Below are 57,671 nucleotides of genomic sequence, written 5' to 3'. Positions count from 1 at the left end.
CCACTTTCTTCCATAAGAAGAATAAAAAATAGTAAAATAAAAATTTGTGGAATAAAAGTGATAATAGTACTAATTCCAGGCAATATTCCTTGCAATAAAAAATTATTTAAAGGACCTGGATAAATATTTTCTAGTTTTTTTTGAATAATAGAAAAAAAAAATTCTATAAACTCTTTAGGTTTTTCTGCCCAGAAAAAAACACATTGAAAAATGATAAATAAAAAAAAGAAAAAAATAAAATAACCCCAAAAAGGATGAACAATTAAATTGTTATCTATTTTTTTAGAAAATTCTAAATAATTTTTTTCTTTATCTAAGACCAATTCGGAAACTGTTTCGGAGTAAATTTTTCCTATTTCTTCATATCTATCTAATGTCTCCTTGATTTGTAATCTTTTGGATATAATATTGTGTTTCTTTTTTATTTTATTTAATAAATAGTCTTCTTTGTCTTCTTTCAAAAATTTTCCATTATAAGCTAAATAATACCAAGCTTTATAAGTATTTACTTTGTAACTATTTTTTACATCATTAACAGCAATAGAATAACGTAATCCTGGATTGAAAAAATCCAATTTTTTTGTTTTTTTTAGATTCTTGATTTCTTTTTTAACTTTTTCCAATCCTATTCCTTCTCTTGCATTGATCATGACAATTTCTGTTATAAGAAATTTTTTTAGTTTTTCCATATCAATGAATATCCCCTTCTTTTTTGCTTCATCCAACATATTTAATATAAATAAAACAGGAAATCTTAAATCTTGCACTTGTCTAAATAAAAGAAGACTTTTTTTTATATTAGAAGAATCTGCCACAACCATAATTTTGTCCGGATAATCTAAATGATTTATATTATTAAGCAATTTGCTAACTATTTCTTCATCTTCAGATGAAGGATATATGCTATAAGTTCCAGGAAGATCTATAATTTGATAGTATATATTTTCATAATAGAAATATCCTATTTTTTTGTCTACTGTGACTCCTAAATAATTGCCTACTTTTTGGTTAAGTCCAGTTAATTTATTGAACAAAGAAGTTTTTCCTACATTTGGATTTCCAATAAGTGCTAATTTTATTATTCTTCTTTGCATTTTTAAATTATAGGTTCTATTATAATGTTTTCTGCTTCTTTTCTACGTAAAGCTAAACAAGACTGATTATAACTTATGCATAGTGGATCATAAAAAATAGAAACAAAAAGTATTTCAAATTCTACTCCAGGTAAAACACCTAATTCTAATAATTTGATAGGAAAATCTTCGTTTTTATATCCTTTGATAATTCCTTTTTCTCCTTTTTTAAGATTAGATAAATTCAAAATTTATATATTTTATATTTTTATTGAAGAAAAATAGAAAATAAATTTTTAGTAATGAAAAAAAATGAAATAAAGGTTTAAATTTATCTTTTTTATTAAGTTTTGGAAATGACATCTATTTTGGTTAAATCTATACAATTGCTGCTTTGCATTTCTATATTAATAGTTATTCATGAATTAGGTCATTTTACTTTAGCTCAAATATTTAAAGTAAGAGTCGAAAAATTTTTTTTATTTTTTGATCCTTGGTTTTCTCTTTTTAAAAAAAAGATTGGACACACTATTTATGGAATTGGATGGTTGCCTTTAGGAGGATACGTAAAAATATCTGGAATGATGACAGATAAAAAAAGTGTTTCTTCAAAAAAAAATTGGGAATTTAGTTCAAAATCAGCAATAAAAAGGCTATTAATTATTTCTGGAGGAATTATTTTCAATATATTATTATCTATTTTTATTTTTACCTGTTTATTATTCAAATATGGAGAAACATATCTTCCCACAAAGAATGTTAAATATGGGATAGAAGTTGATTCTTTAGGAGAAAAAATAGGATTCAAAAATGGAGATAAAATTTTATTTGTAAATGGAAAATATATTCCATATTTCAATGATATTCCTAAAGCAATCCTTTTGGGAAATTCTGTGACTGTAGATCGTATGGGAAAGGTTATAAAATTGTCACTAAATAACAATAAAAAAAGATTTCTTTTTGATAGAAAAAAAATCAGTTTCTTTATTAAACCTCGCGTTCCTCCTATTATAAATCATGTCATCAAAAATTCTGACGCTGATAAATATGGTTTAAAAAATAATGATGAGATATTAGCTATAAATTCTGAATTCATTCTTTTTTCTGATCAATTAAAGGATTTATTATCAAAATATAAAAATGAAAACATAGTAATATCGATTAATAGAAATGGAAAACTGATTCAAAAAGAGATTTTTATAGATTCAAAAGGGATCTTTGGAATTTACTTAAAAAATTTTATGGATTTAGATCAAATTTTTTCATTTGAAAAAATGAATTATTCTTTTTTTGAAAGTATCCCTCATGGTGTCATGAAATCTTTGGATGTTTTAAAAAACCAAATATTTTTTTTTAAAAATGTTTTTCATATAGAAACTAAAGCTTATAAACAAATAGGAAGTTTTTTTTCTATAGCGAAAGAATTTCCTTCTAAATGGAATTGGGATATTTTTTGGACTTTAACTGGTACTTTGTCCATTTGGTTAGCTTTTTTGAATTTATTTCCCATTCCATCATTAGATGGAGGTTATATATTATTTATTTTGATAGAAATGATCACAAAAAAGAAAGTTCATGAAGATATTCTTGAACGTTGTACTATTTTTGGATTTGTAATAATTAGTTTAATTATGATTTTTATTATTATTTGGGATATTTTCAAAGTATTTATTTCTTAATAATCTCATCAAAGAAAAAAATATGATCTGGAGTGATTCCTATATCTATTGATAGATCCTTTTCATGAATATCTATAATTTTCTTGATAGGAGTAAAAAAACTCAAACCTATTTTAATAACATTTCTTTTGCATGAAGAAATAAATCTATCATAAAAACCTTTTCCATAACCTATACGATAACCTCTTAAATCAAATATTAATAATGGAATAAACATTACTTCAATAAAAGAAGGTGAAATTACATATTTATGTGTAGAAAGAGGTTCAAAAATTCCATATTTGTTTTTTTTTAATAAAGTTTTTTTATCAAATAAACAATTATCTATAGAAATTCGATGAAAATTAGAACAGGGGATCGTTATATATTTACCTATTTTTAATAAAAAATTGACAATAATAAATGTATCCACTTCTTTATATTCTCGTATAGGTAAAAAAATATGATAATACTTTTTTTCCCAGATAAAAAATATTTTTTTCATCTGAAAAAAAATTTCATAACTTTTCTCAAATACTTCCCTTTGAGATAGGGATTGTCTGTAAAAAAAATATTTTTTTCGCAATTTTTTTTTATTCATTATTGTCAAATTCAATCGTTTTTGAGAATCACATGATCCATAAAATTTTCTAATATTTTTGTTATTTCTTTAGGTTTTTCTATATGTCCCATATGACCTGTAGGAATTTCAATGAAATTAGTTTTATTTCCATTTTTAGCTTCTTCACGAATTTTTTTTGGATCAAGAATTAAATCGTATAAACCAATTATATGTAATTTCGGAAAACTAGTTTTTTTCAGTAAAAATCTTCTATCTTTACGAACAGTCATTCCTTTTAAAAAAGAAATTACACTATCCACAGAAGTGGATAAAGCTATTTTTTTTACAAAAAAAATTTTTTCTTGTAAAAAAGAGAATTCTTTAAGATTAAATAATTTATTTATACTTGTGTCTACAAGAATAGTATAATTATTGATTGCTAACCGTATAGATTGCATACGAATTTTCTTTTTATCAGCAGAATCAGATTCCGCTGTAGAATGAAGTAAACATAATCCCAAAAAAATTTCTGGATATTTTTCTGCTAAAGCTAAAGCAATGTAGCCTCCCATAGAATGACCAACAAAAACTGCTTTTTGTATGTTCTCTTTTTCTACAATTTTTTTCACAATTTCCGCAGCTCTTTCCATAGTAAAAATGGTATCATGATTTAATTGAAAAAAACTTTTACCATGACCTGGTAAATCAATTGAAAGAACTTTATATTTATTAGAAATGTCGGAATATATATAATTCCATATTTCTAAACTTTCCATAAATCCATGTAATAGTACGATTGGTACTCCTTTTCCTTCTATTTTTAAATTTGTTTTTTTGTAGATATTATCTATGCACATATGATAAAAACTATGAAAATTAAATACAATACTTTTATAAAGTAAAATTTTTTATAGATATAATAAATTGTGAAAAAACAATTGTTTGATTCAAAATACGTTTTCAAAAAATGGAATGAATCATGTTGTTAACAATAAATATTGGAAATTCAAGTCTTCGTTTTGGATTATTTAATAATAATTATAATTTAAAATGTAATTGTTCGTGGATTATTAATAGTAATCCACATAGATCATTAGATGAATATATTTTATTATTTAGGAATATATATCAACAATATGGTATTTTCTATAACTTAATACAAAATATTGTAATAGGATCAGTAGTCCCTCCACTTACAAACATTGTAGAACAATCTTTATATGAAATACATAAAATCAAACCTCTAATAGTAGATAGATATTCAGCCTCTCCTATAAAACATTCTTCTCATCAATTAGGAACAGATCTATATGCCAATGCTATAGCTGCATATACATTATATAATAATGAAAATACTACTTTAGTAATAGATTTTGGAACTGCATTAAGTTTAACTTGTATTGATAAATATGGAAATCTTCAAGGTGTTATTATTGCTCCGGGAGTAAATAGCTCTTTAACAGCATTAATTGGAAACACTGCTCAATTATCACAAATTGAATTAAAGAAACCTCCTAGCATACTGGGACAGTATACAGAAACATGTATTCAAAGTGGAATTATTTATGGGTACTTAAGTATGGTTGAAGGATTAATTAATAGAGTCAATAAAGAGTTGAAAACAAATTGTTTTGTGATTGCAACTGGGGGTCTCTCCCATATTTATACACCTTTAACAAAAAAAATTCATCTTAAAGATAAATTGCATACAATAAAAGGCTTAAAAATTTTATTTCATTGGAATCATTGATGAAATTATATATTAATAGATTTTTTTATTTTTTCGGACAAAATTTGAAATTTTCTTGCAGATAAAATTATTCTTTTTTTATAGAAATTACCATCGCTTTCTTGATCCATAGGAATGAGGTGAACGTGAACATGAGGTATTTCGAATCCCATAACAAATATACCTACACGATTGCAAGGAATAATTTTTTCTATACCGACAGCTACTTTTCTCGTGAAAGACATAACAGAGATAAATTCTTTTTCAGGAAGAGAAAAAATTTTATCTCTATTGCTTTTTTTGGGAATTACTAAAGTATGTCCTATTTTAATAGGATGAATATCTAAAAAAGCTAAATGATCAGAATTTTCTGCTACTTTATAAGCAGAAATTTCGTCATTAATTATTTTATGAAAAATGTTATTATTCACTAAATGCTATTTCTAAAATTTCATAATCAAGTATCATTTTATTAGGCAATTTAATATGAGCAATTTGTCCTACTTGCTTCCCAAGTAGTCCTGTAGATATAGGAGTATTGATGGATATTTTACCTGATTTCAAATCAGCTTCTCCTTCTGGAACTAAAGTGTATATTTGTTCTCCACCATAAGTTAAATTTTTCACTCTTACTGTAGAAAGAATAGAAACTCTAGTTCTATTTATTTGTGAACCGTCTATAATACGTGCGTTGGATAATTTTTTTTTTAACTTAGCTATATTCATTTCCAAGAATCCTTGTGCTTCTTTTATCGCATCATATTCTGCATTTTCTGAAAGATCCCCTTTATCTCTTGCTTCTGCGATTTGCATAGATATTTTTGGACGTTCTATATTTTCTAGTCGTTCGATTTCTTTTTGCAATTTTTTTAATCCTTCTTTAGTTATATATTCAAATTTTTCCATAATTTTTCATTATTATTTTTTTCCGGATCTTTTTCATTTATCTGTTTATTAGATGATATGAAACATAAAGTTATGTGATTTTATAAACAAAAGACAATATCAAATTTTTTATGATGCATAAAAAATACAATATTTTATTTTTTTTGGTATGACATAAATTGATAACGTTTTTTTACTCCATTCTTAAAATATTTGCACCCAAAATGCGTAATCTTTGATCTATATTTTCATATCCTCTATCTATTTGTTCTATGTTTTTAATGAGACTAGTTCCTTTAGCAGAAAGTGCAGCGATCAAAAGAGATATTCCTGCTCTTATATCTGGAGAGTTTAGTATGGCTCCTCGTAAATGAGATTGATGATTTAATCCAATAACAGTTGCTCTATGAGGATCACATAATATGATTTGCGCTCCCATTTCAATAAGTTTATCGACAAAAAATAATCTACTTTCGAACATTTTTTGATGAATTAGAACACTTCCTTTAGCTTGAGTAGCAACCACAGTCAAAATACTTAATAAATCTGGAGTTAACCCAGGCCATGGAGAATCAGATATTGTTAATATCGCATTATTTAATAATTTTTTAATTTGATAAGATTCTTGTGATGGGATATAAATATCATCTTTTTCTTTTTCTAATTTGATCCCCATTTTTTGGAATGTTTTTGGAATGATCCCTAAATTTTTCCAACTAACATTTTTAATTCGAATTTCAGAACAAGTAATAGCAGCTAAACCTATCCAACTTCCTATTTCTACCATATCCGGTAATATGGTGTGTGTACAAGATCCTCCTAGTTCTTTCACTCCGGTTATATGAATCAAGTTAGATCCTATTCCTGTTATTTTAGCACCCATTTTTTTTAATAATTTGCATAATTGTTGAATATAGGGCTCACAAGCAGCATTATAAATAGTAGTTTTACCTTTAGCTAAAGTTGCAGCCATTATAATATTAGCTGTTCCAGTCACAGAAGCTTCTTCCATTAAAATATAACATCCGGTCAAAATTTTATTATTTGTATGCAGATTAAAGTATTTGTATTCATGATGATAACATATATGACTTCCTAATGATTTTAATCCTGTTAAATGAGGATCCAAACGTCGTCTTCCTATTCTATCTCCCCCAGGGATCGGAATACAAACTTTTCCAAATCTAGCAAGTAAAGGTCCTGCTATCATAATGGACCCTCTAATTGATTTTCCGTATTCACGGAATTTTTTTGTGTTTAAATATTCAATATTGATGTTTTTTGCTTGAAAAGTATAATCTCCAATATCATTTTTATTTATCACAACTCCCAAATCTTTAAGGATTTGCATTAAACATTTGACATCCCCTATTTCTGGAATATTTTTTATTCTTAATTTATCTGAAGTTAATAATACGGAACATAAAACCTGTAAAGACTCATTTTTAGCACCTTGTGGTTTTATTTCTCCTTTTAAAGGTAATCCTCCTTTAATTTTAAAAATTCCCATTATTATACAACTTTTTCTTTTTGTTTTTTTAATCCTTTTTTTCTCTTAGACCTCAAAATATGAGAACATTGTAGCAATGGGTCTGTATTCATTAAACATATCTTTCCTTTAGAAAGTTCTTTTAAATCTTTAAATATTATATCGTCTTCTACTATATTTTTATTCCATCTCAAATAATTTTTCTTCATTGTATTAGCTATTGCATAAAACAATCCTTCTTTTTTTTGTTGATTTTTACAATGGATTGCTACATGTATCATGTTTCTAATTATTTTTCCATAATATCTAAAATTAGTTAAATATTCAGGATATACTACTTTTTTATAAGAGAAAACTTTTATTTTCCCTGGATTTGGTTTAGGAAAAGGAGGATCAATATCTAATTGATAATTAGACATAATAAATAATTGGTTCCACAATTTATGTTGAAAATAAGGAATTGATTTGTTGAACCTAGGATGAGTAGAATCTGTCATTAATTTTATAATACTCCATGCACAACGATTTCTTTTTTTTCTATTTTTTATTTGAATTGCATAGTCTATCATTTTATGAATGTTTCTACCATATTCTGGTATCACCAATTTGAAACGATTAGTGTTATATTCCATATTGTTTATGTTTAAAGATCTAAGAAGATTTAGTGTTTTTATTATTATAATATGATGTTTTATCTAAAGTCCAAAGAATTTTTTTTTGGAAAAAATTTTGTCTGACTTTGCATGAATGATTAAAACAAAATATGCAATGATTATTGGAACAAGCTTCTACATGAACAGATAATTCTACTTTAGATCCGAATTCATTTTTAGTTAATTGAGTCAATTTATTGACTTCTTGATTTGCCTCTTTTATATTAAAGAACCATGGAACGGTTAGATGACAATCAACATGCAAAGCACTACCGTATTTAATAACTTTTAAATGATGAAGATCTATCCAATGAACATGCCTTTTTTCATTGAGATAAAAAGACAACTTTTTTAAAAGTTTTTTATCGGATTCATCCATAATTCCAGCTGTAGCATTTCTTAATAATTTTAATCCCGTATACAAAATTACGAATGAAAAAATAATAGAAATAATAGGATCTATCCATATCCATTTAGTGATATTTAATAAAATTAGTCCTACAACAATCCCAAAAGTAGAATAGGTATCGATTTGAAGATGTTTTCCGCTGGCTATCAATGTTAAAGCTCCATTTCTATGTCCTATTTTACACGCTAAAAATCCTAAAAAATAGTTAATAATAGCAGTAAAAGACATTAAAATCACTCCATAATCTAATCTAGATAAAAGAACTTCGTGCATATGATGTTTAACACGTACAAAAGTGTTTATAAAAATTGTTATCCCTACAATAAAAATTAAAACTCCTTCTATCGCAGTTGATATAAACTCTATTTTCCCATGACCATATGGATGATTTTGATCTTTAGGTAAAGAAGATATATAAAGACTACATAATCCAATAAATCCACTAATTATATTGATTAAACTTTCCATTGCGTCACTAAATATGGAAAGTGAAGATGTCATATACCAAGTAATTAATTTGATTAAAAAGAAAACAATAGCTACAAAACAAATTAATTTTTGTAAATTAAAATTCAGTTTAATTTTTTTTGAATCATCCATAATCTATCTATCAATATCGTTATGAATAAATAATTAACTTATCTAATGCTAATTTGATTAGTATTCTTTTTTCTCCCGATTTTCTAAATTTAATTAAAGCTATTTTATTTTCATTTTGTAAATCTAAAATTAAACCAATTCCAAAATTTTTGTGAAAAACTCTTATTCCTATTTTGAAATCTTTTTCTTCATAATGTTTGTGATTTACTAGAGAATTTATTTCTTTTTTTTCTGAAGATATAGAATTCTGATTTTCTATATCAAGAAAATTTTTATCCAGTTCATCAATAAAACGACTAGGAATATTCTTTTTTCTTTTTCCCCATAAGAATCTAGATTTAGCATAAGTAAGCACAGCTCTTTTTTGAGCCCTAGTTAAAGCAACATAGAATAAACGACGTTCTTCTTCTATTTTTTTGTTGTCTAAAAAACTGGATTTTGAAGGGAATAGATTTTCTTCTAATCCTGCAATAAAAACAATAGAAAATTCTAATCCTTTAGATAAATGAACCGTCATTAATGAAACCTTATTTTCTTCATTTTTATCATGATTCATATCTTCATCAATTTCCAAATAAAAATATTGTAAAAATCCAGATAAACTAATGTCTCCATTATTTATTAATTTTTTCTGTTCGTTCACGTAACAAAATATATTATTAAGTATATATTGGAAATCTTCATTTTTGTAATTTTTAGAATCTTCTAATAATAAGAAATTCACAATCTCTTTTGCTATTGTATATGCATCTTTTTTATCTATCTTTATACGAAACTTTTCTATTGAAAAAATTAAGTTTTTAAGTTTGTTTTTTGTTTTTTTGTTTATATTCAATTGATAGTTATCTATATTTTTTATTATTTTGTAAACTGTTATTTTTATCTTTTTAGATAAATCTAATACGGTTTTGATAGTTTTTTTATTTTCTTTTTTAAGAATGCGTAATAAAGATTCTTCATCATTTGAATTGGTAATGATCCTAAAATAAGCCAATAAATCTCTGATTTCTTTTCGTTTTTCAAATGAAATGGATCCATAGATCTTATAAGGTATATTTTTATCTTTCAGTGCATATTCTATAATATTCGATTGAACATTTGCTCTATAAAGAATAGCGAAGTTTTTATAATGATATTTTGTTTTTTCTTTGATTGAAAGAATAGAATAAGCAATATATTGTGCTTCTTCTTTTTCGGAAGAAGCACAATATATTTTTACTTTCTCTCCTTTTTCATTGTTTGTCCATATTTTTTTTAAAATTTGATTTTTGTTGAAAGAGATAATATTATTAGAAGCTTGAACTATGTGATTAGTAGAACGATAATTTTGCTCTAGACGAAAAATTTTAGCATTCTTATAATCAAGATGAAAATTTAAAATATTTGAAATATTTGCACCACGAAAAGCATAAATACTTTGAGCATCATCTCCTACTACAAAAAGGTTTTGATGCTGATAGGCTAAACTTTTTATGATTGCATTTTGAGATAAATTCGTGTCTTGATATTCATCAATTAATATGTATTTAAATTTATCTTGGTATTTTCGTAGGACATTTGGAAAATGAGAGAATAAATGATTAGTATGTAACAAAATATCATCAAAATCTAATGCATCTGCTTGTAAACAACGTTTGGTGTAAGATTTATATATTTTAACTAAACATTCTGATTCTCTATGATTTTTTTTATTGATGTATAAGTTATTTTTGTATTCAGATATTATTCTTCTTATTTCTTTAGGAGTCAAAGAAATATCCAAATTAATATCCTCTAATATTTTTTTTATCACATTTTCTGAATCTTTCTGATCATAAATAGTATAATTTGGTTTGTATCCTAACCAATGAGATTCTTTTCTCAAAAGAATAGAAAAGATGGAATGAAAAGTTCCCAATGTGATTTGATTCATATTTTTTTGATCCATCATATTAGAAATTCTATATTTCATTTCTTTAGCAGCCTTTTTAGTGAAAGTTAAAGCCAATATATTAGAAGGACTGATTCCTATATTTTGAATCATATGAACAATACGATATGTAATTACACGAGTTTTCCCAGATCCTGCTCCAGCAAGAACGAGGATAGGTCCATTGATAGTTTCTATAATTTCCCGTTGAGAACTATTTAGAGACATAAACCAAACTTATTATTTTTTGAATTTTCTATTCACTTTATAATATTTATGAAAAATGTTTTTTGTATTTTTAAAAAAATCAGGATTTTGGTGAAAAAATTTTTTAGCAATTGGAAAAACATCTTTTATCAATTTATAATCTTTTATAAGATTTACAATACGAAAGTTGTTTTTTCCGCTTTGTTGAGTTCCTATTAAATCCCCTCCTCCACGTAATTTTAGATCTTCTTTGGCTATTTCTAACCCTTCATTTGTTTCACACATTTTTTTAATTCTAAAAAAACCTTCTATACTTATTTTTTGATCAGTAATAAGAATACAATAACTTTGATGGATCCCTCTTCCTACTCTTCCTCTTAATTGATGTAATTGAGATAATCCAAAAAAATTTGCATTTTCTATTAAAATAACTGTTGCATTGGGGACATCTACTCCGACTTCTATAACTGTAGTAGCTATCATTATTTTAGTTTCTCCACGTAAAAATCTGCTCATTTGCATATTTTTCTCTTGAAAATTCATTTCTCCATGCAGAATTCCAATTCTGTTTTCCAAATTTTTAAATTTTTCTTTGATTTCTTGATACCCTTTCATTAAATTCATGTTCTTCTTTGAAGTATTTATAGTGGGATAGATAATGTATACTTGTCTCCCTTTTGAAATTTGATTTTTTACTATTTCAAAAGCTTTATCTCTGTTTTCGTTACTAAAATGGATGGTTTTAACAGGTTTTCTTCCTAAAGGTAACTCTTTGATAATTGAAATATTTAAATCATGATAAATAATTTTTGCTAAGGTTCTAGGAATAGGTGTGGCTGTCATAATCAGAATATGTGGGAGGTTGTCTTCTTTTTTCCAAATTTTAGCTCTTTGTTCCACACCGAAACGTTGTTCTTCATCTATAATTGCTAAACCCAAATTCTTAAATTGAACTTTTTCTTGAATCAAAGCATGAGTCCCTATTAAAATGGAAATTTTTCCTGTAAATATTTCATGATAAAGACATTTTCGTATAGAGTCAGAAGTAGAACTTGTTAACAAAGCTATTTTAATCCCAATTTTTGAAAACATTTTTTTTATAGAAAAATAATGTTGTATAGCCAATACTTCAGTAGGAGCCATTAAACAGGATTGGAAGCCGTTATCTAAAGCAATGAGCATTGATAATATAGCTATTATAGTTTTTCCACATCCTACCTCTCCTTGTAATAATCTATTCATTTGAATAGGTTTTTTCAAATCATTCCATATTTCCTTAAGTACTTTTTTTTGTTCTTCTGTTAGAGTAAAAGGCAAAAAATGTTTGTAAAAATTATGAAAATTTTCTCCTAGTCTTGGAAATGGACGACTGTATGCTGCTTTTCTTCTCGATAAAAAGAATAATTTTAACAAAAATAATTCTTCAAATTTTAAAGAATATTGTGCATGGAATAAGCTATCTAAAGATTCTGGAAAGTGAATTTGAATCAAAGCTTTTTTTCTTGACATTAATTTTTTATCAAGAAACTCTTGAAAAAAAAATTCTTCTATGTGATTTTTTGATTCTTCTATCAGATTTCTCAATAAATTGATCATGAGAGAATTATTAATTCCTTTTTTTTTCAAATTACTGGGAATAGAATAGACTGGATATATAGAAGAATTCCTTTCCGAATATTGGATATTTGGATGAATGATCTGAATTTTTTCTTGAAAACATTTAATTTTACCGGAAACTATTATTGTAATGTTTTTTTTTACATTTTTTAAGAAATTGGTTTTTTGAAACCATACTAATTCAATAAAACCTGTTTGATCTTCTAAACGGGCTATCCATATTTTTCCTTTTTTATTTTTATAATTTATTTCTTCTATATTTGTTATTTCTCCTAATATTTGTACAAAATTATTATTATTATCTTTTGATAATTCTGATATATTTTTTAATGTAGGGAGATGTATATATCCTTTTGGATAAAAAAATAATAAATCTTCGTATGTGTGAAGTTTTAATTCAGTATTAAATAAATGAGCTTTTCTTAAACTTAATCCTTTTAAATGTTCTATAGATTTTTGAAGAATATTGCAGGACATATTTTAAAATAGATTATGATCCGTTATATTTTTAAAAAATACTTAATTTTGTTGATTAAAAAGGACATTTAGCTCAGTTGGTTTAGAGCGCTACTTTGACAGAGTAGAGGTCGTCGGTTCAAATCCGATAGTGTCCACAAAAATGAATTATTATTTCAATTAATTAGTTATTTATTTCTTATGGTTTTAATTACTACAGTTAGAGAAGGAGAATCTATTGATAAAGCTTTAAAAAAGTGTAAAAAAAAATTTGATAAAACTCGTATTTTAAAAGAATTTCGAGAAAAACAACAATATATAAAACCTTCTGAAGGAAGAAGAAATGAAATATTGAGAGCAATATATAGAGAACGTATGAAACTCAAAAAAGAAGAATAAATTTTGCCTTCTTATTAGACGACGTTATTGATTATGAAAGAAATAATAGATTATAAATTTCTTTTTGGATTAATTGGAAGAGGCATCAGTTATTCTTTTTCAAGAAAGTTTTTTTTAGAAAAATTTAAAAACGAATCTATTTTTCATGCAGATTACAAAATTTTTGATATTCCAAAAATAGAGGATGTCTCAATCATATTTCAGAATCCTTGTCTGAAAGGATGTAACGTGACTATCCCTTATAAAACAAGCATTATTCCTTTTTTAACAAAAATTGTTGCAGAAGCAGAATCCATAGGATCTGTGAATGTTGTAAAAATTGATAAAAACGGACATAGAATTGGATATAACACAGATTTTTTAGGTTTTGAGTTATCCTTTAAAAAGGATATTAATAGATTGTATCATAATAAAAAAAACTTAAAAGCATTAATTTTAGGGACTGGAGGAGTATCCAAAACAATTTCATTTGTTTTAAAAAGATTACGAATTCCATATCAATATGTTTCTAGAACTAAAAAAAAGGGATTTTTAGTTTATGAAGACATAAATAAAGATTTGTTGAAAAAATATAAAGTTATTATCAATTGCACACCTTTAGGCACATCCCCCAATATTAATTTATGTCCTTCTTTACCTTATCAATATGTTTCATCAGAACATTATTTTTATGATTTAGTTTATAATCCAAATAAAACTTTATTCTTAAAAAAAGCCGAAGAAAAAGGAGCTTTAATTAAGAATGGATTGGAAATGTTGTATCTTCAAGCGGAAGAATCTTGGAAAATATGGAATTCATAAATTGATGAATAATAAAGAAATTTTCATGAAAAGAGCTATTCAATTAGCTAAAAATGGATTAGGATTGACATCACCTAATCCTATGGTTGGTTGTGTAATAGAAAGAAATGGATTCATAATCTCAGAGGGGTGGCATTATAAAAAGGGAATGGATCATGCAGAAGTCAACGCTATCAATAGAATAAAAAATAAACACTTATTTTTGGATTCAACTCTTTATGTTACATTAGAACCGTGTGTTCATTTTGGGGGAACCCCTCCTTGTGTTGACTTAATAATTAAAAATAATATACCAAGAGTTGTGATCGGAATACAAGATCCCTGTGATAAAGTTAGAGGATTGGGAATACAAAAATTGAAAGAATTTGGAATAGAAGTCATAGAGAATCTTTTAAAAGATCAATGCCGTATTTTAAACAAACGTTTTTTTACTTTTCATGAAAAAAATCGTCCTTATATTATTTTAAAATGGGCTCAAAGTCATGACGGTTTTATAGATTCTAAAAATAAAAAAAATGCTTGGATTAGTGGAATCTATGCTAGACAATTGAATCATAAATGGAGATCTGAAGAAGATAGTATTTTAGTAGGGAGAAAAACTGTATTGAATGATAACCCAAAATTAAATGTTAGAGAATGGTTTGGATCCAATCCTATTAGAATTTTTCTTGATAAAGAACTAAGCATATCTACTTCATATTTTATTTTAGACGGTTCACAAAAGACTATTGTTTTTACAGAAAAAAAAAAAGAAAATCAAAAAAATACAGAATATGTTAAAATCTCTTTTGATAAAAAAATAATCAATCATATATTAGATTTTTTATATAAAAAAAACATATTATCTTTAATAGTAGAAGGAGGAAAAAAAACTTTGGAAAGTTTTATAAAAGAAAATATTTGGGATGAATGTAGAATTTTCATATGTGATGTTACATTAAAAAATGGTCTCATAGCACCTAGAATAGGTGGAAAAATATTGAAAAAAATGTTCCTTGGAAAAGATCAACTTTTTGTCAAAATTTATTGTTGAAAAATTAAACAGAAATCATTTCAATTCAAAAATTGAATAGTGTCAATTCCGTCTGCATAATCTTCTAATTTTGGATATTGTGTTTTTCCAAAATCAACTTCTTTTTTTAAAAAATTTTTAGATACTATACATTGTATATATTGATCATTTTTTAGAATAATCTCTCTCAATTGATTTAAATTATCATAGAATTCATAATAAACTACAGATATTGGACTATAATAATTATTTTCTTCTTTGAAAATAAGAAAGTGATTTTTTTGAATAGAGATCTTATTCATAGTATAAATAGAAAGACAATATTTATAATTGTCTATGTATTTGTAATTTTTTGTGACATATTCAGATACAAATGATTTTTCTAAAATTAAATGAAGATCATAATTATAAGGCAAAAATATTTTTCCTACATTTCTGCAGCCCCTTCCAGAGTAAGTAAGTATATCTTTGTTTAAATCGATTAATTCTTTTTCTTTTTCATTTCCTTGTAATACAGCAATGGAAGTTTTTCTTTTTCTAAGTAGTAGAGGATGCTTTCTAAAATAATATTCAAAATAACGAGCGGTATTGTTGTTTCCACTGGCTATAACATAATCGAATTTTTCATGAAAAATATTATTTGTAAATCTTATTTTATGTTTTAACATAGGTTTTTGATGCGTTATGATTTTGCATAAAAAAGGAAGTAATAAATTGTCTTCTTCAGACAATTTAATTATGATATTATGCCCTGATAAGAGAACACATAGAAAATCATGAAATCCCACTATTGGGATATTTCCAGGCATAATGACAAGAACTTTTTTTGATTTTTTTTTTTTATTCAAAGAGTATCTTTTTATCCAAGATTCTAATTTTTCTTCTTTAAGAATTTTTCCCCATTGATCAATGGTTGTTAATAAATCTTTTTTTCTAAACCAACTATTTACAATAGTTATTTTTTGAATAATTTTTTGAAAATCAGAAAAAAACTTTTTAAAACGTTGAGGTATATATTTATTATATGCATAAAATTTCTTAAATTTTCTTAGAAAATGGCCTAATTCATCAAAAGTTTTAATCATTATTTTTTTAATTTTAAAATCCAAAAAGTCCAATACAATGTCCATAAAAATTACAGAAGAATGTATTAATTGTGGTGCTTGTGAACCTGAATGTCCTAATAATGCAATTTATGAAGGAGGAAAAAAATGGAGTATATCAGATGGGACTTCCTTAAGGAAAAAAGAAACTTCTTTTCTAACTATGGATCAAGAACCAAAAGAAAAGGATATATACTTTATTGTTCCAGAAAAATGTACCGAATGCGTTGGTTTTTATGATGAACCACAATGTATTGTAATATGTCCAGTCCACTGTTGTGTTCCAGATAAAAATAATCTGGAAACTAAAGAACAACTTATTGAAAAAAAGAATTTTTTGCATAGAATCAATTAGATGACATATTCGATTTAATAAAAATTAAAAAAAAACTATGAATTATGATTGGAGGATTTTTCTAAAAAAAGAATGGAATCAACCTTATTTTAGGAGATTAATGAAATTAATTCATATGGAATACAATAATTTTATTTGTTTTCCAGAAAAAGAAAATATATTATCTTCTCTAAAATACTGTCCTTTTCAAGAATTAAAAGTAGTCATCTTAGGACAAGATCCTTATTACAAAGAAAATCAAGCTGATGGTCTTTGTTTCTCTGTTCCGAATGGAGTTCCTTTTCCTCCTTCATTAAGAAACATATTTGTAGAAATCAATAATTGTTTTAACAACTCATTTCCTTCTAGTGGATCTTTAATTCATTGGGCTAAACAAGGAGTTTTATTGCTTAATTCTATATTAACAGTTAGAAGAGGGAGTCCTGGTTCTCATAAAAACATGGGATGGGAATTTTTTACAGATCAAATTATCAGAACTGTTTCTAATGAGAAAAAAAATATTGTATTTCTTCTATGGGGAAAATATGCTCAAAAGAAAACATTTTTAATTAATTCTCTTCATAATCATTATATTTTAAAAGCCTCACATCCATCTCCTTTTTCTGCTCATCTTAGTTTTTTTGGATCTAAACATTTTTTGAAAACCAATGAGTTTTTGGATAAAAAAGGAAAGAAACCTATCATTTGGGGATAACATAACAACCAACATATGTCTACATATGGATAGAACGGTTTTCAAAATTTAGTAAAGCTGCTTCTTTGAAGGATTCACTAAAAGTAGGATGAGGATGACAGATTCTATATATATCCTCTGAAGAGGAACGAAATTCCATAGCAACAGATGCCTCCATTATCATATCTGCAGCATGATCTCCGATTATATGAACTCCCAGTATTTCATCTGTTTTTTTGTGAGTAATCATTTTCAAAAAACCGTCTGTACAGCCACTTGTGCGAGCTCTTCCTAATACTTTCATAGGAAAAGTTCCTACATTATATTCCATTTTTTCTTTTTTAATTTCATTTTCAGTACGTCCAACACTAGCTACTTCAGGATATGTATAGATTACTGATGGGACTAAATCATAATTTAGTTTATTTGGTTTTTGTCCAATCATGTGTTCCACCGCATATAATCCTTCTTCTTCAGCCTTGTGTGCCAACATTTTTCCTCCTATAACATCTCCAATTGCATATATATTTTTTATATTACTTTGCAACGAATCATTCACTAGTATAAATCCTTTTTTATCTTTCTTAATTCCTATATTTTCTAATCCTAGATTTTTCGTATATGGGATTCTACCTATTGATAATAAACAATAATCTCCTGAAAATTTCATTTCTTCTCCATTCTTATACTTCACAAAAACTGATATTTCTTTGTTTTTTTCTTCAATAATATTGATAATGGATAAAGAAGTTTCTATTTGAATAGAAGATTTTTCTAGAATTTTTCTAATTTCTTGACTTAATGAATCATCCATATTTGATATGATTTTGTCCATAACTTCTATGATAGTTATTTGACTTCCTAATCTATTAAAAATAGAACCTAATTCCAATCCAATGATTCCTCCTCCAATGATTATTAATTTATTAGGAATTTCATTTAAAGAAAGAGCTTCTGTAGAAGAAATTATTTTATTTCCAAAATTTAAATGAGGCAAACATGAAGGTTTAGAACCTGTGGATATTATACAATATTTAAATTTGATTTCTTGTTTTTCTTTTAATGATTTGATTTCTTTAATGGAAAGAGTGTTCTTTGTCTTAAATGAAGCTATTCCTTGATACAAAACAATTTTGTTTTTTTTCATTAAAAATTTGATCCCACTATTAATATTTTTGACTATTTCATTTTTTCTATTCATCATTTTTTTGAAATCAAAAAATAATTTTTCAAAAAAAATTCCGTGTGAAGAATAATGATTTTTAGCTAATGAAAAATATTTAGAAGAATCTAAAAGTGATTTAGAAGGAATGCACCCGACATTCAAACATGTTCCTCCCAATTTTTGGTATTTTTCTACAATAGCAGTACGAAGTCCTAATTGACTAGCTCTAATAGCGGAAACATATCCTCCTGGACCAGAACCAATAACAACAAGGTCATATACATTATTCATTATAAAATATTTTATGTTATATTCAAATTTACACACTTAATTACTTACATATCTAATACATATGCAAAAATAAGTGGAGCAACTATGGTTGCATCTGATTCTATAATAAATTTTGGAGTATCCTTATCAAGTTTTCCCCAAGTGATTTTTTCATTTGGAATAGCTCCTGAATAAGATCCATAACTCGTAGTAGAATCTGAAATTTGACAAAAGTAAGACCAAAAAGGAGTCGGATAAAATCCGATGTCTTGAGAGAGCATAGGGACTACACAAATAGGAAAATCTCCAGATATTCCTCCTCCAATCTGAAAAAAACCTATTTTATGTTTCATAGATTCTTTTTGATACCATTTAGCTAAATACATCATATATTCGATTCCATTTTTGACAAGAAAAGTTTGAAATTGTTTTTTCATACAACATGAAGCAAAAATATTTCCTATTGTGCTATCTTCCCAACCTGGAACTATCATGGGTATATTTTTTTTTGCAGCTGCTAATACCCAACTGTCTTTTGGATTTATGTTGTAATAAGGTTCTAAAACATTTTCTAATAACAATTGATAAATATATTCATGAGGAAAATAACGTTTTGATTTTTCTTGAGCTTTTTTCCATACTTGAAAAATATACTTTTGTAATTTTTTAAAAGCTTGTTCTTCTGGAATGCAGGTGTCTGTAACTCTATAATACCCTTTTTTCAAAAAATCTTTTTCATGATCCGGAGTTAAGTCTCTGTAATAAGGTATTTTTTTATAATGAGAATGAGCTATTAAGTTTAATATGTCTTCTTCTAAATTAGCTCCTGTACAAGAAATAATATGAACTTTATCTTTTCGAATCATTTCAGCTAATATCTTACCTAATTCTGCAGTGCTCATTGCTCCCGCTAGTGTAATCATCATTTTCCCATCATTTTGAGTATGATATTTATATGCTTTAGCAGCTTCTGATAAAGTTAAAGCATTAAAATGAAGAAAGTATTTTTCAATAAAAGAAGTAATAGAAGATTCTTTCATAATTTTTATTTTTTTATCTAGCTATTTGCACGGCTCTAGTTTCTCTAATCACTGTTACTTTTATTTGACCAGGATAAGTCATCTCATTCTTTATTTTTTCTGTTATCTCACAAGATAACTGAAAAGCTTTTTTATCATCAATTTTATCGCTCTCTACTAAGACACGCAGTTCTCTTCCTGCTTGTATAGCAAAGGCTTTATTAACTCCATCAAAACTAAAAGCTATATTTTCCAAGTTTTTTAGTCTTTTTGAATAGGATTCAAAAGAATTCCTTCTTACTCCAGGACGAGCTCCACTAATGGAATCTGAAACTTGTACTATAGGAGATAGTAGGACTTTCATCTCTATTTCATCATGATGTGATCCTATAGCATTGCAAACTTCCATATTTTCTCCATATTTCTCTGCCCATTGCATTCCTAAAATAGCATGAGGAAGTTCTGATTCGCTTTCAGGAACTTTACCTATATCATGCAATAGACCTGCACGTTTTGCTAATTTTGCATTTAAACCCAATTCAGAAGCCAATATCCCTGCCAAATGTGCTACTTCTCTAGAATGTTGCAACAGATTTTGACCATAAGAAGAGCGATATTTCATTCTTCCTATCATTCTAATTAATTCTGGATGAATTCCATGAATTCCTAAATCTATTATATTTTTTTTTCCTATTTCTACTATTTCTTCTTCAATTTGTTTTTCCGTTTTTGCTACTATTTCTTCAATTCTTGCAGGATGTATACGTCCATCAATCACTAATTTGTGAAGAGCTAATCTAGCTACTTCTCTACGAATAGGATTGAAGCAAGATAAAAGAATAGCTTCTGGTGTATCATCCACAATAATTTCTACTCCTGTTGCTTTTTCTAAAGCTCTTATATTTCTTCCTTCTCGTCCAATGATACGACCTTTGACATCATCTGATTCTATATTAAAAACAGAGACAGCGTTTTCTACGGCTTGTTCAGTTCCAATTCTTTGAATAGCTTGAATCACAATTTTTTTTGCTTCCATTTTTGCAGTAAACTGTGATTCTTCTATAATATTTTGAATGTGAGATTGTGCTTTTATTTTTGCTTCATTTTTAAGAATATCAATTAATTCATTTTTAGCTTCTTCAGAAGAATAGTTAGATATTTTTTCAAGCAATTCTATTTGCTTGATGTGCATATTTTTAAATTCTTCTTGTTTCTTTTTCAGAATTTTGTATTTTTTTTCATAATCATGAATTTGTGATTCTAAACGATTGTTTCTTTTAAAGTAGATTTCTATTTCTTTAGACAATCTATTTTCTTTTTCTTTTGTTTTACTTTCTATGTCTATTATTTTTCTCTCTCTGAGATGAACATCTTTTTCATGTTTCGATTTGAGTTCTATAAATTTTTCTTTTGCTTGAAGCATTTTCTTTTTTTTTATGGATTCACCTTCTTTCTCCGCATTTCTTATGATTTTTTTAGCTTGAAAATTAGCTTTTTCTAATAATTGAATATATTTTCTTAATATGGTTTTTTTTCCAAAAAAATAAGATGCAATAATTCCAATCACAAACCCCATGAGGACCGAAAATCCAACATTTATTTTCATATTTACTCAATTTAAATAAAAATAAAATAGACATTTTAATAACATTTTTAAAACAAAAAAACACTTAACAGAAACTAGAAAATTTCTTTTCTAAAAAGACTTTAACTGAATCAAGGATGACTATGATAAATATACGAAATTAAAGATGAGATTTTTTTAAATACATTTTTAACAAACGGAATTTGAATACATTATATATTTGTATGTAAAACTGAAATTTCTTATTAATGAAAAGAGCATATTTAGACAATGCGGCTACAACTCCTGTAAGGAATGAAGTCATTAAAGTCATGGTAAACACATTAAAATATTCATTTGGAAATCCTTCTTCTGTACAACACAGTTATGGAAGAGAAGCTCGTTCTATAATAGAAGAATCTAGAATTCGTATAGCAAAAAACATCATGGCTTCTCCTTCTGAAATTATTTTTACTTCTGGAGGGACTGAAGCGAATAATCTTGTATTAAGATCTTCTATATTAGACTTAGGAGTAAAGCATGTTTTGACTTCTCAATTGGAACATCTTTCTGTTTTACAAACTGTTTTAGATTTCAAAGATAAAGTATGTGTAAATTTCATTCAAATTCAAGAAAAAGGAGTTCTTAATTTAAATCATATGGAAGATCTTTTAAAAAGAAATTCTTCTAAAAAAACACTTGTAAGTCTAATGTATGCAAACAATGAAATTGGAAATCTGTTGGAGATAGATAAAATTATATTTTTATGTCAAAAATACAATGCTTATTTTCACTCAGATACTATTCAGATTATCGGAAATTTTCCTATTGATATGGAAAAATTTTCTTTTGATTTCGCCACTGCAAGTGCCCATAAGTTCTATGGGCCAAAAGGAGTAGGTTTTGTTTTTATTAGAAATCATATTTTAAAAAAAATAAAACATTTCATTACTGGAGGTTCTCAGGAATATGGAATTCGTTCTGGAACAGAAAATACACATGGAATAGCAGGACTTTCGGAAGCTTTACAGTTATCTTGTTGTAATTTTTCACATCACATAGAAAAAATACAAGATTTAAAATTTTATTGCATTTCAGAATTGAAAAAAATTATCCCAAATATTATTTTCAATGGACTATCATCTTCTCCTGATCAAAGTCTTCCCTCCATATTAAATTTTTTGTATCCAACAAAAAAAAAAGATTATTTATTGTATTTTCATTTGGATTTAATGGGTGTAGCCGTTTCTAAAGGAAGTTCTTGCAATAATAACGTGAAAAAAATATCTCATGTTATTCAATCTATCACAAATGAGAATTTACTAAATAAAATGATGCCTATTAGAATTTCTTTTGGAATTTTTAATGAAAAAAAAGACATAGATTTGTTAATAGAAGCTTTACAAAAAATCAGAAAAAAAAAAAATTTATCATAATTTCAAATATCTTATTATATTATTATATTTATGATCAAGTTAGTTGAATCAGTGAATCAGTGTATTTTTTTTAGATCTTCTATTGGAAAAAAAGTAGTTATGGCAACTACAGGTATTTTTCTAATGATTTTCTTGCTATTGCATTTGAGTGTTAATCTTTTTCTTTTTTCAGGAGAACAAACTTTTAATGAAGCTGTTTCTTTTATGAGAAGAAATTTCTTTATTCGAATCATGGAATATGTACTTGCTATAGGTTTTTTGATTCACATTTTATTTGGAATGAAATTGCATTTCAAAAATAAAAAAATAAAAGGAGAAGTAGATTATGCTATGAATTCTTATTTAACTACTTCATTTAGTAGTCGTACAATGATATATACAGGAGTTTTAATTTTATGTTTTTTAATTTTGCATCTCATAAATTTCATGATCCCCATGAAATATTCAAATCATCATTTAACTTCGGATTATAATATAGTTATTTCTTTATTTAAAAATCCTTTGTACACATTCATATATGTATTTTCCTTTTTTGTTTTAGGAATTCATTTGAATCATGGATTTCAGTCTTCTTTCCAATCTTTAGGATTGTCCAATAAAAAGAGGTTGATTTGGATACAAAAATTTGGTTTTTTTTATTTTTGGTTCATTTGTTCTGGATTTTCTATTATCGCTATTTGGTTTTTTTTCAACTAATATTTTTTTTGTCAATGACTAAAAATTCTTTGAAGTTAAATTCAAAAGTTCCATCAGGGACTATTAATTATAAATGGGAAAATCACAAGTCTACTTTAAAATTAGTCTCTCCTAATAACAGATCTAATATAGAAATTATTGTTGTGGGGACTGGATTGGCTGGAGGTTCGGCTTGTGCTTCTTTGTCTGAATTGGGATATCAGGTGAAAGCTTTTTGTTACCAAGATTCTCCTAGAAGAGCTCATTCTGTGGCCGCTCAAGGAGGAATCAATGCTTCTAAAAATTATAAAGGAGATAATGATTCTATTTATCAACTTTTTTATGACACAATTAAAGGAGGCGATTACAGATCTAGAGAAGCTAATGTTTATCGTTTAGCGGAAATTTCTTCTAATATTATAGATCAATGTGTAGCTCAAGGTGTTCCATTTGCTCGCGATTATGCTGGATATTTGGAAACTAGATCTTTTGGTGGAACAAAAGTTTCAAGAACTTTTTATGCTAAAGGACAAACAGGTCAACAACTGTTATTATCTTGTTATTCTGCTATGTCTAGACAAATAGGAAAAGGTCGAATCAAGATGTATAATCGTCATGAAATGCTTGATTTAGTAATTATAGAAGGTGTAGCTAGAGGGATTATTGCGCGAAATTTGATTTCGGGAGAAATAGAAAGACATACAGCAAACGCTGTAATAATAGCATCAGGAGGTTATGGAAATGTATTTTTTTTATCCACTAATGCAATGGGATCCAATGCAAGTGCTATATGGAAAGTTCATAAAAAAGGAGGACTCTTTGCTAATCCTTGTTACACACAAATACATCCTACTTGTATTCCAGTACATGGAAACTATCAATCCAAATTAACATTGATGTCTGAATCATTAAGAAATGATGGACGCATATGGGTCCCAAAAAAATTGGACGATGCTATTTCTATGCGAAATGGAACTAAAAAGCCTGAGAATATAAGTGAAGAAGAAAGAGACTATTACCTAGAAAGACGTTATCCTTCATATGGAAATCTTGTTCCAAGAGATGTTGCTTCTAGAGCGGCTAAAGAACGTTGTGAAAAAGGATTTGGAATAGAGGAAAATGAGACCAAAGAAGGTGTATTTTTGGATTTTCATTCTGCCATAAATAAATATGGAAAAGAAAAAGCGAATGAACTTGGAATTATAAATCCTAGTGACTTAGAAAAGATGAATTTAGGAGAAGAAGTCATAGAATCTAAATACGGGAATTTATTTCATATGTATGAAAAAATTACCAATCAAAATCCTTACAAAACTCCTATGAAGATTTATCCTGCAGTTCATTATACAATGGGTGGTTTGTGGGTAGATTATAATTTAATGTCATCCATTCCTGGATGTTATGTAATAGGGGAAGCCAATTTTTCTGATCATGGAGCCAATAGACTTGGAGCATCTGCATTAATGCAAGGATTAGCTGATGGATATTTTATTTTGCCATATACTATAGCAGATTATCTGTCTAGATACATAAGAGTTTCAAAAAAAATATCTACACAACATGAAGAATTTGATAAATCAGAAAAAAATGTAAAAGACAGAATTAAAAAACTTCTTCAAAACAATGGGAGTATGTCTGTTGATTATTTTCATAAAAGACTTGGAAATATTATGTGGGAGCATGTAGGTATGAGCCGAAATCATGTTGGATTATCTGAAGCCATAAAAAGTATACAACTACTTCGTGATGAATTTTGGAAAAATGTTTTTGTTCCTGGAAAAATTGATAATGGATTAAATGCTGAATTAGAAAAAGCTGGACGTGTAGCCGATTTTTTAGAATTGGGTGAATTGATGACAATGGATGCTTTGAATAGAAAAGAGTCTTGTGGAAGTCATTTTAGAGAAGAATATCAAACAAAAGAAGGAGAAGCTCTTCGCGATGACATTCATTATAAATATGTATCTGTATGGGAATATAAAGAAAATATGTCTATTAGTGATGAAATTATGTATAAAGAAAATTTAAATTATACTTTTGTGAAAGTCCAATCACGCTCTTATAAATAGAATATGAAAAAACTTCTGAATTTCAAATTAAAAATATGGAGACAAGAAAATAAGAAAGAAAAAGGTTATTTTAAAACTTATCAAGTTCATGATATATCTCCTAATAGTTCTTTTTTAGAAATGCTAGATCTTTTGAACAATCAAATCATATGTGATAAGAAGGAATCTTCAACTATAGCATTTGATCATGATTGTCGTGAAGGAATTTGTGGAATGTGTTCTTTATATATCAATGGAAGAGCTCATGGACCAGATAATTTAATCACTACTTGTCAATTACACATGCGTCATTTCCGTGATGGGGAAACTATATATGTAGAGCCTTGGAGAGCCAACCCTTTTCCTATAATTAAAGATCTTGTTGTCGATAGATCATCTTTTGATAGGATTATTATATCAGGTGGTTTTATTTCTGTAAACACATTAGGAAAAACAATAGATGGAAATATGATTCCTATTCCAAAAGATAAAGCAGATAAAGCTTTTGATGCAGCTACATGTATTGGCTGTGGAGCTTGTGTAGCTGCATGTAAAAATAGATCTGCCATGTTATTTGTTTCTGCAAAGGTTTCACAATTTTCCTTACTCCCTCAAGGAAAAATAGAAAGAAAAAAGAGAGTTATAAATATGGTGAATAAAATGGATGAAGAAGGGTTTGGATCTTGTACAAATACTAAAGCATGTGAAGCAGAATGTCCAAAAGGAATATCCACAGAGTATATTGCTTTCATGAATAATGAATATATTCGTTCATTTACTATTTGATTAATTTTTTATTCTCTTGAATATGGAATACCTAGATTTTGAAAAACCTATACAAGAAATTAAGGATCAATATCTTAAATGTGTTCTTATAGAAAAAAAAAGTGGAGTAGACATGAAGGAGGTTTGTAACCAATTACAATCCAAATTAGAAAAAACTATTAAAAAATTGCACAGCAATTTAACTCCTTGGCAAAGAGTTCAATTATCTAGACATCCAAATAGACCTTATACTTTAGATTATATACAGTCTATAACAAAAAAAGATTCTTTTGTAGAGTTGCATGGAGATCGTCATTTTGGAGATGACAAAGCTATGGTGGGAGGTTTTGGTAAGATAGAAGATAAGACTTTTATGTTGATAGGTACACAGAAAGGAAAAAATACTAAGGATAGGCAATACAGAAGATTTGGAATGCCTAATCCTGAAGGATATCGAAAAGCTTTGCGTCTGATGAAACTAGCGGAAAAATTTCGTAAACCTGTTGTTACTTTTATTGATACACCAGGAGCTTTTCCTGGAATTGAAGCGGAAAAAAGAGGTCAAGGGGAGGCGATTGGAAAAAATATTTATGAAATGATGTGTTTAAAAGTTCCGATTATTGTTTTAATTATAGGTGAAGGTGCTAGTGGAGGAGCTTTAGGAATTGGGATAGGAGATAAAGTTTCTATGATGGAAAATTCTTGGTTTTCTGTTATTTCTCCTGAAAGTTGTTCTACAATTCTTTGGGGAAAATGGGATAAAAAAGAGAAATCAGCAGAAGCATTAAAATTAACGGCAGAAGAGATGTATAAGTTAAATCTTATAGATGATATAATCAAAGAACCTTTGGGCGGAGCACATTTTTGTCCAAAAAAAGCGTATAAGCTAGTTAAAAAACAGATCATAAAATATTATAAACAATTATCTATTCTTGACATAGAATCTCTTATTAGAAAAAGAAAAAAGAAGTATATTTCCATAGGTTATTTTGATGAATAGCCTTAAAAAAAAACTCTACTGTAAATAATTTTATGAATCAAATGAATTGGGTCAGACAAGAAGAAGAAAAAAATTTTCATTCTAGAAAAGGGAAAATACCTCCTCAGGCATTAGATTTGGAAGAAGCCGTGATAGGAGCTATCATGATAGATAAAAAGGGGTTAGATGAAATTATTGATATACTTTTTCCTGAAGTTTTTTACAAAAAAGCACATCAAGAAATCTTTAGTGCAGTACAAAGATTATATCATAATTCTAAACCGGTTGATTTATATACTGTTTCTAACGAACTTCGTAAGATTGGAAAATTGGAATTAGTAGGAGGAGAATTTTATTTGATAGAATTAACACAAAAAGTTATTTCTTCAGCACATATAGAGTATCATAGTCGGATCGTGTTGCAAAAGTTTCTTTTAAGAAAATTAATCAGTATATCTTCTGATATTATTCAAAAATGTTATGAGGAGAGTACAGACGTATTTGATCTTTTAGATCATGCAGAATCAAAACTTTTTGAGATTAACCAGAAATATTTGATCACAAAAAAATATGAAACAACTCAATCTCTCATAAAAAAAGCTATTGATAAAATAAAAAAAGCGGAAAAAGAAGGATTAAGTGGAATTTCTTCTGGATTCCACAAAATGGATAAGATTACTTCCGGATGGCAAAATTCTGATTTAATTATACTAGCTTCTAGACCTGGTATGGGAAAAACAACTTTTATGTTGTCCATCGTTAGAAATATTGTTGTGGAACAAAAAATTCCGGTTCTAATTTTTTCATTAGAAATGTCTTCTATTCAATTAATCACAAGACTGATTTCATCAGAAACCGGTATTTCTTCAGAAAAAATAAAAAGAGCTAGTTTATCTAGTTCAGATTGGGAATGCTTGATTAATAAAACAAAAAATTTGAAGGATGCACCTCTATTTATAGATGATACTCCTTCTTTATCTATATTTAGTTTTCGTGCTAAATGTCGTCGTTTGATATCTCAGCATAGAATAAAATTAATATTGATAGATTATATGCAATTAATGGTAATCAATGATCATGGTTCTAAATTGCCAAATAGAGAGCAAGAGATATCAGTTATTTCTAGGAATTTGAAATCTATAGCTAAGGAACTTGATATTCCTATTATAGCTTTATCACAGCTTTCTAGAGCTGTTGAAACAAGAGGAGGAAGTAAACGTCCTTTGTTATCTGATTTACGTGAATCCGGTGCGATTGAGCAAGATGCAGACATTGTTTTATTTATTTATAGACCTGAATATTATGGATTTAAAAATTGGGATTCTGATGAAGATAATGATTCTTGTATTGGTGAAGCAGAAATTATAATAGCTAAACATAGAAATGGAGGATTAGATAAATTTCGTTTAAAATTTATAAGTGATCAAGCCAAATTTATAAACTTTGAAGAAAAAAAACGGCCCTCATTAATTTGGGAAGAGGATTACAAAAAAAATATTCTTGATCAAAAGATTTTATCTCCTTATGGTGATTTTGATAATATTCATTCAGAATCTCAATATAATAGTGAAATCGATTTTAATAATGAAGATGAGGATATAAAATAAAAGTATATTGAATTTTGAATGGTTTTTTTCTAAAAAAACAGTTTGGAAAGATTGTAGTCAAAATAGAACTCTTCGAACAATAGTTATAATAACACAAACGACAATAATTTTTGGTTTAATTATTGCTATTTTAACTTTTTCTATAGGATTTGGATTTAAAGAAATTATAAAAGATAAATTGTTAAATGTTAGAGGTCAAGTTTTTGTAGAAAAGAAAAATTCAGCTTTTTCTATAAAAAATAGATATTTTTTTGAAAAAAAATATCTTAATTCTAACTACATTAAACAAATTTATGGAATTGTTGAAAATGATATAATTATTGGAACGAATAATAAAACAGGAAGATATATATATAAAGGATTATATGAAGATTATAATCCTATTTTTTTTAAATATTTTTTAGTCGAGGGTAATTTTTGTTACAAAAAAAAAAATTATGATTGCAATAAAAACATTATTTTATCCAAAAAAATCTCCTTATCATTAGGATTAAATATTGGATCAAATGTGAAAATAGATTTCCTTTTTTTTAAAGGAAAAGGGGAACCTTCCATTGTCTCCAAAAAATTTATAGTTTCTGGTTTATACGAAACAGGAATTCCAGAATTTGATGATCTATATATTATTGGAAATATAAAATCGATTCAACAGATTTATGGATGGAAAGAAGATTTATCAGAAAAATTTGAAATTTTTGTATCTTCTTTTCTTTACAACAAAGAAAATATTAAGAAAAAAATTTTTAAAAAAATACCTCATAGTTTTTTAATTAAAACTATTTATGATCAAAACAGTCGTGATCTTACAGAATGGATAAATATATTTGATACAAATATACTTGTTATTAGTTTTATTGTTTTTATATCACTAGTCATAAATATGATTGTATTTATTCTGATACTTCTTTTGGAAAGAATTAGAACTATAGGGATTTTAAAAACTTTAGGAGCTCAAAATAAAGTTATACACAAAATATTTCTGTTTTATGTTCTGCAAATATTTATTCCATCATTAATCATAGGGAATACTATAGGAATTACCTTATTGATACTGCAAAAAAAATTTCATTTAGTATCACTAAACAAAATACAATATTTTGTAGATTTTGTTCCAATTTGTATTAATATAAGCCATATTGTCATTATCAATTTAGCTATTTCTTTGATTTGTTTTGTGACAATATTTTTTCCTACTTTATTTATTATTAATAAAATTCCTATCATAAAAGTAGTAGAATTTGAATAAATCTCAAAATTTAATTTTGTATTTTTGTTTATGATAAAAAAAAATTCAATTAATTTTTGACACTTGTAAAATCTTCATCTGGAATAAGGGGAACATTGGGAGGAAAAGTAGGAGAAGGTTTTTCTCCTATAGATATAATTAAATTTTCTGCTGGATATGTTTACTGGATGAAAAGGAAATATAAAAGAAAAAAGAAGTATGTTATCATCTTAGGTAGAGATGGTCGAGTTACTTCTGCTTTATTTCAACAGTTTTTAATAATCACTTTTAGAAGTCTTGGAGTAGATGTTATAAATATTGGTTTATCTACAACTCCTACTGTTGGAATAGCCGTTATGAATGAAAAAGCTGATGGAGGAGTCATGTTAACGGCTAGCCATAATCCTAAAAATTGGAATGGATTAAAGATGTTTAATTCTTGTGGAGAGTTTCTATCTGAAGAAGATTTTCAAAAATTATTTTATATAACAGAAAAAGAAGATTTTAGATTTTCTTCTTATAAAAAATTAGGGTCTCTTTTTCATAGAAAGGATTATATTCAAAAACATATAGAAAAAATTCTTTCATTACCTATTATAGATAGGGATATCATTAAAAAAGCAAGATTAAAAATTGTGATAGATGGAATCAACTCAACAGGAGGAATAGCTGTTCCTATTCTTTTAAAACATTTGGGTGTTCATGTCATAGAGATGCATTGTGATCCTCACGGTGATTTTATTCACAATCCTGAACCTATCAAAAAAAATTTAAAAGAAATATGTAATAAAGTTCCGGAAATCAAAGCAGATTTAGGGATTTCCGTAGATCCAGATGTTGATCGTGTAGTATTTATTTGTGAAAATGGAGATTTTTTTGGAGAAGAATATACTTTAATATCCATTGCTGATTATGTATTGAAAAATAAATTGGGACCTGTTGTTTCTACATTATCTTCTTCTCATGCATTAAAAGATCTTGCTATCAAAAAAGGTGTTCCTTATCATTCTACTTCTGTAGGAGAAGTTCATGTTATCAAAAAAATGAAAGAAGTTCATGCTGTGATTGGAGGAGAAGGAAATGGAGGAATTGTTTATCCTGAATTCCGTTATGGAAGGGATGCATTAGTAGGAATTGCTTTATTTTTAACTCAAATAGCTAAACTTTCTAATATTTCATTATCCAAATTGAAAAAAAAATATTCTAATTTTTTTATGTCTAAAAAGAAAATCAGACTTTCTTCTCATGAAAGAATTAAAATATTACTAAAAAGAATAAAGGAAAAGTATAAAGGAAAAAAAATGAATTTGAGTGATGGAATTAAAATTGATTTATTAAATAATGAATGGATACATATAAGAAAATCTAATACGGAAAATATTATTAGAATACATACAGAAAGTTTTTCAAAAAAAAGAGCTGATTTATTAGCAAAAGAAATTGTGTGTGAAGTGAAAAAATTATAAAAAGTTATGTTACAAAATCTTATTAGATATACAGAAGATAAATTTATTCATAGAAATGAATTTCCGTTATTTAATTCCGGAGATACTATTACTGTTTTTTTTGAAATTAAAGAGGGAGAAAAAAAAAGAATCCAATCTTTTAAAGGAGTAGTTATAAAAAAACAAGGAAAAGGATTAACCAAAACATTCACCATTCGAAAAATAAGTGTTGGTGGTATAGGAATAGAACGCATATTTATTTTCAATCAACCAAACATACAAAAAATAGAAGTTCATAAGAAAGGAAAAGTTCGTAGATCTAAAATTTATTATTTTAGATTTCTTAAGGGAAAGAAAGCAAGAGTTAAAAGCTAAGGTTGATAAGATTGAAATGAAAAGCAAAAAAGAGCGTACAACGGTTCTCTCTTTTTTGCTTTTTTTTAAAATCCTAATTATTTATTATTTTTTTCGTTTTCTTCAGTAGTTACTTTTTCTTTTTCAGATGGAGTTCCGTTCTCCTCATTATTATTTTTTGCGGATTCCTCACTACTAGAAGTTGCAGGAGGAGTGTTTGTAGGAGTGGAATCTGTTTGATTTTCATTATTATTAGCTGTTTTTTCCTCTTCCGTTGTAGTAGAGGGATTTTCATTTTTATTTTTGTTATTACAACTGATAGTAAACAAAAATATAGCCAATAGGATAATAGTTACAGTTATTCTTAATTTTTTCATCATAATCAATAGTATTTCAATTATTACATATTCTGGTTTTACATATTTTGGGCAAATTTATATAAAAATTTGGAATGAAAAAATATATCTGTATTTTTTTCCTAAAAGGCAATATAACCAAATTTTTTTAAGTTTGAAAATAAGAACATTATAAAATTACGTTTTTTCATTAAACTAAACAAAATTATATATTTTTAAAAATAAAAAATTATGTCTTTAAATAAAAAGATTTTAAAAGAGGCTCTAACTTTTGATGATGTTTTGCTTGTCCCCTCCTATTCTTCAATTCTTCCATCAGATGTCTCTCTTAAAACTTATCTAACACCTGATATTTCTCTAAACATTCCCATATTGAGCGCCGCCATGGATACAGTGACTGAATCTTCTTTAGCTATATCTATAGCTAGGGAAGGAGGAATAGGAATTATTCATAAAAATATGAGTATAAAGAATCAATCAGAAGAAGTTTACAGGGTTAAAAGAAGTGAAAGTGGAATGATAGATGATCCTATTACACTTTCCAGAAATTCTACACTGAAACATGCTCAATTTCTTATGAAGAGATATCAAATATCTGGACTTCCTGTTATAGAAAAAGATCATTCATTAATAGGAATTATTACGAGAAGAGATATCAAATATCGTACGGATTTGGATTCTTTAGTCGAAGAAGTAATGACAAGAGAAAACTTGATCACTTCTAAAAAAAATATTACTTTGGAAAAAGCAAAGAATATTTTATTAAAAGAGAGAATAGAAAAATTACCTATTGTAGATGACTATAATAAATTGATAGGATTAATCACAATTAGGGATATAGATAATTTAATTGAGAATCCTAATGCATGCAAAGATTCTAGAGGACGTCTTCGTGTAGGAGCAGCTGTTGGGATAGATCTACATACTTTAGAAAGAGTAGAATCTTTAATCAAAGTAGGAGCAGATCTAATAGCTATAGATTCAGCTCATGGCCATTCTTCTAGAATATTAAAAGTTATTAAATCAATCCGTTATTCTTTTCCAAGAATTTCATTACTAGCTGGAAATGTAGTCACAAAAGAAGGTGCTAAAGATTTGATAGATGCTGGTTCTACTGTTTTAAAAGTAGGAATAGGTTCTGGCTCTATTTGTACGACAAGAGTAATAGCTGGAGTAGGTATGCCTCAAATAACAGCCATTAATGATGTATATGAATACGCAAAACAAAGAAATATAAATGTGATTTCTGATGGAGGAATTAGATATTCAGGAGACGTGGTAAAAGCTATTGCTGCAGGAGCGAGTTCTGTTATGATTGGTAGTTTATTTGCAGGAACAGATGAAGCTCCTGGCGAAGAAGTGATTTTTAAAGGAAGAAAATTTAAAACTTATGTTGGAATGGGTTCTTTAATTGCTATGAAAAGAGGAAGTAAAGATCGTTATTTTCAATTTAGTGAAAAATCTGTTCCAGAAGGAATAGAAGCTATGGTTCCTTACAAAGGAAAAATGAAAGATACAATTTATCAAATTTGTGGAGGATTGCGTTCTGGTATGGGTTATTGTGGTGTTTCATCCATTACAGAATTAATGAAAAAAGGAAAATTTGTACGAATAACTAATTCAGGATTAAAAGAAAACCATCCACATAGTGTCAGCATTACAAAAGAAACTCCAAATTATTATCTAAATACCCGGAACGGGATTTGAACCCGTACGATCACAATGATCACAGGATTTTAAGTCCTGTGTGTCTACCAATTTCACCACCCGGGTTTTTTTTAAAGCGAGAAACGGGATTTGAACCCGTGGCCCCGACCTTGGCAAGGTCGTGCTCTACCAACTGAGCTATTCTCGCCAATCATATGAACTAATTTAAAAACACTTTTGTATATGAAGCAAATTATTTTAATTAATGATCTAATAAATTTTTAATTTCATTCATTTTGACAGGTGCATCTTCAAGAGATAGAGAATTAACATGATCTATTTTAATTTGTTTATTTTTTATCTTTTTCATTTTTTAATGTTTTTAATATTTCTTTTGCTCTATCAACGATTTTTATGGGCATTCCAGATATCTTTGCTACGTGAATCCCAAAACTATTCTCACTTCCTCCAACCATCAATTTTCGCATAAAAATAATATTATCATCAATTTTTTTCACGTAAACATGATAATTTTTTATTCTTTTAAAAAAAGAACTCATTTCATTTAATTCATGATAATGAGTAGCAAATAAAGTTAGAGGTCGTAAATTATTTTCATGTAAAAATTCAACAATAGATTTTGCTATTGAAATACCATCATAAGTGCTTGTTCCTCTTCCTATTTCGTCTAAAATAAGAAAGCTTCTTTTGGAAATATTATTGAGTATACTTGCTGTTTCGTTCATTTCTACCATAAAAGTGGATTCTCCCAAAGAAATATTATCTGAAGCTCCTACTCTGCTAAATATTTTATCTATTAATCCTATTTCTGCATACTCAGCTGGAACAAAACTTCCAATATGAGCCATTAGTATGATAATAGCTGTTTGACGTAAAATAGCAGATTTTCCGGACATATTTGGTCCTGTTATGATCATAATTTGTAGGTCTGATTTATTTAAAATAATATCATTTGGAATGTAAGATATTTTGGATATAAACTGTTTTTCAATAACTGGATGTCTTCCTTTTATAATGCATATTTTTAAAGAGTGATCAATTTTTGGTTTGACATAATTGTTTTCTAATGCTAGATTAGAAAAGGAGCATAAAACATCTAATTCTGCAATTGCTTTTGCATTTTTTTGCAGATATTTTACTTTTTCTAGAATTTGATCAATTAAATTATTGAATATTTCTTTTTCTAAAGAGAATATTTTTTGTTCAGCATTCAAAATTTTCAATTCATAGTTTTTTAATTCTTCGGTTATATATCTAACAGAATTAGCTAACGTTTGTTTTTGAATCCAGTGAGATGGAATCTTATGTTTTTTTGAAGTTTTTACTTCAAAAAAATACCCAAAAATATTATTGTATCCAATTTTTAAATTATTGATTCCTGTATTTAATTGTTCTATTTTGCAAAGTTTTTCCAAATATTCTTTTTGCGAAAAATATAGCATACGAATTTCATCTAATTCTTTAGAAAATCCTTTGATGATTACATTTCCTTTTCCTTTTTCAATTTGATGTGGAGGATTTTCCTGTATGGTATTAACAATTTTTTCAGATACAATATTGCAATCTTGAAAAGAATTTACAAAATCTACAAGAATTTGGGATTCTTGATATAAAATTTTTTTTTTTATTTCAGTAATAGAAATCAAAGATTTGTGCAGTGTATATATTTCACGAGGAGATACTTTACCGATAACCATTTTAGAAATCATTCTTTCTATATCATGAATATCTTTAAGTTTTTTTTTTATGAAATTACGGATAGAATTATTGGAGTATAATTCTTGGACTATTTTATGACGTTTTTTTATATGAAATATATTTATTAAAGGAAAAAGGATCCAATTTTTCAATAATCTTCCTCCCATAGGAGTGATTGTCTGGTCCAGAACATGAATTAAAGAAACTCCTTCTTTGTTTAAAGAATGAAATATTTCTAAATTTTGAAAAGTGAAGTGATCAATCCACATATGTTCTTCTTTTTTTATCCTTCGTATGTTAGAAATGTGTTTGATATTGAAATGTTGTGTATTGTGTAAATAAGATAATATCACTCCAGAGGAAACAATTCCTAATTTTAAATCATCAATTCCAAATCCTTTTAAAGAATTGGTTTTAAAATGTGATGTCAATTTTTCATATGCGAATCTATAATCAAATATCCAATCTTCCATTAAAAAAGTATAATACTTATTTTTTAATAATTGGTCAAAAAATTTCTTTTCTCTTCTTTGAAAAAGAATTTCGCTGGGATTAAAAAGTTTTAAATATTGTAATACATTATTTTTTTTATCTTCGGTTATAAAAAATTCTCCTGTAGAAACATCTAAAAAACTTAATCCTAAGTTATTCATCCCTACATGAATAGAAGCTAAAAAATTGTTTGATTTGGTTTGTAAAATATTTTCATTTATAGCTATTCCCGGAGTTACAAGTTCAGTTACTCCTCTTTTTACTATATTTTTTCCTTTTTTTGGTTCTTCTAACTGATCACAAATCGCTACACGTAATCCTGAACGTATTAATTTTGGTAAATAAGTATTTAACGAATGATAAGGAAATCCTGCTAGATGAAGATTAGATCGCTTAGTTAAAACAATATTTAATATTTTAGAACATTTAACAGCATCTTCTCCAAAGATTTCATAAAAATCTCCAACTTGAAATAATAAAATTGTATCTGGATATTTAGTTTTTATATCATTATATTGCTTAATTAATGGAGTTTCTTCTTTTTTTTTACAACAAGAGTTATCGTTTTTATTCATACAAAATGTAATTATTTAGAGTAAAATAGAAGATTTTTAATTTATTATTACAATAAAAACCTTATGTCAAAAAGATTTAGAGAATATAAAAAACTGGATCTTAATAAGATAACCATAGAAATATCTGAATATTGGAAAAAACATAAGATTTTTCAAAATAACTTTAATTTTTCTAATAAAAAAGAATCATCTTTCTATGTTTTATATGAAGGGCCCCCTTCTTTGAATGGAAAACCGGGAATACATCATTTATTGGCTAGAACTATAAAGGATATTTTTTGTAGATATTATACTTTAAAAGGGAAAAAAGTATTTAGAAAAGCTGGTTGGGATGCTCATGGACTTCCTATTGAGCTGAATGTTGAAAAAGAAATGGGTATTACTAAAAATGATATAGGAAAAAAAATTAGTGTAAAAGAATATAATCAATTTTGCAAAAACTTTGTCTATAAATCATTAAAAGAATGGTTATTATTTACAGAAAAGATAGGTTATTGGATAGATTTAGATGATTCTTTTTTAACTTGTAATGCAAAATATATAGAGAGTGTATGGTGGTTAATTAAAAAATTTTATTGTAATAATTTTATTTACAAAGATTTAACTATTCAACCTTATTCTCCTGCTGCAGGAACAGGATTGAGTCATCATGAATTAAATATGCCGGGGACTTACAAAAAAGTGGAACAAATATCTCCATTTTTAAAATTTAAAACTATAAAAAATACTTTACCGAAAAAATTAAAAAATGTTTTAGGGGATATATATTTTCTATCATGGACCACTACTCCCTGGACTCTACCTTCAAATACGGCATTAGCCGTTGGATATGATATAGATTATGTTTTGGTCAGTACTTATAATGCTTATACTTCTTGTAAAGAAAATATTATTTTCTCTGAAAAATTGATTCATCGAATATTGCTATCAAATAAATTTTATTCTGTTTCAAATAATCTTGAATTAGATATATCAAATGCTAAAAGCCATAATAAAATTCCTTATTTCATAGTGGAAAAATTTAAAGGGAAAGAATTAATCTGTAGTAGGTATGAACAATTATTACCTTGGTTTAAACCTTATTATAACGAAAGAAATGCATTTCAAGTTATAGAAGGAGATTTTGTAAACGTAGATGAAGGGACAGGAATTGTTCATATATCTCCTACATTTGGAATAGAAGATTTTATGATAGCCAAGAAATATAAAGTTCCGCCAATGTTACTTTTAAATGAAGATAACATGCCTGTTCCTTTAGTTGATTTGCAAGGTCGATTTTTAAAAATTTTTCCTCATGGATTTGGAGGAAAATATGTGAAAAAAGATTTCAATCCTTTGGATTCAAATTTTTTTTCAGCAGACCAAGAAATAGTCCTTTTTCTAGAAAAAGAACAAAAAATATTTAGAACAGAAAAGTATATTCATTTTTATCCACATTGTTGGAGAACAGAAAAGCCAATACTCTATTATCCTTTAAATTCATGGTTTTTCAAAACTACAGAGATAAAAAATAAAATGATTCTTTTAAATCAAAAAATAAAATGGCATCCTGAATTTACAGGTAAAAAACGTTTTGATTCTTGGTTAAAGAGTACAAAAGATTGGAATTTATCTCGTGCTAGATATTGGGGGACGCCTCTTCCTATTTGGAGAACAGAGAAAGGAGACGAAGAAATAGTTATTGGATCAATTAAAGAATTATTTATGGAAATTCAAAAATCTATTAAACATGGATTTATGTCTTCTAATATGTTTAAAGATTTTATATTGGATGACATGAGTAATGAAAATTATAATAAGATCGATTTACATAAACATGTTTTAGATAAGATTGTATTAGTGTCTTACAAAGGAAAACCTATGAAGAGAGAGTCTGATTTAGTCGATGTATGGTTCGATTCTGGAGCTATGCCGTATGCTCAATTTCATTATCCTTTCGAAAATAAGGAATATATCGATAAAAATTTATTATTTCCTGCTGATTTTATTTCGGAAGGAATAGATCAAACAAGAGGATGGTTTTTTACTCTGCATGTTATTAGTAGTATGTTGTTTAATTCTATAGCATATAAAAATGTAATATCAACAGGATTAATTTTGGATAAACATGGACATAAAATGTCTAAAAGTAAAGGAAATACTATAAATCCTTTTAATTTAATCAATAATTATGGTCCTGATGCAATACGTTGGTATATGATATTTAATTCTGAACCTTGGGATAATCTGAAATTTGATGTAAAGGGAATTCATACCATAATCAACAAATTTTTTGGAACATTATATAATATCTATTCTTTTTTTGTTTTGTATGCTAATATTGATGGTTTTTCTTATAGAGAAGAAGAGTGCTCCAATTACACTGAATTAGATCTTTGGATTCTTTCTGAATTAAACACTCTGATAAAAAAAGCAGATGATTATTATTCTAATTATAATTCAACTAAAGTAGCACGTTTGATTTCATCTTTTGTATTAGACCAATTGAGTAATTGGTACATCAGATTGTGTAGAAGAAGATATTGGAAAGAAAAATACACAGAAAATAAAATATCTGCATATCAAATACTTTATAAATGCTTAATTGTTATAGCAAAGTTGACATCTCCTATTATTCCATTTTTCTCTGAAAAATTGTATTTGGATTTAAATTCTATTACCAATAAAGAAAATTGTAAAAGTATTCATTTGACTAGTTTTCCTAACTATAATCTAAGTTTAATTGATAGAGAATTGGAAAAAAGAATGTCTTTGATTCAAAAAATAACTACCATGGTTTTTTCTATTCGAAAAAAAAATAGAATTAAAATTCGTCAGCCTTTGCAAAAGGTACTCATTCTTATTTCTGATGAAAAAATACGTTTTCAATTGGAAAAATCATCTAAAATTCTTATGAAAGAAGCTAATGTGAAAGAGATAGAATTTTCTGATTCTTATAAAAATTTAGAATTGGTTAAACACATTAAACCAAATTATCAATCTTTGGGTCCTAGATTTGGATATAGAACTCAAGGTATTTCCAAAATTATAGAAAAATTTACTCAAGAAGAAATTAGAGAAGTCGAAAAGAATAAAAAATGTGTAATTTTTTTACAGGATCAAAAAATCCTTCTTTTTTTAGAAGATGTAAAAATTACTACTGAATATATTAAAAATTGGTCTATTCTATTTGATCATGAATTAACAATAGCATTAGATTTACGTATTACAGATTCTCTTCGTGAGGAGGGGTTCATGAGAGAATTAATTAGATATATACAAAGATTGAGAAAAAAACGTAACTATGATGTAGTCGAAAAAATATTTTTATACATAAGAACTGTTCAAAAAGTACAATTGATTATACAAAATAACAAAGATTTTCTTTGTCAAGAAACTCTTGCTGCTGATATTTTTTTACAAGAAAAAAATATGAAAAAAAAGGAAATGGAATTTTTTTTTGTGGAAAATTTTGAAGAAAAATTAATGCTATATATACAAATTCGAAAAGTCGAAAATATATAAAATGGAAAAAAAAGGAAAACAAAGGTATTCTATGGAGGAGAGAAAAGAGTTTCGTAAACTTATACTTGAAAAATTAGAAAAAGCCAAGAAAGATTTATCAATTTTTAAAGATTCTTTTTCTAATAATCAGGATAATGGTACAGATGATACTTATCCTACTTTTAAAGCTTTTGAGGAAGGATCGGAAACTTTGAGTAAGGAACAGAACGCTCAAATTGTGGAACACTTACAAAAATTCATAAAAAGTTTAAATGCTGCTTTAATTAGAGTGGAAAATAAAGATTATGGAATTTGTCGGATAACAAAAAGATTAATTCCTAAAGGACGTCTTATGGCTGTTCCTCATACTACTTTAAGTATAGAAGGGAAAAGACTTGTAGAAAAAAGAAACAAGTAATTTGAAAAAAATTTTTTTAGTTGTTTTTTCTATTTTATTAATAGATCAAATTTTAAAAATTTATATTAAAACCCATTTTGAATTGGGGAATGGAGTATCCATATTTCCTTTTTTTTGGATTCTTTTTGTGGAAAATCCTGGAATGGCTTATGGTTTTTATCTTGGAAATGGATATTATGGAAAAATATTATTAAGTATTCTTCGTTTTTTTTTAGTTTGCTTAATATTCCTTTTTCTTTATAAAAATGTAAAAAAAGGATCTTCTAATTATTTAACTATTCCTACTAGTTTGATTTTGTCGGGAGCTATGGGTAATTTTTTAGATAGTGCTTTATATGGATTGTTATTTAACACAGGTACAGTTTATAGCAAAGAACATCATAAATGGATTCCTTATTTAGGAATATCTAAAATCAATTATTTTAGTGGTGGATATGCATCCTTCATGAAAGGATGTGTAGTAGATATGTTTTATTTTCCTATAATGGATACTCATTTTCCTGATTGGATTCCTTTTGTTGGAGGTTTTCATTTTCAATTTTTTAAACCGGTTTTTAATGTATCCGATATGTCTATATTTATTGGTGTTATTTTATTCTTAATATTTAAAAACAGAATCAAAAATGTAAAATTTTTGTGACTTTTATTATTTTTTTGAGAATTATAAAAATCTCTATAGATTTGTACTACCCTGATTTCCATTATGACGAATAAAATTTGATTTGCCGGTGTAGCTCAGTTGGTCAGAGCACGTGATTTGTAATCTCGGAGTCGTGGGTTCGAATCCCTCCACCGGCTTTTTCAGGGGAGATACTCAAGTTTGGTTAACGAGGACAGACTGTAAATCTGTTGGCTATGCCTTCGCAGGTTCGAATCCTGCTCTCCCCATTTTCATAAAGCGGAAGTAGCTCAGTTGGTAGAGCATCAGCCTTCCAAGTTGAATGTCGCGGGTTCGAATCCCGTCTTCCGCTCTAAAGAAATATTATGGCCAATGTAGCTCAGTGGTAGAGCACTTCCTTGGTAAGGAAGAGGTTACGGGTTCAATTCCCGCCATTGGCTTTTTTTTGAACTTTTTAATAATTTGATCATGGCAAAAGAAAAATTTAAACGAGACAAACCACATTTAAATATAGGAACAACAGGTCATGTTGATCATGGAAAAACTACTTTAACTGCTGCTATTACAAAAGTATTATCTGAGATAGGATTAGCGGAAGAAAAAAGTTTTGATGCCATAGATAATGCTCCTGAGGAAAAAGCTAGAGGAATTACTATTAATACATCTCATGTTGAATATGAGACAATAAAACGACATTATGCTCATGTAGATTGTCCTGGACATGCAGATTATGTAAAAAATATGATAACAGGAGCAGCTCAAATGGATGGGGCCATTTTAGTTGTAGCAGCTACAGATGGTCCTATGCCTCAAACTAGAGAACATATATTATTGGCTCGTCAAGTAGGAGTTCCAAAAATAGTAGTGTTTATGAATAAAGTGGATCAGGTAGATGATCCTGAATTATTGGAATTAGTAGAAATGGAAATTAGAGAATTACTTTCCAAATATGAATATGATGGAGAAAATATTCCTATTGTGCAGGGATCAGCTTTGGGTGCTTTAAATGGAGAAAAAAAGTGGGTTGATAAGGTGAAAGATCTTATGAAAATATTAGATGATTATATTCCTGAACCTGTTCGTGAAATGGATAAACCTTTTTTGATGCCTGTAGAAGATGTTTTCACTATAACAGGGAGAGGGACCGTGGCAACAGGTCGTATTGAAAGTGGGATTATTAATACAGGAGATTTAGTGGATATTATAGGAATGGTAGATAAAAAATTATCTTCTACTGTAACTGGTGTTGAGATGTTTAGAAAAATATTGGATAAAGGTCAAGCTGGAGATAATGTTGGTCTTTTATTACGTGGAATAGAAAAAAAAGATATTCGAAGAGGAATGGTTATTGGAAAGCCAGGATCCGTAAAATCTCACAAAAAATTTAAATCTGAAGTATATGTTCTCACAAAAGAAGAGGGAGGAAGGCATACTCCTTTTCATAATAAATATCGTCCTCAATTTTATTTGAGAACAACAGATGTAACAGGAGAAATTCATCTTCCAAAAGGAGTAGAAATGGTAATGCCGGGAGATAATGTTTCTATGGAGGTGGAATTACATCAGCCTGTTGCATTGAGTGAAAATTTACGTTTTGCCATTCGTGAGGGAGGAAAAACAGTGGGGGCAGGACAAGTAATTCGTATAATGGATTAATATTATTATTTTTGATACGGATGTAGCTCAGTTGGTAGAGCATCGGTCTCCAAAACCGAAGGTCGTAAGTTCGATTCTTACCGTCCGTGCATGGTTTTTGACAGAAGACGATATGAAAGAAAATAATTTTTTTTTGGAAATTTATGATGAATTTTTTCATCGTATTACATGGCCTAAGTGGAATGATTTACAAGCAACAACAATGATCGTCTCTTTTTTTTCTATATTTCTATCCATATTTTTATATGGAGTGGATGTTTTTTTCATTTTTTTAATTAAGAGATTGTTTTCTTTATAAAGAAATTATTATATGGATTTGGAAAGAAAATGGTATGTAATTAAAACTATTAGTGGACAAGAAAACAAAGTTAAATCATATATCGAGAATGAAGTTAGAGATAATGGATTTCAAGAATATATAGGAAGAGTCTTGGTTCCTATTGAAAAAGTTATACAAATGAGAAAAGGAAAAAAAATTCACAGAGAGAAAGTTCATTATCCTGGATATGTTATGGTGGAAGCAAATTTAGAAGGAGAAGCCGTTCATGCAATTAAAAATGTTCCTGGAGTTATTAATTTTTTAAGTGAAGGAAAGGGTGGTTCTGCTGTTCCTATCCCTATGAGAAAAGAGGAAGTCAATAAAATGTTAGGAAAAATAGATGAACTGTCTGAAAATTATGAAAATATTAATATCCCCTTCGTAGTTGGAGAAACAATTAAAGTTATCGATGGCCCTTTTACTGGTTTTAATGGGACAATTGAAAAAATTAATGAAGAAAAAAGAAAATTAGAATTAGCTGTTTTGATTTTTGGAAGAAAAACTCCATTGGAATTAAATTTCACACAAATAGAAAAAATTTAAAATTAAATCATGGTTATAGAAAACAAAAGAGTTATAAAAAGAATTAAAATTCAAAAAATCAATGGAGGAAAAGCTAGTCCTGCTCCACCAATTGGTCCTATTTTGGGCAGTTCTGGAGTCAATATAATGGAATTTTGTAAACAATACAATTCTCGTACTCAAGAAAGAAAAGGAGAAATATGTCCTGTTGTGATAACTGTATATGAAGATAAATCATTTTCTTTCATAATCAAAAAACCTCCGGTTTCTGTTCAATTATTGAACATGATGAAAAAAGAAAAAGGGTCTAAAGAATCCAATCGATCCAAAATTGGAAAAATAAGTTTGGATAAAATTAAGATGATTGCAAAAAATAAAATGGCAGATTTGAATTGTTTTACAATTAAATCTGCCATATCTATGGTTTCTGGTACTGCAAGATCTATGGGAATAGAAGTAGAAGCCTAAAAAAATACTCCATTTATTTTAGTATGTCAATAAAATTAACTAAAAATAGAAAGAAAATTATAGAAAAAATTTCTAAAAAGAAATATTCTTTGGAAGAAGCAGTCCTTCTTATCAAGGAAATAAGTTTTGTAAAATTTGATGCATCTGTTGATATTTCTGTACATCTTGGGATAGATGTACGTTTACCTAATCAAATAGTTAGAGGAACGGTCAAATTACCTCATGGAACAGGTAAAAATATTTGTATTTTAGCTTTAGTAACTAAAGAAAAAGAATCAGAAGCTAAAGAAGCTGGAGCAGATTATGTAGGATTGGATTTTATTGAAAAAATAAAATCTGGATGGACAGATATTGATATTATTGTCGCTGTTCCTTCTGTTATGAATCAGTTAGGAATTATAGGAAAAATATTAGGTCCTAAAGGATTGATGCCGAATCCTAAAATGGATACAGTTTCTACAAATCCAGGAAAATCTATTAAAGAGATTAAGTCTGGCAGGATATCTTTTAAAGCAGATCGTTATGGGATTGTTCATGCTTCAATAGGAAGAGTTTCTTTTTCAAAGAGATATTTACTGGATAACATAAAAGAATTTATGATAACAATTATTCGGAACAAGCCTTCCACTTCCAAAGGGGTTTATATCAAGAGTATTCATTTATCTACCACAATGAGTAATAGTATTTCATTGGATTCAAAAAGTTTTCTGAACACATGAATAAAAAGAAAAAAGAAAAAGAATTGTTGGAATTAGTTTCTATATTATCCGATAATGAAACTATATATTTTATTGATATATCCAATTTAAATTCTAATCAAATATCCGTTCTTAGAAAAAATTTTCATGAGTTCAATATTAGAATGAAAGTAGCAAAAAATACTTTGTTGAAAAAAGCTTTAGAAAAGGGAAGAAATAAAAAGTTTGATTCATTTTTTTCTATTTTAAATGGAAATACTACTATTTTATTTTCAAATTTTGGAAAGGGGAATATAGCTTCAAAAATTATAAAACATTTCCATATTCAAGAAAAAATAGAAAAACCATATTTAAAAGGAGCTTATGTCCAGGAATCTTTTTATTTTGGAAATAAAGATTTGGATTTTCTGATTAACATTAAATCTAAAGAAGATCTTATTGTTGATATATTACATATGCTACAATTTCCAATGAAAGATATTATTTCATCTTTTTTAAATTCAACAAAACATAAAATATGTAGAATATTAGAAACTTTATCTTCTAAATCGTCATAAAAGTTAAAATCTGAGTTTCCTTTAATTAAAAAATAATAATATGATAGAAAAGCTGGCAGAACAATTAGTGAATTTAACTGTTAAACAAGTTAATGAATTAGCCTCAATTTTAAAAAAAGAATATGGAATAGAGCCTTCTAGTTTGGAAAAATCTGAAAATTTTCATCCTCAAGAAAAGGAGATATCTAAAAAAGAGGAAAAGAGTATTTTTAATATAATTTTGAAATCATCCGGAAATTCTAAATTATCTGTGGTGAAATTGGTAAAAGAAATAACTGGAAAGGGACTTAAAGAGTCTAAGGATTTAGTGGACAATATTCCTAGTATTCTTAAAGAATCTGTAAACAAAAAAGAAGCGGAAGATTTAAAAAATAAATTTGAAGAAGTAGGAGCTGAAGTAGAATTGAAATAATATAGTTTGTTTTAAAATTTTATAAATATCCATTAAATTAAAATTGGTGAATACAGAAAAAATATCAGAAAGAATTACTTTTTCTTCAGTAGCAAAACAAGTCGAGTATCCTGATTTTTTGGATATTCAAATAAAATCATTTAAAGAATTTTTTCAATTAGATACAAAACCTGAAAATAGAAAAAACGAGGGCTTATTCAAAGCTTTTACAGAAAATTTTCCAATTTCTGATGCAAGGAATTCTTTTGTTTTAGAATTTAAAGGTTATTCTATAGATTCTCCTAGATATTCTATAGAAGAATGTATTGAAAGAGGGTTAACTTATAGTGTTCCTTTAAAGGCTAAATTAAAATTGTATTGTACAGATCCTGAACATGAAGATTTTGAAACAGTGTATCAAGATGTTTACTTAGGAACATGTCCTTATATGACTCCTTCTGGTTCTTTTATTTTTAATGGAGCAGAAAGGGTTATTGTTTCTCAATTACATCGTTCTCCAGGCGTTTTTTTCGGTCAATCTCATCATGCTAATGGAACTAAACTTTATTCTGCTAGAATTATTCCATTTAAGGGGTCATGGATAGAATTTGCAACGGATATTAATAATATCATGTATGCATATATCGACAGAAAGAAAAAATTACCGATGACAACTTTATTGCGTGCTATAGGATACGAAAGAGATAAAGATATATTGAAAATTTTTGATTTAGCTGAAGAAATCAAAATTACAAATAATGTAAAAAACATTTTAAATAGAACTTTAGCTGCTAGAATTTTAAAAATTTGGCATGAAGATTTTGTGGATGAAGATACAGGAGAAGTAGTATCTATAGAAAAAAATGAAATTCTTATAGATAGAGATGTTTTTTTAAAAGAAGAACATATTGATCTTATGATTCATCATGAAATAAAAACTGTTTTGTTGCATAAAGAAGGAGGAAGAAAAAAAGATTATTCAATTATTTATAACACTTTACACAAAGATCCAACTAATTCTGAAAAAGAAGCAGTCGAATATATTTACAGACAACTCAGAAACACTGAACCTCCGGATGAGGAAACAGCCAGAGGTGTAATCGATAAACTTTTTTTTTCTGATACTAGATATAGTTTAGGTCCTGTAGGAAGATATCGGTTAAATAAACGTCTTGGATTAAATATAGATCCAAATCATTTAGTTTTAACAAAAGAAGATATCATTGCGATTATAGAACATTTGAATGCTTTGTTTAATTCAAAAAGAGAAGTTGATGACATTGATCACTTATCTAACAGGCGTGTTAGAACTGTAGGAGAACAACTTTACACTCAATTTAGTATTGGTTTAGCTAGAATGGCTAGAACTATAAGAGAAAGAATGAATGTTCGTGATAATGAAGTTTTCATGCCTGTAGATCTTATTAATGCTAAAACTTTATCTTCCGTAATAAATACTTTTTTTGGAACCAATCAGTTATCTCAATTTATGGATCAGACAAATCCTTTATCTGAAATCACTCATAAACGAAGACTTTCAGCTTTAGGCCCTGGTGGTTTATCTAGAGAGAGAGCTGGTTTTGAAGTAAGAGATGTTAATTATTCTCATTATGGTAGATTGTGCCCAATTGAAACCCCAGAGGGACCTAACATAGGATTAATATCTTCTCTTTCTGTATTTGCAAAGATAAACAATATGGGATTTGTAGAGACTCCCTATAGAACAGTTAGTTTTCAAAAAGTAGATTTAAAATCTGAAGTAAAATATTTAAGTGCAGAAGAAGAAGAAGGTAAAATTATTGCACAAGCTAATGCTATTGATCAAAATGGTAATTTTTTGTCTGACAGAATTATAGTTCGGGAAGATGGAGATTTTCCGATAGTAAAGCCGAATCAAGTGGATTATATAGATGTAGCACCAAATCAAATAGCTTCTATCTCTGCTTCCTTAATTCCTTTTTTGGAACATGATGATGCGAATAGAGCTCTTATGGGTTCTAATATGATGCGTCAAGCTGTTCCATTATTAAATCCTGAAGCTCCTATTGTAGGAACTGGATTGGAACAACAGATTGCAAGAGATTCTCGCATTTTAATTAATGCAAAAAGAAATGGTGTAGTAGAATATATTGATGCGAGAAAGATAATTATTCGTTATGATCAAACAGATAAAGAAGCTTTAGTCTATTTTGATCCTGATGTTCAGGGTTACGATTTGATTAAATTTAGAAAAACTAATCAGAATACATGCATTAATTTAAAACCTATTGTAAAAAAAGGGATGAAAGTCGTGAAAGGACAAATTTTATGTGAAGGTTATGCAACAGAGAATGGAGAGTTAGCTTTAGGAAGAAATTTGAAAGCAGCTTTTATTCCGTGTAACGGGTATAATTTTGAAGATGCTGTTTTAATTTCTGAAAAAGTAGTTAGTGAAGATTGGTTTACCTCTATACATATAGATGAGTATTCTTTAGATGTGCGTGATACAAAATTAGGAATGGAAGAATTGACTAATGATATCCCTAATGTTAGTGAAGATGCAACCAAAGATTTAGATGAAAATGGAATTATAAGAGTTGGGGCTGAAGTGAAACCTGGAGATATTCTTATTGGAAAAATAACGCCTAAAGGGGAGTCTGATCCGACCCCAGAGGAAAAATTATTAAGAGCTATTTTTGGAGATAAAGCAGGAAATGTAAAAGATGCTTCTTTAAGAGCCGAACCATCTTTATTTGGAGTAGTTATAGATACAAAACTTTTTACCAGAAGTATAAAGGATAAGAAAACTAGGGCTCAGGATAAAATTAAAATAGAGTATTTGGAAAAAGAATATGATAAAAAATTTTTAGATCTTAGAAATTTTTTGATAGAAAAATTGTTGTCTATTTTGAATGGTAAATTATGTTATAATTCCATTTTTGATGAGAGAAAGAAGGAAATAATAGCTAAAGGAAGTAAATTTAACATGAAAATACTTGATAAAATATTGGATTACATAGGAGTTCATTCTGATAATTGGACTGATGATCCTGAAATCAATAGTTTAGTCTCTGAAATTTTACATAATTATAAAATAGCAGTTGGGGATTTGAGCAGCATTTTGAAACATAAAAAATTTTCTATTACAGTTGGAGATGAACTTCCTTCTGGCATCATTAAAATGGCAAAGGTATATATTGCTAAAAAAAGAAAATTAAAAGTAGGAGATAAAATGGCAGGAAGACATGGCAATAAGGGAGTGGTTGCACGTATCCTTAGAGAAGAAGATATGCCATTTTTAGAGGATGGAAGTCCTGTTGACATTGTTTTAAATCCATTAGGAGTTCCTTCTAGAATGAATATAGGACAAATTTATGAAACAGTACTAGGATGGGCTGGACAAAAATTAAATATGAAATTTTCAACTCCTATATTTGATGGAGCTACTATCGATCAAATATGTGAATATACAGATAAAGCTGGAATTCCTCGTTTTGGTACTACCTATTTGTTTGATGGTGGAACAGGAGAAAGATTTAATCAACCTGCCACTGTTGGGGTTATATATATGTTAAAATTGGGTCATATGGTAGATGATAAAATGCATGCTCGTTCAATAGGACCTTATTCTTTAATCACTCAACAACCTTTAGGTGGGAAAGCTCAATTTGGAGGTCAACGTTTTGGAGAAATGGAAGTATGGGCTTTAGAAGCTTTTGGAGCATCCAATATTTTACGTGAAATATTAACCGTTAAGTCGGATGATGTAGTAGGAAGAGCTAAAACTTATGAAGCCATAGTGAAGGGGGAACCAATGCCTGAACCTAATAATCCAGAATCTTTTAATGTTCTTTGTTATGAATTAAAAGGATTAGGATTGGATATTCGTTTAGAAGAATGATTTTTTTTGTCATTATATGTCATTATATGTTTTTTATTTAAAAAACAATGAATAGAAAAAAAAATAACAAGTTTAATAAAGTAACTATTAGGTTATCTTCTCCAGAAACAATATTGAAAGAATCTCATGGGGAAGTATTGAAACCGGAGACCATAAATTATCGTACTCACAAACCAGAAAGAGATGGACTTTTTTGTGAACGTATTTTTGGACCAGTTAAAGATTATGAATGTGCATGTGGAAAATATAAAAGAATTCGTTATAAAGGAATTGTTTGTGATAGATGTGGAGTTGAAGTAACTGAAAAAAAGGTTAGAAGAGAACGAATGGGTCACATTAGTCTTGTAGTTCCTGTCGTTCATATTTGGTGTTTTCGTTCTTCTCCCAATAAAATCGGATACTTATTGGGATTACCTTCTAAAAAACTTGAAATGATTATTTATTATGAACGATATGTTGTCATTCAAGGAGGCTTAGCGTTTCGTTCAGATGGATCTTCTTTTCAAAAAGGTGATTTTCTAACTGAGGAAGAATATTTAAATATTTTAAACAAGCTTCCAAAAGGAAATCAGCAATTGGAGGATTATGATCCGAACAAATTTATTGCTAAAATGGGAGCAGAGTGTATAGAAGAGCTTTTAAATCGTATTGATTTAGATGTTTTATCACTTGAATTAAGAAATCAAGCTCATCATGAAACTTCTAAACAAAGACGTATTGAAGCATTAAAACGTTTGCAAGTAGTGGAGGCTTTTCGGGAAGGTAAAAAAAATGGAGGGGATCCATCTTGGATGATTATTCATGTATTATCCGTTATTCCTCCTGAATTGAGACCTTTGGTGCCTTTAGATGGAGGTCGTTATGCCGCATCTGATATGACAGATTTATATCGTCGTGTACTTATAAGAAATAATCGTTTAAAAAGACTTATAGAAATTAAAGCTCCTGAAGTCATTTTGAGAAATGAAAAAAGAATGCTTCAGGAAGCAGTCGATTCTCTTTTTGATAATTCAAGAAAAGTGTCTGCTGTGAAATCGGAAGCTAATCGTCCTTTAAAATCTTTATCAGATGCTTTAAAAGGAAAACAAGGTCGTTTTAGACAAAATCTTCTTGGTAAGAGAGTAGATTATTCAGCACGATCTGTTATTGTAGTAGGACCCCATTTGAAGTTACATGAATGTGGACTTCCTAAAGATATGGCAGCAGAACTTTATAAACCTTTTATTATACGTAAGTTAATTGAAAGAGGAATAGTGAAGACAGTAAAATCTTCTAAGAAAATTATTGATAAAAGAGATCCCATGATATGGGATATTTTGGAAAATGTTTTAAGAGGACATCCTATATTATTGAACAGAGCGCCTACTTTACATCGATTAGGAATTCAAGCTTTTCAACCAAAATTAATAGAAGGAAAAGCTATTCAATTGCATCCTTTAGTTTGTGCTGCTTTTAATGCAGATTTTGATGGAGATCAAATGGCTGTTCATTTGCCATTGTCATATGGGGCTATTTTGGAAGCTCAACTTTTAATGTTAGCTTCTCAAAATATATTAAATCCTGCTAATGGATCTCCGATAACAGTTCCTTCTCAGGATATGGTATTGGGATTATATTATATGACCAAACCTTTATTATCAGATTCAAAAAATAAAGTCAAAGGAGAAGGACTTATTTTTTATTCACCAGAAGAAGTTGAAATAGCATATAATCAAGGAGTAGTAGATTTGCATGCTTTAGTTAAAGTGAAAGTCAATATTCGTGAAGAAGATAAATTTTATAATAAATTAATAGAAACTACTGTAGGTAGAGTTTTGTTTAACCAAGTAGTACCCAAGCAAGTAGGATTCATTAATGAATCTCTTACAAAAAAATCATTAAGAGAAATTATAGGCAATATATTGCATCTTACAGACGTACCAACCACTGCTAATTTTCTAGATGATATTAAAGAATTAGGTTTTTATAACGCATTCAAAGGTGGCCTTTCTTTTGGATTAGGAGATATTATAATTCCTGATAATAAAAAAGATATGGTTGATCATGCTATCAAACAGGTTGACAATATCAAAATGAATTATAATATGGGATTGATAACAAATAACGAACGTTATAATCAAGTTATTGATATTTGGACAAATACCAATGCTATGCTTACAGAAAAAGTAATGAAATATATGCGAGAAGATAAAAAAGGATTTAATCCTGTATATATGATGTTGGATTCTGGAGCAAGAGGTTCTAAAGAACAAATACGTCAACTTTCTGGAATGCGTGGATTAATGGCAAAACCCCAAAAAGCGGGATCTTCTGGAGGGGAAATTATTGAAAATCCTATTTTGTCTAATTTTAGGGAAGGCCTTTCTATTTTGGAATATTTTATTTCCACTCATGGAGCTCGTAAAGGATTAGCTGATACAGCATTAAAAACAGCAGATGCTGGATATCTTACAAGACGTTTAGTCGATGCAGCGCAAGATGTAATTATCAAAATAGAAGATTGTAACACTTTACGTGGTTTGCAAATATCAGCATTGAAAAAAAATGAAGAAATAGTAGAAACTTTGTTTGATCGAATTTTAGGTCGTATATCTTTAAATGATGTTCATCATCCAAAAGATAATCAATTAATAGTCCCTTCTGGGAATATAATTGATGAAAAAATAGCAAGAATAATTGATAAATCTGGAATTGAAATAGTGGAAGTCCGATCTCCTTTGACTTGTGAAGCAAAAATGGGGATTTGTTCTAAATGTTACGGTCGTAATTTATCAACAGGAAAAATAGTTCAAAAGGGAGAAGCTGTAGGAGTTATAGCTGCACAATCTATTGGAGAACCAGGTACTCAGTTGACATTGCGTACTTTTCATGTTGGAGGAACAGCCGGAAATATTACGGAATCTTCACAAATAAGAGCTAAATATGATGGAATTATAGAATTTGAAGACTTAAAACTTGTAAAAACAAAAAAAGAGAAAGAGTCTGAAAAAATAGGAATAGTAGTTTCTAGATCAACAGAAATGAAACTTTTTAATCAAAAAAAATCATCTATTTTGATGGTTAATAATATCCCTTATGGAGCTGCTTTATATGTTCAGAATGGAGATCTATTAAAGGCAGGAGATCTGATTTGTAAATGGGATTTATATAATGCAGTTATTGTTGCAGAATTTTCAGGAATTATATCTTATCAACATTTAGAACAAGGTGTAACTTTTCAAGTAGAGATAGATGAACAGACTGGATTTCAAGAAAAAGTAATCACAGAAGTAAGAAATAAAAATTTAGTTCCAACATTAAAAATATTGAATGATAAAAACGAAGAGTTGAAAGTATATAATCTCCCGGTAGGAGCTCATTTGATGGTAGAAGATGAAGAAAAAATAAATGTAGGTAAAATTTTGGTTAAAGTTCCTAGAAAATCGGCTAAGTCAGGAGATATTACAGGGGGATTGCCTCGTTTGTCTGAATTATTTGAAGCACGTAATCCTTCTAATCCTGCTGTAGTTTCAGAAATGGATGGAATAGTAAGCCATGGAAAAATCAAAAGAGGGAATAGAGAAATTATTGTAGAATCTAAAACAGGAGAAGTCAGGAAATATCTTGTCAAATTATCTAATCAAATACTTGTTCAAGAAAATGATTATGTAAAAGCAGGAATGCCTTTATCTGATGGGGCTGTAACTCCTAATGATATTTTAAATATAAGAGGACCTAGAGCAGTTCAAGAATATTTAGTTAAAGAGATACAAGAAGTGTATCGTTTGCAAGGTGTGAAAATTAATGATAAACATTTTGAAGTTATTGTTTTACAAATGATGAGAAAAGTAGAAGTAATAGATGGGGGAGATACTAAGTTTTTAGAAGGAAATATTGAGTACAAAGATGATTTTATAGAAGAAAATGATAAAATTTATCAGATGAAGGTCGTTGAAAATTCTGGAGATTCTAACATTTTTAAAAATGGAGATATTATTAATTATAGAGATTTAAGAAATGAAAATGCCGTTTTAAAATACAAAAATAAAAAGTTGATAAAAACTAGAAATGCAATTCCTGCTACAGCTAGACCTATATTACAAGGAATAACACGAGCTGCTTTGCAGACCAAATCTTTTATATCTGCAGCTTCATTTCAGGAAACAACAAAAGTTCTAAGTGAAGCAGCGATAAGTAGTAAAACTGATTATTTATATGGATTGAAGGAAAATGTCATAGTAGGACATAAAATCCCTGCAGGAACTGGATTAAGAGAGTATGAAAATATTTCTACAGGCATTTTGCAATAAAAAAGATTTATTTTTTCCATTGATTTTTTATGTATGCCGTTTTATTGAAAATAATTTTATTAGTGGTAGAATCTTCTACATAAAAATAACCAATTCTTTGGAATTGAAAATGGTCTCCTTTTTTTGCTTTTTTTAAAGAAGGTTCTGCATAACCTATAATTTTATCTTTTGATTTTGGGTTGATACATGTATGAAAATCCATGTCCGGATTTCTTTTCAAAAAGAGAGGATTATACAAATTAATTTCTATGGGAAAAGAATGTTTTATGGATACCCAGTGTAGAGTGCTTTTTGTTCTTCCTTTTCCTTCTGTTTTTTCTTTTTTTCCAGACTTGCTTTTTGGATCATAAGTGCAGTGGATTTCTTTGATCTCGCCTTTATAATTTTTGATTATAGAATTAGCCTTTATAATATAGGCATTTTTAAGTCTCACTTCTTTTCCAATACTAAGACGAAAAAAATTTTTTCGTTGTTTTTCCAAAAAGTCGTCTTCTTCAATATATAAAAATTTAGAAAAAGGTACTTTTCTATTCCCAAAATTAGGATTTTCAGGATTATTTTCGGCTTCTATCCATTCAGTAGTATTCATAGAATAATTGTCAATAATTAATTTAATTGGATGAAATACTACCATCACTCTAGGAGCTATTTTATTTAAATGTTCTCTAATCCAAAATTCTAAAAGAGATATATCAATGATATTATTTCTTTTTGTAATTCCTACTTTATGAACAAAATTTTTTAAAGCTGTTGAAGTGTATCCTCTACGACGCAATCCAGATATTGTTAATACACGTGGATCATCCCAAGATTGGATAATTTTTTTTTCAATTAAATACTGAATTTTTCTTTTGCTAGTTATAGTATGACTTAAATTTAATCTTGAAAACTCTATTTGTTTAGGTCTTATTTTTTCATGATCATAAATTTGATCTAAATACCAATTATATAACGGACGTCTATTTTCAAATTCTAATGAACATAAAGAATGTGAGATTTGTTCAATATAATCACATTGACCATGAGTCCAATCGTAAGTAGGATAAATACACCATTGATATCCAGTTCTGTGATGTTCTTTTTGCAAAATTCTATACATAATTGGGTCTCGCATATTCATATTTGGAGAACTCATATTAATTTTAGCTCTTAAAACACAAGACCCTTCCTTAAAAAACCCGTTTTTCATTCTTTCGAACAAATACAAATTTTCATCTATAGATCTATTCCTATAATTACTATTGATTCCAGTTTCAAAAGAACTTTTTCTTTGAAATTGGATAATCCTTTGAGATTGATCATCCACATAAGCTTTATTTTTCTTAATTAATCTCACTGCCCAGTCATAAAGTTGACAAAAATGATCTGATGCATAGCTTTCCCTGTCCCATTTAAAACCTAAAAAAAGAATGTCTTTTTTTATGGATTCTATAAAATTTCTACTTTCTCCTATAGGATTAGTATCATCAAATCTTAAATCAACTGGTGATTTATATTTTTTTCCTAACTCGAAATTTAGACATATTGCTTTAACATGTCCAATATGAAGATATCCATTTGGTTCAGGAGGAAAACGAAATCTAATTTTTTTAACAGGAAACCCATTTTTTATATCTTCCTCTATAATTCTCTCAATAAAATGTAGATGTGATTCTATTCCAAAAAATAATTAGAAATCAATTCTAATGCGAATATAATTAATTTTTTGAAAAAAATATATTTTTGTGTCATGTTATTTTTAATAGTTGGAACTTGAATTATTTAGAAACTGTTCAATGGATTTTTAAACGTCTTCCAATTTATCAAACATCAGGATTGAAATCATACAAACCTGGTTTGAAAAGAATACAAAATTTTTGTTTTCATTTAGGAAATCCTCAAAATTTTTTTAAAAGCATACATGTAGGCGGAACAAATGGAAAAGGATCTACAGTTCACATGTTATCTTCTATTCTTCAAGAAGAAAAATATAGAATAGGATTATTTACTTCTCCTCATTTAATAGACTTTAGAGAGAGAATCACCTGTAATGGAGTTTTGATAGAAAAAGATTTTATTGTTGATTTCATCAGAGAAAATCAACAATTTATAGAAAAAGAAAAGATTTCATTTTTTGAAATGAATACAGCTTTGGCTTTTCAATATTTTAAAGAAAGAAAAGTAAATATAGCAATTATTGAAGTCGGTATGGGAGGGCGGTTAGACTCCACTAATCTTATAATTCCAGAAATATCTGTAATCACCAATATTGGCATAGACCATACAGAAACTCTTGGAAATAGCAAATTAAAAATTGCTTTAGAAAAAGCAGGAATCATTAAGAAAAATGTATCAGTAATAATAGGAAGGAAAATCTCAAAAAAGATACAATTTCTTTTTTTTAAAGAAGCTTTAAAAAAAAATGCCCCTATTTATTTTTCTGTAAAAAAAAAGGAAGATTTTAAATATGAAATGCCTTTTGAAGCAGATTATCAAGATTTAAATAGAAGTGTTGTATTAAAAACTGTGAATATTTTACATCATAGGAAAAATATAATTGTATCTAATCAATCCATAAAAAAAGGATTAAAAAATGTAATAAGAAATACAAATTTTAAAGGTCGTTGGCAAATTTTACAAAAAAATAATCCAAAGATTGTTTGTGACATAGCTCATAATGAAGAAGGGATATATATGATTAATCATCAATTGAAAAAAGAATCTTATGATAATTTGCATTTGATTTTAGGTTTTGTAAGAGAAAAAAAAGTAGAAAAATTATTAAAACACTTTCCTATTGAATCATTCTATTATTTTTGTCAACCTAAAATTGACAGAAAATTTTCTATTTATGATCTAAAAATATTGGTTCATAAAATCTTCCAAGATCGCAAAAAAATAAATTTTTATCATTCTGTAGAAAAAGCTTTTTTATCTGCTAAAAGAAAAGCAGACAAAAATGATTTAATCTTAATAAGTGGAAGTACGTTTATTGTATCTGAAGTTTTGTTATATTATAAAAATTTTTTACTTACATTTGAGTAAGTGAAAATGAGGGCAATTAGCTCAGTTTGGTTTAGAGCATCTGTTTTACAAGCAGGGGGTCACTGGTTCAAATCCAGTATTGCCCACTATTTTTAAAATGAAATTCAAAATTTTTTCTTTTTCTTTTGGATTAAACCATGTTACAGAAGAATCTTTTTTATACCAAGTTAATTGTCTTTTTGCGTATCTCCTAGTATTTGTTTTTATTTTTTCTATGGTTTCATTCAAACAATTTTTTTCTAAAGAAAGAAATTCAAAAATTTCTTTATAACCTATAGTTTGTAAACTATTTAAATTTCTATAACAATAATAGAGTTTAGCTTCATCTAACAGCCCTTTTTTCATCATATCTTCTACTCTCTTATTTATTCTAGAATAAATTTCATGTCTAGACATAATCAATCCTATTTTCAAAA

The 57,671-nt window shown here is 27.7% G+C and carries 49 protein-coding genes and 9 tRNA genes (1 of these 58 running past the window's edge); 37 read left to right on the top strand and 21 right to left on the bottom strand.

What is annotated here, in order from left to right:
- Together feoB and H0H68_RS02585 are read right to left on the bottom strand one after the other, a co-directional pair.
- A protein-coding gene (gene feoB, locus H0H68_RS02590; RefSeq protein WP_185853243.1) for a ferrous iron transport protein B crosses the window boundary here: on the bottom strand, window positions 1-1,094 show its 5' portion. 976 nt of this gene lie to the left of the window's left edge; 1,094 of the gene's 2,070 nt are visible here — the first part of the coding sequence; its start codon is at window positions 1,092-1,094; its stop codon lies beyond the left edge, outside the window.
- 2 nt (window positions 1,095-1,096) lie between these two features.
- Window positions 1,097-1,321, bottom strand: a complete 225-nt coding sequence (locus H0H68_RS02585) for a FeoA family protein (RefSeq protein WP_185853242.1) — start codon at window positions 1,319-1,321, stop codon at window positions 1,097-1,099.
- Between the two features lie 108 nt (window positions 1,322-1,429).
- Between H0H68_RS02585 and rseP the strand changes: the two genes are divergently transcribed.
- On the top strand, window positions 1,430-2,752 hold the full coding sequence (rseP, locus tag H0H68_RS02580) for an RIP metalloprotease RseP (RefSeq protein WP_185853241.1): 1,323 nt from the start codon (window positions 1,430-1,432) through the stop codon (window positions 2,750-2,752).
- Here rseP and H0H68_RS02575 read toward each other — a convergent pair.
- Together H0H68_RS02575 and H0H68_RS02570 are read right to left on the bottom strand one after the other, a co-directional pair.
- A complete protein-coding gene (locus H0H68_RS02575; protein WP_185853240.1) occupies window positions 2,742-3,332 on the bottom strand; it encodes a 5-formyltetrahydrofolate cyclo-ligase in 591 nt (196 codons plus the stop codon). The genes rseP and H0H68_RS02575 overlap by 11 nt on opposite strands.
- A gap of 11 nt (window positions 3,333-3,343) precedes the next feature.
- Window positions 3,344-4,150 carry an alpha/beta fold hydrolase gene (locus tag H0H68_RS02570; RefSeq protein WP_238783939.1) on the bottom strand — a complete coding sequence of 269 codons (807 nt, stop codon included), beginning with the start codon at window positions 4,148-4,150 and terminating at the stop codon, window positions 3,344-3,346.
- Between the two features lie 122 nt (window positions 4,151-4,272).
- Here H0H68_RS02570 and H0H68_RS02565 point away from each other — a divergent pair, with 122 nt between their 5' ends.
- Window positions 4,273-5,043, top strand: coding sequence for a type III pantothenate kinase (locus tag H0H68_RS02565; protein WP_185853239.1), 771 nt, complete (start codon window positions 4,273-4,275; stop codon window positions 5,041-5,043).
- A 5-nt stretch (window positions 5,044-5,048) separates the two neighbouring features.
- Here the strand turns inward: H0H68_RS02565 and H0H68_RS02560 are convergent, their stop codons facing one another.
- The 7 genes from H0H68_RS02560 to recG all read right to left on the bottom strand — a co-directional run bounded on the left by H0H68_RS02560 (window position 5,049) and on the right by recG (window position 13,268).
- Window positions 5,049-5,453, bottom strand: a complete 405-nt coding sequence (locus tag H0H68_RS02560; RefSeq protein ID WP_185853238.1) for an HIT family protein — start codon at window positions 5,451-5,453, stop codon at window positions 5,049-5,051.
- Complete coding sequence (gene greA, locus H0H68_RS02555) at window positions 5,446-5,928, bottom strand: transcription elongation factor GreA (protein WP_185853237.1); 483 nt, start codon at window positions 5,926-5,928, stop codon at window positions 5,446-5,448. The genes H0H68_RS02560 and greA overlap by 8 nt, the downstream gene beginning before the upstream one ends.
- A 172-nt stretch (window positions 5,929-6,100) precedes the next feature.
- A complete protein-coding gene (gene murA, locus H0H68_RS02550; protein WP_185853236.1) occupies window positions 6,101-7,417 on the bottom strand; it encodes a UDP-N-acetylglucosamine 1-carboxyvinyltransferase in 1,317 nt (438 codons plus the stop codon).
- A 2-nt stretch (window positions 7,418-7,419) separates the two neighbouring features.
- Entirely contained in the window at window positions 7,420-8,028 is a 609-nt protein-coding gene (locus H0H68_RS02545) for a DUF4290 domain-containing protein (RefSeq protein ID WP_185853235.1), read from the bottom strand.
- 19 nt (window positions 8,029-8,047) lie between these two features.
- Window positions 8,048-9,058, bottom strand: coding sequence for a cation diffusion facilitator family transporter (locus tag H0H68_RS02540; RefSeq protein ID WP_185853234.1), 1,011 nt, complete (start codon window positions 9,056-9,058; stop codon window positions 8,048-8,050).
- A gap of 19 nt (window positions 9,059-9,077) precedes the next feature.
- Window positions 9,078-11,195 (bottom strand): ATP-dependent helicase, encoded by a 2,118-nt coding sequence (locus tag H0H68_RS02535; RefSeq protein WP_185853233.1) that lies wholly within the window; start codon window positions 11,193-11,195, stop codon window positions 9,078-9,080.
- Between the two features lie 12 nt (window positions 11,196-11,207).
- Window positions 11,208-13,268 carry an ATP-dependent DNA helicase RecG gene (gene recG, locus H0H68_RS02530; protein ID WP_185853232.1) on the bottom strand — a complete coding sequence of 687 codons (2,061 nt, stop codon included), beginning with the start codon at window positions 13,266-13,268 and terminating at the stop codon, window positions 11,208-11,210.
- 62 nt (window positions 13,269-13,330) lie between these two features.
- Here recG and H0H68_RS02525 point away from each other — a divergent pair.
- The 4 genes from H0H68_RS02525 (at window position 13,331) to ribD (ending at window position 15,480) form a co-directional block, all read left to right on the top strand.
- A tRNA-Val gene (locus H0H68_RS02525) sits at window positions 13,331-13,405 on the top strand.
- Between the two features lie 43 nt (window positions 13,406-13,448).
- Window positions 13,449-13,646 carry a 30S ribosomal protein S21 gene (gene rpsU, locus H0H68_RS02520; RefSeq protein ID WP_185853231.1) on the top strand — a complete coding sequence of 66 codons (198 nt, stop codon included), beginning with the start codon at window positions 13,449-13,451 and terminating at the stop codon, window positions 13,644-13,646.
- 33 nt (window positions 13,647-13,679) lie between these two features.
- Window positions 13,680-14,447 carry a shikimate dehydrogenase family protein gene (locus H0H68_RS02515; RefSeq protein ID WP_185853230.1) on the top strand — a complete coding sequence of 256 codons (768 nt, stop codon included), beginning with the start codon at window positions 13,680-13,682 and terminating at the stop codon, window positions 14,445-14,447.
- 4 nt (window positions 14,448-14,451) lie between these two features.
- The gene (ribD, locus tag H0H68_RS02510) at window positions 14,452-15,480 is read left to right on the top strand and encodes a bifunctional diaminohydroxyphosphoribosylaminopyrimidine deaminase/5-amino-6-(5-phosphoribosylamino)uracil reductase RibD (RefSeq protein ID WP_185853229.1); all 1,029 of its coding nucleotides are present in this window, start codon (window positions 14,452-14,454) and stop codon (window positions 15,478-15,480) included.
- 20 nt (window positions 15,481-15,500) lie between these two features.
- Here ribD and H0H68_RS02505 read toward each other — a convergent pair whose 3' ends face one another.
- Window positions 15,501-16,544: an acyl-CoA reductase gene (locus H0H68_RS02505; RefSeq protein ID WP_185853228.1), complete on the bottom strand. Its 1,044-nt coding sequence runs from the start codon at window positions 16,542-16,544 to the stop codon at window positions 15,501-15,503.
- Window positions 16,545-16,581: 37 nt separating this feature from the next.
- On the opposite strand from H0H68_RS02505, the gene H0H68_RS02500 reads away from it, so the two are divergent.
- Both H0H68_RS02500 and ung read left to right on the top strand, forming a co-directional pair.
- Window positions 16,582-16,917: a 4Fe-4S binding protein gene (locus H0H68_RS02500; RefSeq protein ID WP_185853227.1), complete on the top strand. Its 336-nt coding sequence runs from the start codon at window positions 16,582-16,584 to the stop codon at window positions 16,915-16,917.
- 37 nt (window positions 16,918-16,954) lie between these two features.
- Window positions 16,955-17,611, top strand: coding sequence for a uracil-DNA glycosylase (ung, locus tag H0H68_RS02495; RefSeq protein ID WP_185853226.1), 657 nt, complete (start codon window positions 16,955-16,957; stop codon window positions 17,609-17,611).
- A 19-nt stretch (window positions 17,612-17,630) separates the two neighbouring features.
- Here ung and lpdA read toward each other — a convergent pair whose 3' ends face one another.
- Genes lpdA through rny form a run of 3 tightly spaced genes read right to left on the bottom strand, consistent with a single transcriptional unit; the run spans window position 17,631 to window position 21,650 of the window.
- Entirely contained in the window at window positions 17,631-19,046 is a 1,416-nt protein-coding gene (gene lpdA, locus H0H68_RS02490; protein ID WP_185853225.1) for a dihydrolipoyl dehydrogenase, read from the bottom strand.
- Between the two features lie 44 nt (window positions 19,047-19,090).
- Window positions 19,091-20,065: a deoxyhypusine synthase family protein gene (locus tag H0H68_RS02485; RefSeq protein WP_185853224.1), complete on the bottom strand. Its 975-nt coding sequence runs from the start codon at window positions 20,063-20,065 to the stop codon at window positions 19,091-19,093.
- Window positions 20,066-20,078: 13 nt separating this feature from the next.
- Complete coding sequence (gene rny, locus H0H68_RS02480) at window positions 20,079-21,650, bottom strand: ribonuclease Y (RefSeq protein ID WP_185853223.1); 1,572 nt, start codon at window positions 21,648-21,650, stop codon at window positions 20,079-20,081.
- 227 nt (window positions 21,651-21,877) lie between these two features.
- On the opposite strand from rny, the gene H0H68_RS02475 reads away from it, so the two are divergent.
- From H0H68_RS02475 to rplS, 9 genes are all read left to right on the top strand, one after another.
- Window positions 21,878-23,044 carry a cysteine desulfurase family protein gene (locus tag H0H68_RS02475; RefSeq protein WP_185853222.1) on the top strand — a complete coding sequence of 389 codons (1,167 nt, stop codon included), beginning with the start codon at window positions 21,878-21,880 and terminating at the stop codon, window positions 23,042-23,044.
- A 99-nt stretch (window positions 23,045-23,143) separates the two neighbouring features.
- A complete protein-coding gene (locus tag H0H68_RS02470) occupies window positions 23,144-23,740 on the top strand; it encodes a succinate dehydrogenase cytochrome b subunit (protein WP_317168036.1) in 597 nt (198 codons plus the stop codon).
- Window positions 23,741-23,754: 14 nt separating this feature from the next.
- Window positions 23,755-25,788 (top strand): fumarate reductase/succinate dehydrogenase flavoprotein subunit, encoded by a 2,034-nt coding sequence (locus tag H0H68_RS02465; protein ID WP_185853221.1) that lies wholly within the window; start codon window positions 23,755-23,757, stop codon window positions 25,786-25,788.
- 3 nt (window positions 25,789-25,791) lie between these two features.
- Entirely contained in the window at window positions 25,792-26,553 is a 762-nt protein-coding gene (locus H0H68_RS02460; RefSeq protein WP_185853220.1) for a succinate dehydrogenase/fumarate reductase iron-sulfur subunit, read from the top strand.
- Between the two features lie 22 nt (window positions 26,554-26,575).
- On the top strand, window positions 26,576-27,532 hold the full coding sequence (locus tag H0H68_RS02455; RefSeq protein WP_185853219.1) for an acetyl-CoA carboxylase carboxyltransferase subunit alpha: 957 nt from the start codon (window positions 26,576-26,578) through the stop codon (window positions 27,530-27,532).
- Between the two features lie 32 nt (window positions 27,533-27,564).
- Window positions 27,565-29,118: a replicative DNA helicase gene (dnaB, locus tag H0H68_RS02450; protein ID WP_185853218.1), complete on the top strand. Its 1,554-nt coding sequence runs from the start codon at window positions 27,565-27,567 to the stop codon at window positions 29,116-29,118.
- Between the two features lie 7 nt (window positions 29,119-29,125).
- Entirely contained in the window at window positions 29,126-30,364 is a 1,239-nt protein-coding gene (locus tag H0H68_RS02445; RefSeq protein ID WP_185853217.1) for an ABC transporter permease, read from the top strand.
- A 56-nt stretch (window positions 30,365-30,420) separates the two neighbouring features.
- Entirely contained in the window at window positions 30,421-31,809 is a 1,389-nt protein-coding gene (gene glmM / locus H0H68_RS02440) for a phosphoglucosamine mutase (protein ID WP_185853216.1), read from the top strand.
- A gap of 6 nt (window positions 31,810-31,815) precedes the next feature.
- A complete protein-coding gene (gene rplS, locus H0H68_RS02435; protein WP_185853215.1) occupies window positions 31,816-32,163 on the top strand; it encodes a 50S ribosomal protein L19 in 348 nt (115 codons plus the stop codon).
- A 77-nt stretch (window positions 32,164-32,240) separates the two neighbouring features.
- Here rplS and H0H68_RS02430 read toward each other — a convergent pair whose 3' ends face one another.
- A complete protein-coding gene (locus H0H68_RS02430; protein ID WP_185853214.1) occupies window positions 32,241-32,522 on the bottom strand; it encodes a hypothetical protein in 282 nt (93 codons plus the stop codon).
- Window positions 32,523-32,729: 207 nt separating this feature from the next.
- On the opposite strand from H0H68_RS02430, the gene guaB reads away from it, so the two are divergent.
- Complete coding sequence (guaB, locus tag H0H68_RS02425; protein ID WP_185853213.1) at window positions 32,730-34,205, top strand: IMP dehydrogenase; 1,476 nt, start codon at window positions 32,730-32,732, stop codon at window positions 34,203-34,205.
- Here guaB and H0H68_RS02420 read toward each other — a convergent pair.
- From H0H68_RS02420 to mutS, 3 genes are all read right to left on the bottom strand, one after another.
- Window positions 34,187-34,271 (bottom strand) — tRNA-Leu (locus tag H0H68_RS02420). The two genes, guaB and H0H68_RS02420, sit on opposite strands and share 19 nt — an antisense overlap.
- Window positions 34,272-34,280: 9 nt before the next feature.
- Window positions 34,281-34,353: transfer RNA gene (locus H0H68_RS02415), tRNA-Gly, on the bottom strand.
- 142 nt (window positions 34,354-34,495) lie between these two features.
- Window positions 34,496-36,931 (bottom strand): DNA mismatch repair protein MutS, encoded by a 2,436-nt coding sequence (mutS, locus tag H0H68_RS02410; protein WP_185853212.1) that lies wholly within the window; start codon window positions 36,929-36,931, stop codon window positions 34,496-34,498.
- 63 nt (window positions 36,932-36,994) lie between these two features.
- Here mutS and ileS point away from each other — a divergent pair, with 63 nt between their 5' ends.
- The 17 genes from ileS to rpoC all read left to right on the top strand — a co-directional run bounded on the left by ileS (window position 36,995) and on the right by rpoC (window position 54,231).
- Complete coding sequence (gene ileS, locus H0H68_RS02405; RefSeq protein ID WP_185853211.1) at window positions 36,995-40,435, top strand: isoleucine--tRNA ligase; 3,441 nt, start codon at window positions 36,995-36,997, stop codon at window positions 40,433-40,435.
- A 1-nt stretch (window position 40,436) separates the two neighbouring features.
- The gene (locus tag H0H68_RS02400; protein ID WP_185853210.1) at window positions 40,437-40,832 is read left to right on the top strand and encodes a TraR/DksA family transcriptional regulator; all 396 of its coding nucleotides are present in this window, start codon (window positions 40,437-40,439) and stop codon (window positions 40,830-40,832) included.
- Between the two features lies 1 nt (window position 40,833).
- On the top strand, window positions 40,834-41,472 hold the full coding sequence (locus H0H68_RS02395) for a lipoprotein signal peptidase (protein WP_185853209.1): 639 nt from the start codon (window positions 40,834-40,836) through the stop codon (window positions 41,470-41,472).
- 84 nt (window positions 41,473-41,556) lie between these two features.
- A tRNA-Thr gene (locus H0H68_RS02390) sits at window positions 41,557-41,630 on the top strand.
- Between the two features lie 6 nt (window positions 41,631-41,636).
- Window positions 41,637-41,720: transfer RNA gene (locus H0H68_RS02385), tRNA-Tyr, on the top strand.
- 10 nt (window positions 41,721-41,730) lie between these two features.
- Window positions 41,731-41,803: transfer RNA gene (locus H0H68_RS02380), tRNA-Gly, on the top strand.
- A 16-nt stretch (window positions 41,804-41,819) separates the two neighbouring features.
- Window positions 41,820-41,891: transfer RNA gene (locus H0H68_RS02375), tRNA-Thr, on the top strand.
- 28 nt (window positions 41,892-41,919) lie between these two features.
- A complete protein-coding gene (gene tuf, locus H0H68_RS02370) occupies window positions 41,920-43,107 on the top strand; it encodes an elongation factor Tu (protein WP_185853208.1) in 1,188 nt (395 codons plus the stop codon).
- 16 nt (window positions 43,108-43,123) lie between these two features.
- Window positions 43,124-43,196 (top strand) — tRNA-Trp (locus H0H68_RS02365).
- Window positions 43,197-43,219: 23 nt separating this feature from the next.
- A complete protein-coding gene (gene secE, locus H0H68_RS02360; RefSeq protein WP_185853207.1) occupies window positions 43,220-43,405 on the top strand; it encodes a preprotein translocase subunit SecE in 186 nt (61 codons plus the stop codon).
- A gap of 12 nt (window positions 43,406-43,417) precedes the next feature.
- Window positions 43,418-43,969 (top strand): transcription termination/antitermination protein NusG, encoded by a 552-nt coding sequence (gene nusG, locus H0H68_RS02355; RefSeq protein WP_185853206.1) that lies wholly within the window; start codon window positions 43,418-43,420, stop codon window positions 43,967-43,969.
- Window positions 43,970-43,978: 9 nt separating this feature from the next.
- Entirely contained in the window at window positions 43,979-44,416 is a 438-nt protein-coding gene (rplK, locus tag H0H68_RS02350; RefSeq protein WP_185853205.1) for a 50S ribosomal protein L11, read from the top strand.
- Window positions 44,417-44,439: 23 nt separating this feature from the next.
- The gene (rplA, locus tag H0H68_RS02345; RefSeq protein WP_185853204.1) at window positions 44,440-45,135 is read left to right on the top strand and encodes a 50S ribosomal protein L1; all 696 of its coding nucleotides are present in this window, start codon (window positions 44,440-44,442) and stop codon (window positions 45,133-45,135) included.
- Window positions 45,132-45,671 carry a 50S ribosomal protein L10 gene (gene rplJ, locus H0H68_RS02340; RefSeq protein WP_185853203.1) on the top strand — a complete coding sequence of 180 codons (540 nt, stop codon included), beginning with the start codon at window positions 45,132-45,134 and terminating at the stop codon, window positions 45,669-45,671. The genes rplA and rplJ overlap by 4 nt, the downstream gene beginning before the upstream one ends.
- Window positions 45,672-45,711: 40 nt before the next feature.
- On the top strand, window positions 45,712-46,083 hold the full coding sequence (rplL, locus tag H0H68_RS02335; RefSeq protein WP_185853202.1) for a 50S ribosomal protein L7/L12: 372 nt from the start codon (window positions 45,712-45,714) through the stop codon (window positions 46,081-46,083).
- A gap of 46 nt (window positions 46,084-46,129) precedes the next feature.
- On the top strand, window positions 46,130-49,942 hold the full coding sequence (gene rpoB / locus H0H68_RS02330) for a DNA-directed RNA polymerase subunit beta (protein WP_394366738.1): 3,813 nt from the start codon (window positions 46,130-46,132) through the stop codon (window positions 49,940-49,942).
- Between the two features lie 47 nt (window positions 49,943-49,989).
- Window positions 49,990-54,231, top strand: coding sequence for a DNA-directed RNA polymerase subunit beta' (rpoC, locus tag H0H68_RS02325; protein WP_185853200.1), 4,242 nt, complete (start codon window positions 49,990-49,992; stop codon window positions 54,229-54,231).
- Between the two features lie 7 nt (window positions 54,232-54,238).
- Here rpoC and glnS read toward each other — a convergent pair whose 3' ends face one another.
- Window positions 54,239-55,867 (bottom strand): glutamine--tRNA ligase, encoded by a 1,629-nt coding sequence (glnS, locus tag H0H68_RS02320; RefSeq protein WP_185853643.1) that lies wholly within the window; start codon window positions 55,865-55,867, stop codon window positions 54,239-54,241.
- 86 nt (window positions 55,868-55,953) lie between these two features.
- Between glnS and H0H68_RS02315 the strand changes: the two genes are divergently transcribed.
- Together H0H68_RS02315 and H0H68_RS02310 are read left to right on the top strand one after the other, a co-directional pair.
- Window positions 55,954-57,255, top strand: coding sequence for a bifunctional folylpolyglutamate synthase/dihydrofolate synthase (locus H0H68_RS02315; protein WP_317168024.1), 1,302 nt, complete (start codon window positions 55,954-55,956; stop codon window positions 57,253-57,255).
- A 10-nt stretch (window positions 57,256-57,265) separates the two neighbouring features.
- Window positions 57,266-57,341, top strand: a tRNA-Val gene (locus tag H0H68_RS02310).
- Here the strand turns inward: H0H68_RS02310 and H0H68_RS02305 are convergent.
- Complete coding sequence (locus tag H0H68_RS02305) at window positions 57,301-57,651, bottom strand: tRNA dimethylallyltransferase (protein ID WP_238783988.1); 351 nt, start codon at window positions 57,649-57,651, stop codon at window positions 57,301-57,303. The two genes, H0H68_RS02310 and H0H68_RS02305, sit on opposite strands and share 41 nt — an antisense overlap.
- Window positions 57,652-57,671 lie beyond the last annotated feature (20 nt).

Origin of the sequence: Blattabacterium cuenoti (genome assembly GCF_014251555.1) — a bacterium.
Classification (GTDB): domain Bacteria; phylum Bacteroidota; class Bacteroidia; order Flavobacteriales; family Blattabacteriaceae; genus Blattabacterium; species Blattabacterium cuenoti_P.
Note: the sequence above shows the minus strand (reverse complement) of the source record. Positions and strands in the feature narration are given on the sequence as shown.

What these genes read in the sequence shown, in the direction of transcription:
- recG (WP_185853232.1), bottom strand. Translation starts at nt 13,268, where the DNA reads ATGTCCTGCAATATTCTTCAAAAATCTATAGAACATTTAAAAGGATTA.
- lpdA (WP_185853225.1), bottom strand. Translation starts at nt 19,046, where the DNA reads ATGAATAATGTATATGACCTTGTTGTTATTGGTTCTGGTCCAGGAGGA.
- H0H68_RS02460 (WP_185853220.1), top strand. Translation starts at nt 25,792, where the DNA reads ATGAAAAAACTTCTGAATTTCAAATTAAAAATATGGAGACAAGAAAAT.
- H0H68_RS02430 (WP_185853214.1), bottom strand. Translation starts at nt 32,522, where the DNA reads ATGATGAAAAAATTAAGAATAACTGTAACTATTATCCTATTGGCTATA.
- rplS (WP_185853215.1), top strand. Translation starts at nt 31,816, where the DNA reads ATGTTACAAAATCTTATTAGATATACAGAAGATAAATTTATTCATAGA.
- H0H68_RS02475 (WP_185853222.1), top strand. Translation starts at nt 21,878, where the DNA reads ATGAAAAGAGCATATTTAGACAATGCGGCTACAACTCCTGTAAGGAAT.
- H0H68_RS02570 (WP_238783939.1), bottom strand. Translation starts at nt 4,150, where the DNA reads ATGTGCATAGATAATATCTACAAAAAAACAAATTTAAAAATAGAAGGA.
- ileS (WP_185853211.1), top strand. Translation starts at nt 36,995, where the DNA reads ATGTCAAAAAGATTTAGAGAATATAAAAAACTGGATCTTAATAAGATA.
- rplA (WP_185853204.1), top strand. Translation starts at nt 44,440, where the DNA reads ATGTCAATAAAATTAACTAAAAATAGAAAGAAAATTATAGAAAAAATT.
- rplK (WP_185853205.1), top strand. Translation starts at nt 43,979, where the DNA reads ATGGTTATAGAAAACAAAAGAGTTATAAAAAGAATTAAAATTCAAAAA.
- rplJ (WP_185853203.1), top strand. Translation starts at nt 45,132, where the DNA reads ATGAATAAAAAGAAAAAAGAAAAAGAATTGTTGGAATTAGTTTCTATA.
- H0H68_RS02515 (WP_185853230.1), top strand. Translation starts at nt 13,680, where the DNA reads ATGAAAGAAATAATAGATTATAAATTTCTTTTTGGATTAATTGGAAGA.
- H0H68_RS02465 (WP_185853221.1), top strand. Translation starts at nt 23,755, where the DNA reads ATGACTAAAAATTCTTTGAAGTTAAATTCAAAAGTTCCATCAGGGACT.
- ribD (WP_185853229.1), top strand. Translation starts at nt 14,452, where the DNA reads ATGAATAATAAAGAAATTTTCATGAAAAGAGCTATTCAATTAGCTAAA.
- H0H68_RS02305 (WP_238783988.1), bottom strand. Translation starts at nt 57,651, where the DNA reads ATGTCTAGACATGAAATTTATTCTAGAATAAATAAGAGAGTAGAAGAT.
- rny (WP_185853223.1), bottom strand. Translation starts at nt 21,650, where the DNA reads ATGAAAATAAATGTTGGATTTTCGGTCCTCATGGGGTTTGTGATTGGA.
- dnaB (WP_185853218.1), top strand. Translation starts at nt 27,565, where the DNA reads ATGAATCAAATGAATTGGGTCAGACAAGAAGAAGAAAAAAATTTTCAT.
- H0H68_RS02565 (WP_185853239.1), top strand. Translation starts at nt 4,273, where the DNA reads ATGTTGTTAACAATAAATATTGGAAATTCAAGTCTTCGTTTTGGATTA.
- greA (WP_185853237.1), bottom strand. Translation starts at nt 5,928, where the DNA reads ATGGAAAAATTTGAATATATAACTAAAGAAGGATTAAAAAAATTGCAA.
- H0H68_RS02540 (WP_185853234.1), bottom strand. Translation starts at nt 9,058, where the DNA reads ATGGATGATTCAAAAAAAATTAAACTGAATTTTAATTTACAAAAATTA.
- H0H68_RS02455 (WP_185853219.1), top strand. Translation starts at nt 26,576, where the DNA reads ATGGAATACCTAGATTTTGAAAAACCTATACAAGAAATTAAGGATCAA.
- H0H68_RS02470 (WP_317168036.1), top strand. Translation starts at nt 23,144, where the DNA reads ATGGCAACTACAGGTATTTTTCTAATGATTTTCTTGCTATTGCATTTG.
- rplL (WP_185853202.1), top strand. Translation starts at nt 45,712, where the DNA reads ATGATAGAAAAGCTGGCAGAACAATTAGTGAATTTAACTGTTAAACAA.
- H0H68_RS02545 (WP_185853235.1), bottom strand. Translation starts at nt 8,028, where the DNA reads ATGGAATATAACACTAATCGTTTCAAATTGGTGATACCAGAATATGGT.
- H0H68_RS02400 (WP_185853210.1), top strand. Translation starts at nt 40,437, where the DNA reads ATGGAAAAAAAAGGAAAACAAAGGTATTCTATGGAGGAGAGAAAAGAG.
- H0H68_RS02485 (WP_185853224.1), bottom strand. Translation starts at nt 20,065, where the DNA reads ATGAAAGAATCTTCTATTACTTCTTTTATTGAAAAATACTTTCTTCAT.
- ung (WP_185853226.1), top strand. Translation starts at nt 16,955, where the DNA reads ATGAATTATGATTGGAGGATTTTTCTAAAAAAAGAATGGAATCAACCT.
- mutS (WP_185853212.1), bottom strand. Translation starts at nt 36,931, where the DNA reads ATGAATAAAAACGATAACTCTTGTTGTAAAAAAAAAGAAGAAACTCCA.
- H0H68_RS02500 (WP_185853227.1), top strand. Translation starts at nt 16,582, where the DNA reads ATGTCCATAAAAATTACAGAAGAATGTATTAATTGTGGTGCTTGTGAA.
- tuf (WP_185853208.1), top strand. Translation starts at nt 41,920, where the DNA reads ATGGCAAAAGAAAAATTTAAACGAGACAAACCACATTTAAATATAGGA.
- murA (WP_185853236.1), bottom strand. Translation starts at nt 7,417, where the DNA reads ATGGGAATTTTTAAAATTAAAGGAGGATTACCTTTAAAAGGAGAAATA.
- rseP (WP_185853241.1), top strand. Translation starts at nt 1,430, where the DNA reads ATGACATCTATTTTGGTTAAATCTATACAATTGCTGCTTTGCATTTCT.
- guaB (WP_185853213.1), top strand. Translation starts at nt 32,730, where the DNA reads ATGTCTTTAAATAAAAAGATTTTAAAAGAGGCTCTAACTTTTGATGAT.
- secE (WP_185853207.1), top strand. Translation starts at nt 43,220, where the DNA reads ATGAAAGAAAATAATTTTTTTTTGGAAATTTATGATGAATTTTTTCAT.
- H0H68_RS02505 (WP_185853228.1), bottom strand. Translation starts at nt 16,544, where the DNA reads ATGATTAAAACTTTTGATGAATTAGGCCATTTTCTAAGAAAATTTAAG.
- H0H68_RS02575 (WP_185853240.1), bottom strand. Translation starts at nt 3,332, where the DNA reads ATGAATAAAAAAAAATTGCGAAAAAAATATTTTTTTTACAGACAATCC.
- H0H68_RS02535 (WP_185853233.1), bottom strand. Translation starts at nt 11,195, where the DNA reads ATGTCTCTAAATAGTTCTCAACGGGAAATTATAGAAACTATCAATGGA.
- nusG (WP_185853206.1), top strand. Translation starts at nt 43,418, where the DNA reads ATGGATTTGGAAAGAAAATGGTATGTAATTAAAACTATTAGTGGACAA.
- rpoC (WP_185853200.1), top strand. Translation starts at nt 49,990, where the DNA reads ATGAATAGAAAAAAAAATAACAAGTTTAATAAAGTAACTATTAGGTTA.
- rpsU (WP_185853231.1), top strand. Translation starts at nt 13,449, where the DNA reads ATGGTTTTAATTACTACAGTTAGAGAAGGAGAATCTATTGATAAAGCT.